Annotated in this window: 61 protein-coding genes and 1 pseudogene (2 of these 62 only partly in view); 13 read left to right on the forward strand and 49 right to left on the reverse strand. The window is 48.6% G+C overall.

The features are described from left to right. Both BC351_RS08605 and BC351_RS08610 read right to left on the reverse strand, forming a co-directional pair. Positions 1–248 carry the 5' portion of a cation diffusion facilitator family transporter gene (locus BC351_RS08605; protein WP_079411145.1) on the reverse strand. It extends 643 nt beyond the left edge of the window, so 248 of the gene's 891 nt are visible here — the first part of the coding sequence; the start codon lies at positions 246–248; the stop codon falls past the left edge of the window. A 62-nt stretch (positions 249–310) separates the two neighbouring features. Beyond that, on the reverse strand, positions 311–1,054 hold the full coding sequence (locus tag BC351_RS08610) for an IclR family transcriptional regulator (protein WP_079410770.1): 744 nt from the start codon (positions 1,052–1,054) through the stop codon (positions 311–313). 337 nt (positions 1,055–1,391) lie between these two features. On the opposite strand from BC351_RS08610, the gene BC351_RS08615 reads away from it, so the two are divergent. Further along, the gene (locus BC351_RS08615; protein WP_079410772.1) at positions 1,392–2,378 is read left to right on the forward strand and encodes an alpha/beta hydrolase; all 987 of its coding nucleotides are present in this window, start codon (positions 1,392–1,394) and stop codon (positions 2,376–2,378) included. Positions 2,379–2,511: 133 nt separating this feature from the next. Here BC351_RS08615 and BC351_RS08620 read toward each other — a convergent pair whose 3' ends face one another. The 7 genes from BC351_RS08620 to queG form a co-directional block, all read right to left on the reverse strand. Then, positions 2,512–3,831 (reverse strand): deoxyguanosinetriphosphate triphosphohydrolase family protein, encoded by a 1,320-nt coding sequence (locus tag BC351_RS08620; RefSeq protein ID WP_079410775.1) that lies wholly within the window; start codon positions 3,829–3,831, stop codon positions 2,512–2,514. Positions 3,832–3,991: 160 nt separating this feature from the next. Next, the gene (gene folE / locus BC351_RS08625; RefSeq protein WP_079410777.1) at positions 3,992–4,579 is read right to left on the reverse strand and encodes a GTP cyclohydrolase I FolE; all 588 of its coding nucleotides are present in this window, start codon (positions 4,577–4,579) and stop codon (positions 3,992–3,994) included. 20 nt (positions 4,580–4,599) lie between these two features. Next, on the reverse strand, positions 4,600–5,178 hold the full coding sequence (locus tag BC351_RS08630) for a TetR/AcrR family transcriptional regulator (RefSeq protein WP_079410780.1): 579 nt from the start codon (positions 5,176–5,178) through the stop codon (positions 4,600–4,602). Positions 5,179–5,314: 136 nt separating this feature from the next. Beyond that, positions 5,315–5,524, reverse strand: coding sequence for a YneF family protein (locus tag BC351_RS08635; protein ID WP_047687552.1), 210 nt, complete (start codon positions 5,522–5,524; stop codon positions 5,315–5,317). Between the two features lie 93 nt (positions 5,525–5,617). Further along, positions 5,618–6,649, reverse strand: a complete 1,032-nt coding sequence (locus BC351_RS08640; RefSeq protein WP_079410783.1) for an HD-GYP domain-containing protein — start codon at positions 6,647–6,649, stop codon at positions 5,618–5,620. A 19-nt stretch (positions 6,650–6,668) separates the two neighbouring features. After that, positions 6,669–7,214, reverse strand: coding sequence for a methylated-DNA--[protein]-cysteine S-methyltransferase (locus BC351_RS43260; protein WP_244208928.1), 546 nt, complete (start codon positions 7,212–7,214; stop codon positions 6,669–6,671). A 15-nt stretch (positions 7,215–7,229) separates the two neighbouring features. Then, positions 7,230–8,345 (reverse strand): tRNA epoxyqueuosine(34) reductase QueG, encoded by a 1,116-nt coding sequence (queG, locus tag BC351_RS43265; protein WP_244208937.1) that lies wholly within the window; start codon positions 8,343–8,345, stop codon positions 7,230–7,232. On the opposite strand from queG, the gene BC351_RS43270 reads away from it, so the two are divergent. Beyond that, positions 8,269–8,448 (forward strand): hypothetical protein, encoded by a 180-nt coding sequence (locus BC351_RS43270; RefSeq protein ID WP_244208939.1) that lies wholly within the window; start codon positions 8,269–8,271, stop codon positions 8,446–8,448. The genes queG and BC351_RS43270 overlap by 77 nt on opposite strands. Here the strand turns inward: BC351_RS43270 and lepB are convergent. From lepB to BC351_RS08690, 7 genes and pseudogenes are all read right to left on the reverse strand, one after another. Beyond that, positions 8,445–9,044, reverse strand: coding sequence for a signal peptidase I (lepB, locus tag BC351_RS08655; RefSeq protein WP_079410787.1), 600 nt, complete (start codon positions 9,042–9,044; stop codon positions 8,445–8,447). The genes BC351_RS43270 and lepB overlap by 4 nt on opposite strands. Further along, positions 9,045–9,599, reverse strand: a complete 555-nt coding sequence (locus BC351_RS08660; protein ID WP_079410790.1) for a DUF402 domain-containing protein — start codon at positions 9,597–9,599, stop codon at positions 9,045–9,047. A gap of 141 nt (positions 9,600–9,740) precedes the next feature. Further along, complete coding sequence (locus BC351_RS08665) at positions 9,741–10,172, reverse strand: GNAT family N-acetyltransferase (protein WP_079410792.1); 432 nt, start codon at positions 10,170–10,172, stop codon at positions 9,741–9,743. Between the two features lie 330 nt (positions 10,173–10,502). Continuing rightward, positions 10,503–10,664 carry a hypothetical protein gene (locus BC351_RS42115; RefSeq protein WP_158082018.1) on the reverse strand — a complete coding sequence of 54 codons (162 nt, stop codon included), beginning with the start codon at positions 10,662–10,664 and terminating at the stop codon, positions 10,503–10,505. A gap of 544 nt (positions 10,665–11,208) precedes the next feature. Then, entirely contained in the window at positions 11,209–12,411 is a 1,203-nt protein-coding gene (locus tag BC351_RS08680) for an MFS transporter (protein ID WP_079410798.1), read from the reverse strand. Positions 12,412–12,696: 285 nt separating this feature from the next. After that, positions 12,697–13,727 (reverse strand): annotated as a pseudogene (locus tag BC351_RS08685) (DJ-1/PfpI family protein). A 19-nt stretch (positions 13,728–13,746) separates the two neighbouring features. Beyond that, complete coding sequence (locus BC351_RS08690; RefSeq protein WP_244208929.1) at positions 13,747–14,409, reverse strand: DUF2306 domain-containing protein; 663 nt, start codon at positions 14,407–14,409, stop codon at positions 13,747–13,749. Positions 14,410–14,567: 158 nt separating this feature from the next. Between BC351_RS08690 and BC351_RS08695 the strand changes: the two genes are divergently transcribed. The 4 genes from BC351_RS08695 (at position 14,568) to BC351_RS08715 (ending at position 19,485) form a co-directional block, all read left to right on the forward strand. Further along, the gene (locus tag BC351_RS08695) at positions 14,568–15,158 is read left to right on the forward strand and encodes a TetR/AcrR family transcriptional regulator (protein ID WP_079410800.1); all 591 of its coding nucleotides are present in this window, start codon (positions 14,568–14,570) and stop codon (positions 15,156–15,158) included. Between the two features lie 190 nt (positions 15,159–15,348). Continuing rightward, positions 15,349–17,556 (forward strand): PAS domain-containing sensor histidine kinase, encoded by a 2,208-nt coding sequence (locus tag BC351_RS08700; RefSeq protein WP_079410802.1) that lies wholly within the window; start codon positions 15,349–15,351, stop codon positions 17,554–17,556. A gap of 375 nt (positions 17,557–17,931) precedes the next feature. Beyond that, on the forward strand, positions 17,932–18,543 hold the full coding sequence (locus BC351_RS08710; protein WP_079410808.1) for a superoxide dismutase: 612 nt from the start codon (positions 17,932–17,934) through the stop codon (positions 18,541–18,543). A gap of 258 nt (positions 18,544–18,801) precedes the next feature. Beyond that, entirely contained in the window at positions 18,802–19,485 is a 684-nt protein-coding gene (locus BC351_RS08715) for a Crp/Fnr family transcriptional regulator (protein WP_079410810.1), read from the forward strand. A 96-nt stretch (positions 19,486–19,581) separates the two neighbouring features. On the opposite strand, the gene mutY is transcribed toward BC351_RS08715, so the two are convergent. Next, the gene (gene mutY / locus BC351_RS08720) at positions 19,582–20,706 is read right to left on the reverse strand and encodes an A/G-specific adenine glycosylase (protein ID WP_079410813.1); all 1,125 of its coding nucleotides are present in this window, start codon (positions 20,704–20,706) and stop codon (positions 19,582–19,584) included. Positions 20,707–20,805: 99 nt separating this feature from the next. Here mutY and BC351_RS08725 point away from each other — a divergent pair, with 99 nt between their 5' ends. Together BC351_RS08725 and BC351_RS43845 are read left to right on the forward strand one after the other, a co-directional pair. Continuing rightward, complete coding sequence (locus tag BC351_RS08725) at positions 20,806–21,366, forward strand: hypothetical protein (protein WP_079410815.1); 561 nt, start codon at positions 20,806–20,808, stop codon at positions 21,364–21,366. A gap of 94 nt (positions 21,367–21,460) precedes the next feature. Then, on the forward strand, positions 21,461–21,928 hold the full coding sequence (locus BC351_RS43845) for a c-type cytochrome (protein WP_279628319.1): 468 nt from the start codon (positions 21,461–21,463) through the stop codon (positions 21,926–21,928). A 65-nt stretch (positions 21,929–21,993) separates the two neighbouring features. Here BC351_RS43845 and acpS read toward each other — a convergent pair whose 3' ends face one another. After that, on the reverse strand, positions 21,994–22,380 hold the full coding sequence (gene acpS, locus BC351_RS08735; protein WP_079410817.1) for a holo-ACP synthase: 387 nt from the start codon (positions 22,378–22,380) through the stop codon (positions 21,994–21,996). Between the two features lie 205 nt (positions 22,381–22,585). Between acpS and BC351_RS08740 the strand changes: the two genes are divergently transcribed. Beyond that, positions 22,586–23,563 (forward strand): aldo/keto reductase, encoded by a 978-nt coding sequence (locus tag BC351_RS08740; protein WP_079410819.1) that lies wholly within the window; start codon positions 22,586–22,588, stop codon positions 23,561–23,563. A gap of 43 nt (positions 23,564–23,606) precedes the next feature. Here the strand turns inward: BC351_RS08740 and nadE are convergent, their stop codons facing one another. Next, positions 23,607–24,416, reverse strand: a complete 810-nt coding sequence (gene nadE / locus BC351_RS08745; RefSeq protein ID WP_079410821.1) for an ammonia-dependent NAD(+) synthetase — start codon at positions 24,414–24,416, stop codon at positions 23,607–23,609. Positions 24,417–24,549: 133 nt separating this feature from the next. Here nadE and BC351_RS08750 point away from each other — a divergent pair, with 133 nt between their 5' ends. Further along, positions 24,550–25,578: a hypothetical protein gene (locus tag BC351_RS08750; protein ID WP_079410824.1), complete on the forward strand. Its 1,029-nt coding sequence runs from the start codon at positions 24,550–24,552 to the stop codon at positions 25,576–25,578. 85 nt (positions 25,579–25,663) lie between these two features. Here BC351_RS08750 and BC351_RS08755 read toward each other — a convergent pair whose 3' ends face one another. From BC351_RS08755 to BC351_RS08830, 16 genes are all read right to left on the reverse strand, one after another. Beyond that, positions 25,664–26,101, reverse strand: coding sequence for a BrxA/BrxB family bacilliredoxin (locus tag BC351_RS08755; protein ID WP_079410826.1), 438 nt, complete (start codon positions 26,099–26,101; stop codon positions 25,664–25,666). Between the two features lie 107 nt (positions 26,102–26,208). Continuing rightward, entirely contained in the window at positions 26,209–27,855 is a 1,647-nt protein-coding gene (locus tag BC351_RS08760; RefSeq protein WP_079410829.1) for a DUF4179 domain-containing protein, read from the reverse strand. Beyond that, the gene (locus BC351_RS08765) at positions 27,812–28,369 is read right to left on the reverse strand and encodes an RNA polymerase sigma factor (protein WP_158082019.1); all 558 of its coding nucleotides are present in this window, start codon (positions 28,367–28,369) and stop codon (positions 27,812–27,814) included. Before BC351_RS08765 ends, BC351_RS08760 begins: the two co-directional genes overlap by 44 nt. Positions 28,370–28,805: 436 nt before the next feature. Continuing rightward, on the reverse strand, positions 28,806–29,189 hold the full coding sequence (locus tag BC351_RS08770; protein WP_079410833.1) for a DUF3905 domain-containing protein: 384 nt from the start codon (positions 29,187–29,189) through the stop codon (positions 28,806–28,808). After that, positions 29,186–30,067: a prolipoprotein diacylglyceryl transferase gene (locus BC351_RS08775; RefSeq protein WP_079410835.1), complete on the reverse strand. Its 882-nt coding sequence runs from the start codon at positions 30,065–30,067 to the stop codon at positions 29,186–29,188. Before BC351_RS08775 ends, BC351_RS08770 begins: the two co-directional genes overlap by 4 nt. A gap of 29 nt (positions 30,068–30,096) precedes the next feature. Continuing rightward, complete coding sequence (locus BC351_RS08780) at positions 30,097–31,077, reverse strand: substrate-binding domain-containing protein (protein WP_244208930.1); 981 nt, start codon at positions 31,075–31,077, stop codon at positions 30,097–30,099. A 9-nt stretch (positions 31,078–31,086) separates the two neighbouring features. Next, positions 31,087–32,856, reverse strand: a complete 1,770-nt coding sequence (locus BC351_RS08785) for a cache domain-containing sensor histidine kinase (protein ID WP_244208931.1) — start codon at positions 32,854–32,856, stop codon at positions 31,087–31,089. A gap of 17 nt (positions 32,857–32,873) precedes the next feature. Further along, complete coding sequence (locus BC351_RS08790; RefSeq protein ID WP_079410839.1) at positions 32,874–34,490, reverse strand: response regulator transcription factor; 1,617 nt, start codon at positions 34,488–34,490, stop codon at positions 32,874–32,876. Positions 34,491–34,593: 103 nt separating this feature from the next. Then, the gene (locus tag BC351_RS08795; protein ID WP_144028328.1) at positions 34,594–35,562 is read right to left on the reverse strand and encodes an ABC transporter substrate-binding protein; all 969 of its coding nucleotides are present in this window, start codon (positions 35,560–35,562) and stop codon (positions 34,594–34,596) included. Between the two features lie 126 nt (positions 35,563–35,688). Next, positions 35,689–36,690 carry an ABC transporter permease gene (locus BC351_RS08800; protein WP_208629652.1) on the reverse strand — a complete coding sequence of 334 codons (1,002 nt, stop codon included), beginning with the start codon at positions 36,688–36,690 and terminating at the stop codon, positions 35,689–35,691. Positions 36,691–36,712: 22 nt separating this feature from the next. Next, positions 36,713–38,215 carry a sugar ABC transporter ATP-binding protein gene (locus BC351_RS08805; protein WP_079410843.1) on the reverse strand — a complete coding sequence of 501 codons (1,503 nt, stop codon included), beginning with the start codon at positions 38,213–38,215 and terminating at the stop codon, positions 36,713–36,715. Positions 38,216–38,382: 167 nt separating this feature from the next. Then, positions 38,383–39,309, reverse strand: a complete 927-nt coding sequence (locus tag BC351_RS08810) for a polysaccharide deacetylase family protein (protein WP_158082020.1) — start codon at positions 39,307–39,309, stop codon at positions 38,383–38,385. A gap of 298 nt (positions 39,310–39,607) precedes the next feature. Next, on the reverse strand, positions 39,608–40,294 hold the full coding sequence (locus tag BC351_RS08815; RefSeq protein ID WP_079410847.1) for a PspA/IM30 family protein: 687 nt from the start codon (positions 40,292–40,294) through the stop codon (positions 39,608–39,610). 3 nt (positions 40,295–40,297) lie between these two features. Further along, positions 40,298–40,765, reverse strand: a complete 468-nt coding sequence (locus tag BC351_RS08820; protein ID WP_079410849.1) for a PspC domain-containing protein — start codon at positions 40,763–40,765, stop codon at positions 40,298–40,300. Continuing rightward, positions 40,762–41,430: a PspA/IM30 family protein gene (locus BC351_RS08825; protein WP_079410851.1), complete on the reverse strand. Its 669-nt coding sequence runs from the start codon at positions 41,428–41,430 to the stop codon at positions 40,762–40,764. The genes BC351_RS08820 and BC351_RS08825 overlap by 4 nt, the downstream gene beginning before the upstream one ends. Before the next feature lie 41 nt (positions 41,431–41,471). After that, on the reverse strand, positions 41,472–41,768 hold the full coding sequence (locus BC351_RS08830; protein ID WP_079410853.1) for a LiaF transmembrane domain-containing protein: 297 nt from the start codon (positions 41,766–41,768) through the stop codon (positions 41,472–41,474). Positions 41,769–42,056: 288 nt separating this feature from the next. On the opposite strand from BC351_RS08830, the gene BC351_RS08835 reads away from it, so the two are divergent. Continuing rightward, positions 42,057–43,157 carry a metallophosphoesterase family protein gene (locus tag BC351_RS08835; RefSeq protein WP_158082021.1) on the forward strand — a complete coding sequence of 367 codons (1,101 nt, stop codon included), beginning with the start codon at positions 42,057–42,059 and terminating at the stop codon, positions 43,155–43,157. 105 nt (positions 43,158–43,262) lie between these two features. After that, on the forward strand, positions 43,263–43,400 hold the full coding sequence (locus tag BC351_RS43280) for a spore germination protein (protein WP_244208932.1): 138 nt from the start codon (positions 43,263–43,265) through the stop codon (positions 43,398–43,400). A gap of 132 nt (positions 43,401–43,532) precedes the next feature. On the opposite strand, the gene BC351_RS08845 is transcribed toward BC351_RS43280, so the two are convergent. The 3 genes from BC351_RS08845 to BC351_RS08855 are packed head-to-tail and all read right to left on the reverse strand — an operon-like array spanning position 43,533 to position 45,480. Further along, positions 43,533–44,219 (reverse strand): hypothetical protein, encoded by a 687-nt coding sequence (locus BC351_RS08845; RefSeq protein WP_079410857.1) that lies wholly within the window; start codon positions 44,217–44,219, stop codon positions 43,533–43,535. Further along, complete coding sequence (locus BC351_RS08850; protein ID WP_079410859.1) at positions 44,216–45,112, reverse strand: ABC transporter ATP-binding protein; 897 nt, start codon at positions 45,110–45,112, stop codon at positions 44,216–44,218. The genes BC351_RS08845 and BC351_RS08850 overlap by 4 nt, the downstream gene beginning before the upstream one ends. After that, positions 45,112–45,480 (reverse strand): GntR family transcriptional regulator, encoded by a 369-nt coding sequence (locus BC351_RS08855; RefSeq protein WP_079410860.1) that lies wholly within the window; start codon positions 45,478–45,480, stop codon positions 45,112–45,114. Before BC351_RS08855 ends, BC351_RS08850 begins: the two co-directional genes overlap by 1 nt. Positions 45,481–45,658: 178 nt before the next feature. Here BC351_RS08855 and BC351_RS08860 point away from each other — a divergent pair, with 178 nt between their 5' ends. After that, entirely contained in the window at positions 45,659–46,738 is a 1,080-nt protein-coding gene (locus BC351_RS08860; protein ID WP_079410862.1) for a metallophosphoesterase family protein, read from the forward strand. A gap of 234 nt (positions 46,739–46,972) precedes the next feature. Here the strand turns inward: BC351_RS08860 and BC351_RS08865 are convergent, their stop codons facing one another. The 11 genes from BC351_RS08865 to BC351_RS08915 form a co-directional block, all read right to left on the reverse strand. Further along, a complete protein-coding gene (locus BC351_RS08865) occupies positions 46,973–48,295 on the reverse strand; it encodes an LLM class flavin-dependent oxidoreductase (RefSeq protein ID WP_079410864.1) in 1,323 nt (440 codons plus the stop codon). 15 nt (positions 48,296–48,310) lie between these two features. After that, entirely contained in the window at positions 48,311–48,841 is a 531-nt protein-coding gene (locus tag BC351_RS08870) for a GNAT family N-acetyltransferase (protein WP_079410866.1), read from the reverse strand. Positions 48,842–48,854: 13 nt separating this feature from the next. Next, positions 48,855–49,331 carry a DinB family protein gene (locus BC351_RS08875; RefSeq protein WP_079410868.1) on the reverse strand — a complete coding sequence of 159 codons (477 nt, stop codon included), beginning with the start codon at positions 49,329–49,331 and terminating at the stop codon, positions 48,855–48,857. Beyond that, the gene (locus BC351_RS08880; protein WP_079410870.1) at positions 49,328–50,515 is read right to left on the reverse strand and encodes a M20 peptidase aminoacylase family protein; all 1,188 of its coding nucleotides are present in this window, start codon (positions 50,513–50,515) and stop codon (positions 49,328–49,330) included. Before BC351_RS08880 ends, BC351_RS08875 begins: the two co-directional genes overlap by 4 nt. Positions 50,516–50,534: 19 nt before the next feature. Beyond that, on the reverse strand, positions 50,535–51,545 hold the full coding sequence (locus BC351_RS08885; RefSeq protein ID WP_079410872.1) for an LLM class flavin-dependent oxidoreductase: 1,011 nt from the start codon (positions 51,543–51,545) through the stop codon (positions 50,535–50,537). Positions 51,546–51,572: 27 nt separating this feature from the next. Beyond that, positions 51,573–52,325 (reverse strand): amino acid ABC transporter ATP-binding protein, encoded by a 753-nt coding sequence (locus BC351_RS08890; protein ID WP_079410875.1) that lies wholly within the window; start codon positions 52,323–52,325, stop codon positions 51,573–51,575. Next, complete coding sequence (locus tag BC351_RS08895) at positions 52,322–53,032, reverse strand: amino acid ABC transporter permease (protein WP_079410878.1); 711 nt, start codon at positions 53,030–53,032, stop codon at positions 52,322–52,324. The genes BC351_RS08890 and BC351_RS08895 overlap by 4 nt, the downstream gene beginning before the upstream one ends. Continuing rightward, a complete protein-coding gene (locus BC351_RS08900; protein WP_079410880.1) occupies positions 53,029–53,805 on the reverse strand; it encodes an amino acid ABC transporter permease in 777 nt (258 codons plus the stop codon). The genes BC351_RS08895 and BC351_RS08900 overlap by 4 nt, the downstream gene beginning before the upstream one ends. A gap of 40 nt (positions 53,806–53,845) precedes the next feature. Next, on the reverse strand, positions 53,846–54,727 hold the full coding sequence (locus BC351_RS08905) for a transporter substrate-binding domain-containing protein (RefSeq protein WP_079410882.1): 882 nt from the start codon (positions 54,725–54,727) through the stop codon (positions 53,846–53,848). 141 nt (positions 54,728–54,868) lie between these two features. Continuing rightward, positions 54,869–55,765: a LysR family transcriptional regulator gene (locus tag BC351_RS08910; protein ID WP_079410884.1), complete on the reverse strand. Its 897-nt coding sequence runs from the start codon at positions 55,763–55,765 to the stop codon at positions 54,869–54,871. Between the two features lie 198 nt (positions 55,766–55,963). After that, positions 55,964–56,872, reverse strand: the 3' portion of a protein-coding gene (locus BC351_RS08915) for a hypothetical protein (RefSeq protein ID WP_079410886.1). Its footprint extends 186 nt past the window's final position; 909 of the gene's 1,095 nt are visible here — the last part of the coding sequence; its start codon lies beyond the right edge, outside the window — the gene reads right to left on this strand; its stop codon occupies positions 55,964–55,966.

A 56,872-nucleotide genomic window follows, 5' to 3' on the forward strand; every position in this document is an offset into this window, starting at 1 on the left:
ACAATGAAAGCCCCGAGCACCTCGGCCTTGCCGTGTCCGTAGGGATGATCCACATCGGCCGGCTTGGAGGATACTCGCATCGAGCTGTATGCGGTCGCGGAGGCGATCACATCTCCCGCGTTATGGATGCCGTCAGCGATCAGCACTTGGCTTTGGAAGAGGAGTCCGACGATGATTTTGATGGCGGTAAGCACGACATTGCTGGCAAGGCTGATCCAGATCGCCAGCATGGAAGCTGCCTTCTTCATACTTGCCACATCCTTTCCCTCCTTCTAGTATGGACCTCCTAGAAGATAAACATCCATCGCCGCTAGCGCAGCATGGTTCCCATCCGCCGCGCCGCCTCCATAATCAGCGGCGCCTGCTCTTGCATAACCTCCAGCGTCAATCGGTTCGCTGGGCCGGAAACCGCAAGGGCGGCGACCAAACGGCCGCCTCGATCCAGCACCGGCGCAGACACTGCCGCCGCACCGGGCTCGCGCTCTTCCACGCTCGTGGCGAAGCCAGCGAGCTTGGTGTCGCTGAGCTGCTGCAGGAACGCCTGCTGATCCAGCCCGGTCGGCCAGTCGGCCGAGGCTAGAAGCTTCTCATGCAGCGCAGGCTCAGCGAAGGCGACGAGCACCTTGCTCGAGGCGCCGACGTATAAGGGCATACGCGCCCCGACAGGGGCTACGCGGCGAATGGCCTGGTTGCTCTGCACCGCTTGGATGCGCACGCGAAGCAAGCCGTCCTGAACGTACAGCGAGATCGTTTCGCCGAGCTGATCGCGCAGCCGTTCCATCTCCGGTAGCAGAATGATGCCGGGGTCTCCCTCTTTGGAGAGGTTAGCGGAGAGCTCCCACAGCCGATAACCAAGTCTGTATTTATCTGTTGCGGCATCCCGCATGATGAACCCCTTGCCCTCGAGTGAGGCAAGCAGGCGGTGGACGGTGCTTTTGTGCAGATCGACACGACTTGCAATTTCAGTTAAGGTCAGCTCGGTAGCTCCAGTAAAACAGAGCATAATATCTAAAGCGCGCTCAACGGCACGCACGGTTAGCTTGCCATCTTCCATGACGAACACCACTTTCATTATACGGATATCTATGATATGCCAGTTGATCTGAAAAGTTGACTGGTTTCACTATATGAAACCCATTTACATCTAGTATAACCAAACTACCTCTATGCGTAAAGGTCAATCATCTGTTTCTTCTATTGTTACAGTACCGTTACAGAGGCCTTACAATTGGTGCATCAGCATTGACTTGAAAGCGCATTCAGAATAATATTAAGGTAGAAGATTACTTATCAGAATATTTTGTCAATTAATCTCGAGATTCATTCTCCCTATGACCTCTTAGAGCAACTGGGATTACTCACACTATTTTATATGGAGGGAGGGTGCTGCGATGTCAACAACATCTCTATCCCCTGGTTCATTACAACCCACACTGGAGCAGGTCGTTCCTCGACGGCTTTTACGCAAAAAAAAGCTGATTCTCACTATCCTGATCTCCTTCTTAACCTTATGCCTGTCTCTGCTGCTTGCCTTTCATGCTTACATTGCTTGGACGCTGGCTCGGCCGCACATCGACCCTCTCCATTCCGATCCAATGAGAGCGGTTGGTCTTCCTTTCAGCAGTGTAACCTTCCCAAGCTTGAATGGCGCTTCTCAATTAGATGGCTGGTTCATTCCTGCTCAATCGAGCAAAACCATTATTTTCTCTCATGGCTACGGCGGCAATCGCGAGGAATTATGGGTCCCGCTTTACAACTTGGCCCGTGAGCTTCATCTACAAAATTACAATGTGCTTATGTTTGATTATGGGTACGTTCATCCTGGCAGCAAGCGCCTGATGACGGGTGGTATTCAAGAGTCTCAGGAACTGCTCGGAGCCATCAATTATGTCAAACAGCTATCCAGCGGTCCAATCTATATCTGGGGCTTCTCGATGGGCGCAGGCACAGCGCTGCAAGCGGCTCTCCAGAACAACACGGATATCTCAGGGATGATTCTGGACAGCACCTTCTTGCTGAATCCAGATACCCTTTATCACAATATGAAGCAAGTCGTGAACGTTCCTAAATTCCCGTCTCTACCGCTCGTTCGCTTATTTTTCCCATTGCTCAATGGCGTAAGCTTGCATGAAGTGCCTTACAATAAGGTCACCTCTACCGCTTACCCGATGCCTATCTTCTTCATCCACGGAACCGAAGACTACAAAGCTCCCTATGGTATGGTAGAAGACATGTTCAAGCAGCAGAAGGCACCCGAATCCAAGCTATGGATCATTCCCAAAGCACAGCACGAGCTTCTTTATCGAGCGGAACCAAAAGCCTATATTCGCAAAACGATGAATTTCTTAAATGGTCTTTCAACTGCACCTGTTTACTAACGTTGGTATTCCCTCCTCCTTATAAAATCGGCCCCTTACTTGCGGGGCCGATATTTTTTTATGCGCTAAAAAAACAAAGAACGCTGACAGGGTCAACGTTCTCTTAACTTCTATGCTAGCGATAAACTGGCATCTAGTCCATTTCGTAAATCGATCCCGATTTGCTTGCGAACAGCTCGGCGTATACTTTCTCAGCGTAGGCGTCTGTCATGCCGGAAATATAGTCCGCAACGAATCGCGGCCAGCTCCAATTGCCCTTGCGGCGCTCGTAGCTGTCAATCCAGTCGGGCGGGATAATCCATTGCCCCTTGTCTTGATCGATGAAGCTGTACCATAAGCGCTCCACGATGATCTCACTGCGCTTCTGCAAGCGCAGCACCCGGAAATCCTTGATCAGGGTAACCCATGCGAGCTTTTTGAGGATTTCCATCGTCCGCAGCAGGTTCATATCCTCCGCTCCGTCTTTGACGAGCGCAACCTTCTTCCAGCCGCGATCCGGATCATCAATGATATCCAGACAGCTGGCGAAGGAGCTCACCCAGCGAGCTTTCATCTCTCTGCGCGTCCGCGATTCTTCCCGATTGCATTCTGCAAAGATCTGCTCCCATTGCTCCAGATAATCAGACAGTACCTGTCTGACCATCAGCTCAATATCGACTTGCTCCCACCCGAATTTATGCTTGTTGGGATCATTCAAGATCTCCATAACCAGATGCCGGATCAACCGCTGATCTTCAAAAAAGGTCGCATTCATTTGAATTTTCCCCGCGCGGATGCCGTCTTCAATATCATGGGTGGAGTAGGCGATATCATCGCACAAATCCATCAACTGAGCTTCCAGCGTGGAGCAGCCCTCCGGCATTTTCCACTCCGCTCTAAGCTCTCGAATGATATCCCACTCTGAGCCATACACGCCCTTGAGTCTGGACTCTTCTTCAATCAGGAAGGGATATTTATTGATACCCAGAAGTACTGCTGAGGTTAGATCCAGACCGCTTTCGCTGCCTGCCCGTTTCTCCAGAAACATCAGGATCCGGAAGTTTTGGGCATTGCCTTCATATTTCAAGCCATGATCCTTCAGCAGGATATGATTCAGCACTTCTTCCCCTTTGTGCCCAAAAGGTGGGTGTCCAAAATCATGGGCGATCGACGCACATTCCACCACCGTAGGGTCGATAATAAGCCCCGGGTGCTCTCTTTTTTGCAGGAACGGATTCGTCCGCTCTAAGCGCTTCGCCACTTCTCTGGCGATTTGGGCAACTTCCAGCGAATGCGTGAGTCGTGTCCGATAATAATCTCCTGATCCGGCACCGAACACCTGTGACTTCCCTTGCAGCCGCCGAAAGGTCGGTGATTGGATAAGCCGCGCATAATCCCGTTCAAATTCATCTCGTTCTTCGCTCACTTTAGAGGAAGCGGCCTCACCGGGCCGATATTTTCGTATGTCATTCATAAGCTTGCCTCCCAAGTGCTCTTTCCTATTCCCCAATAACGTTTATAAAAGAATACTATATCCGTCTACCTTGCAACAAGTCATAGCCGTCACTCTTAACAAAAAAAAGGAATGCTGCACAAGACTTTTGTCTCCATGCACATCCCCTTGCGCGAACTATTTATTTTAACAAGGACAAAAACTCTGAGCGAAGCGTCGAATCCGTCCGGAAAGAACCGCGAACCGCTGAGGTTATCGTCTGACTGCCATACTTCTTCACGCCTCTGGAGCACATACACATATGTTCCCCTTCCACCACAACCATGACGCCATGCGGCTTCAGCACTTCATCCAGAATGTCGGCAATCTCCGATGTAATTCGCTCCTGCACCTGAAGCTTGCGTGTAATCACATCCACTAGACGGGCGAATTTGCTTAATCCCGCTACTTTACCGCTAGGCAAGTACCCGACATGCACTTTCCCGAAAAAGGGCGCCATATGATGCTCACATTGACTGTAATAAATAATATCTTTAATGATCACCAGCTCTTCGTGCTGCTCATCAAAGGTTACACCCAGCACATCACGGGGATTCGCCTCATAACCAGAAAATATTTCTTCATACATCCGGGTTACGCGAGCAGGTGTGTCAAGCAAACCTTCCCGATCTACATCTTCGCCAATCAGCCTCAAAATCTCCCGAACATGCTGCTCAATGAGTTCCCGATTCTCGGAGACTCTTGTATTCTTATACTCGATTGATGCCATCTTTTCTCCACCTCTTTCTTCTATCCCATACAAATGGTCAGAACCTTGATACTGTCGCGCATCGCTCTGCTGTCTTTGTGCGCTTTGGTGAGCAGCATTCCGCCTTGCAGCAGCGAAACGATCGGTGTCGCCAACTCTACGGGGCTCAGCCCCTGCAGAGAGAGCTCACCGCGCTTGCGCCCATCCTGCAAGCAAGATTCGACCTCAGCCTCCATCTCGCTGAAAAAACGGCTCAGCGGCTTACGCAGCTCTTCTGAGCTGTCACTAAGCTCCAAAGCCAAGTTGCCGAAGAAGCAGCCCTTCCGACAGGCATGCTCTTCGCAGAAGCTCAGCATCCTTTCGAACAAGCCGAGCACCCGCTGCTTCGGCGACAAATCCGCATTGCCGAGGCTTGGCTCCAGAACGGCTTGCCGCATCTCCTGAACCTTGCGTTCAATCACCTTAAGGCCCAGCTCTTCTTTACTTTTGAAATGATAATAAAAATTACTTTTACAAACCCCGCTGCTCGACAAAATATCTTCCAGTCCCGTCCCTTGGAAGCCATGGTCATGAAACAGATCCATCGCTGCCTCCAGGATGCGGTCTTTGTTGCTTGCCATCGAATAGCCACCTCTGAATAGTACCGGTATGTCCTATAGCTTTCATACCTGACCATAATAGGAAGGGCTCGTGCTGTCAGCCGTTTGTACGGTGGACAGCACAGCCCTTGTGAAGGGTTCTTTTACACCCTACGTATTATTTCCACTTTTGGTTTTTCATCATTTGCTGCGCTTTATTCAATTGCTGCTTATTCATGTTGTAGCCCATTTGCTTCGCCATTTTGGCCAGCATTTCGGGATTGTTCTGCATCGATTCCAGCTGTCTTTTTAAATAGAATACACCGATGAAAAACCCGCCGACTAAGCCCACAATCAACGTGAGAATAGGTATAAGATAACTCCACATCGTGAATGCCCCCTGCTTGTACAAATTGGTATGGATTGCTTGCTTTATCATATCATTTCTGTTCATCTGTTTACAAATAGGTACCCGCCCAAATTATAGCACTTGTTCGATGAAAAGAGTCGTGTGTTTAGCCAAATCAATCTCTTTAATATCCAGCTCCCGATCCGTGGCATCCTGTTTGACAATGCGAACGATGGGCCGGCTTGGCAGTCCGCGATGCTGCCCCACGACGACACCAGTCTCCCGACTGGAGAGGCGAACGGAAGCCCCTGTTGGATAAATAGAAACGATTTTCAGAAATTGAATCACCACATCGCGGTCCAGCTTAGTTTCAGCTAGCGCCATCATATGCTCGCAAGCCTCGTATGGCAGCATACGCCGACCTAATGAGGTATCGAAGAGCAAATTATCATACATGTTAGCGACAGCTGTAATTTTGGCATAGATATGGATATCTTCGCTCAAAAGTCCCCTCGGATAGCCAGAGCCATCTACAGCTTCATGGTGCTGAAACGCCACATGGGCAATCAGCAAGCTGAATTCCCGTTTGTTTTTCAAAAGCTCAAAGCCTCTCCACGTATGATGTCTCTTGAGATCCAGCGATTCATCGTCGTACAGAAGTTCGACTTTGCCTACATCGTGAAGAAGCGCGCCAACGGCAAGCTCTTTTAACTGCGTCTCATTGAAGCCCATATTAATGCCGATCAACACAGCCATCATACAAACGTTCGTCGCATGGACATACATCTCATTATCCTTCGTGCGAATATCGGTCAATTGAATAAGGACATCACGGTTCTTCATCACTTCATCGAGCAAGGTATTGATCGAAATGCTCATGGAACGGGAGTTAAATTCCTTGCCCGATTGAATCGCTGCGAAGGTTTGACCCATCTGCTGCATCACAATCCGTTTCGTTTCCTCCGAAAGAATCTCCGGGATTTCCACATCCTCCAGGCTCTCGTCTTTAATATAAATCATCGTAACCCCGATGCGGTTGAGCGTATTAATCATGAATACCGTTAATTGCACGCCTTCAGATAGCAAAATAGATCCGTTGCTGGCAAATATCGTTCGACCCAAATATTGCCCCGACTCAACGGAATCCAAATGGACATATTTCATAGGATACACTCCATTTTATTCAGATTGTTGTTGCGGTAAGAGGCCGTTCCAGGTCTAACAACCGTATTTTGATATCCAGCCCGCCGCCATAGCCAACGAGCTCCCCGCTAGCGCCAATGATACGATGGCACGGGATGATGACCGGAATCGGGTTTTTATTATTCGCTCCGCCAACTGCTCTAACCGCTTTCGGGGAGCCAATGGCTTCTGCTATATGTTTATAAGAAGCTGTTTCGCCGTATGGAATAGCTAACAATGCCGTCCAAACGCGTTTCTGAAAATCAGTTCCCTGTAAATCGAGTTCACCGTCAAAAGAGGTTCGGTCTCCGCGAAAATATTGCTCCAACTGCTCGGCAATCAATGCCAGATGCGCTGTATCCTCTTGCCATTCATGCCTGCCAAACCAACGATCCGCCCATTCCTGCAATCGCTCTTGATTATGTTCCATGGTTCCAAACGCAATATTGCACAGTCCCTGTGATGTTGCAGCAAGGACGAGTGGGCCTATCGGTGAAGCGACTTCTGTATAGCGAAGAATGGTTCCTGCTTGTTGCATACGTGTCATGTGTATGGTTCCTCCTCACCTTGAAGCTGATTGGCTTACAGCAGTGATGGCTTTCTCAATATCTTCCCTGACAACAGGCTCCTGTTCCTTGGCTTGGGCATTATTCAGCGCCGACGACGCTTCTTCGCCGCCAATTCTGCCCAGCGCCCATGCGCAGGCCGCACGGATCTCCGGTCGTGGATCGGCTAGCAGAAGCTCGCTTAGAATCGGCACGGCTGACTGGTCCCGGAAATTGCCAAGGGCGATAATCGCATTGCGCTGAATCGGCTTCTTGCCTCTCCACGAAGCAGCAATACGTCCGTATTGTTCTTTGAACTCCTTGTTTGTCATGGTGAGCAAAGGGATCAGCAGCGGCTTGACCTTCTCAGGGTCAGGCTGCAGCTCGGGCTGATGCGTCCAGTTCATGCCCTTATTCTTCGGGCAAACGATTTGGCATGTATCACAGCCGTAGATGCGATTGCCGATCTTGCGCTTGTATTCATCGTCGATATAGCCCTTAGTCTGCGTAATGAAAGAAATGCAGCGGCTTGAATTGAGCTGCCCTGGACCGACTAGAGCCCCAGTCGGACAGGCATCTATGCAAATCGTGCAATCCCCGCACTGATCCATAATAGATGTATCGGGTGTAAACGGAATATTTGTAATCATATCGCCCAAATAAACCCACGAGCCCCACTCCGGTGTGATGACGGCGCAGTTTTTGCCACTCCAGCCGATCCCCGCACGCTCGGCCACGGCCCGGTCGACAAGGACACCGGTGTCGACCATGCTCATCAATCGCGCATCTGGCACGCGCTCCGCGATGAAAGCCTCCAGCTTCGCGAGCCGGTCGCGAAGCACGTCATGGTAATCGCTCCCCCACGAGGAGCGCGAAATAATGCCCCGATACGCCCCTGGCTCGGATCGGGGAGGGTTCGGCAGTTTCGACGGGTACGCCACAGCGATCGAAATGATCGACTTCGGCGCGTCGAAGCTCAGCCCGGGGTTGACTCGCTTCTCGATATCCGGCTCCTCGAAGCCGGATTCGAATCCCTTCTCCCGGTGACGGAGAAGGATGTCTTTCAGTTCCGTGAACGGCTCCGCCGAAGCGAAGCCGATTTTATCAATGCCAAGAGACGACGCGGCATCCACGATCTCTTGCTGCAGCTTGCTGAAATCCGCAGGCGTTCCTGTTGCGATGGGAGTGGAAACCGCCATTCGTCTCACCTCTTTTCATTCGTGTCAGTTGGTTTAAAGCCCAGCGGCCACCGCGAGTGGCCACACAATGCATTCCGCCCGGCCTTGGATCAAGCTGGTCGGAACAGCCCCGAACCTGCGGCTGTCTGCGCTTGCTGCCGCGTGGCGGTTGTCGCCCATGACGAAGACGTTCCCTTGCCCGATCTGCGTTGGGCCGAAGTCGCCGTCTTGAATGGGCGTGTCCGTGTACGGCTCTTCAATTTTAACGCCGTTGATGTACAGAAAGCCCGCTCGGCCCTGCACCTCGTCGCCGCTTACCGCGACCACCCTTTTCACGAGGAAAAGGTGCTGCGCCAACGTAAAATCCTCCGATTCCTTGATGATCACAATTTCGCCCCGCTTCGGCGCTTTGAAATAGGTAATCGCCTTATTCACGAACAACCACTCCCCCTCTTGCAGGGTGGGCTGCATCGAATTCCCCCGCACCGTCGAAAGGTTGAACCCGAACTGATGCACGAGAATAACGACAAGAAGAGCTACAAGAATGGATTTCGTCCAATCCCAGAGCTCGTGTGTGAAGCTTTTCGACTCTGCCTCCTGTTTATACTGGGCAGTCGCTTTATTCGTTTCATTGCGGCTTACAAAGAAGCTCATTCATGCTCCTCCGTTCTTATGCTTTTCCCACTGTTCATAATAATGCAGAACCATCTCATCCTGAAAAGGGGGTTTGTCCCCATTCACCAGTTCCAAAACAGCCGCCAGTCCTTCTTGCACTTTCCTTTCAACTAGCGGCGAATAGTGATAATTAAGCTTATGACGTTCATATTCATCTTGGTCCACAATATGCACAGAGCGGTCCGGCATACGTATGACATCAAGGTCATAGTCGATATAAGTCAGAACCTGCTGGGCGACATACATCGGTGAGGCCACATTACAATAATATCGAACCCCAGCTTCTTCTATAAGAGCTACAATGTTAAACCACATTTTGGGAATGAAGAAGGAAACGCCTGGAATGCGGCTAACCCATTCTTTCCCGTCTGCTTCCTGAATTTTCGTTTGGCTGTTGATAAAAACCATCATATTTTGCTGTTGATGGTCCGTATGCAGGATATGCTGCGGAACTCGCCAGTTCGTCAGCCACATCCGATGAAGATGTCCATCGTGTTTGAAGCTTTTTATCACATACGGCGCGAAATTCTCCATGTCTCAAAGCTCCTCTATTGATAGCTGCCGATAAGTTCCCTACTATATAGAAAAGCATATCTGACCCCCAAATGCAATGGCGGCACCGATATGCTTCCCTCTACCCAGTCTATTCAATTCCAAGAGCATCCGAACAATCCGTTACACGCTGACTTTCTTTACAATACTCAGACGATGTGCAGCCCGGGAAAAATCAGAAGTACTGTAGCCCGCTGATTCATATACAGGCAGCACCATTTCATTATGCACGTCGACCGTCACCATAATTTTGTTCACGTTCCGATAGAGGAACCTTTGCTTCATTGCTTCGATCAAAGCCTTGCCAATACCCTTACGTTGATACTCTGTGGCAACTGCAATGCGATAATAGTAGCCATTGTTGTTATCGATGGTCCCGATAATCATGCCAACAATTTGCGATTCTTCTTGCGCGATAAGAACAAGTTCTGTATCCCAAGAGAGCTGACGAGCAAATGCTTCCATCGTTTCTTCATAGCAGGTTTCCGATAAAACGTCCTGCAAGAGTGTTGTCACCGAAGAAGTATCACCAAGTTGAAATGAACGAACATGCATACGGTTCTCTCCCAATTCCCTATTAATTTGTTAGGATCAATTTTCTGGTAAAGTAGTAAATACGACAAAAATTTACGGAATCCTGCTGAAAATGTGTTAAAATTCACAAAAATCTTTGTTTTTTTCTATTTTTCTCTTGAAAGCGCTTAAATGCAAGGGATGGGCCTGGGGTGACGAGAGATGGGCGCAAGCTGGCGGAGTGCTGGATTGCTCCAAAGTTCGCCAGCTTCTCGGTCCATACCTCATCGATTTCGAAAAACCTGCGAAAATGCAGGCATTTTCGATCAAATCGGGAGAAAACGTCAGAAAGCCTGCGATTATGCAGGCTTTTTAAGCTTTTCCATCCTGGAATGGAGAAAAGGTCTCTAAAGGATGCATAATTGCAGGCTTTTCACCATTTCGCTTATTTTCTGGACGAAAAGGATGCATATTCGCAGGAATTTCGCAAAATATACCGACTTGAGGCAAACTGCCAGCTTGAACAACTTTCAAGCTGCTGCCCTCAGCGGCCAACCTATGCCCATTACCTCATCCCTCATTTGGAAAAGTGAAATTGGCCCTAATAATCTGACATATACCATAACTGCGGCGGGATGCAGCTATGACAAGGGAGAGAATAACACACTTATGGCAAAATGGCGTTAGATAACTCGATAACTGGCCCTATGATGTGAGTGAGGACTCATTGACTTGTGCGGCTAGTAGAAAACTGAGCTTTCGGGCTGGCCTCAAGTAGATTTAGCTACTTAAGGAACAGCCCTTCTCGATCAGTTAACTCGACAATTGGCGCTATGATGAGAGTGAGGACTCATTGACTTGTTTGGCTAGTAGAAAGATGACCTTGCGGGCTAGCCTCAAGTAGATTTAGCTACTTGAAGAACAGCCCTTCTTTGGCCTCTCAGTCGGCTTCCCCGCGGATTCCCGCTAGTTTCCTCCCGAGACTGCCTCTTCGAGTGGCTCGGGCGGCTTTCAGCGCCTTCTCTCCGCAGAGAAGGCTTTATTGGCTTTCGCGGCCGCGCTCCCCTTTCGCCGCGCCCTACTCCGGCGAAGCCGCAACGGTCGCAACTTTGGGGCCGCGGTATTTGAAAAAGAAGGCCACGCAGATTAACGCCAGGCCGTTGACGGCAAAAACAAGCGGGATGCCAATCCAGCCGCCCAAGAAGCCGCCGATAATCGGGCCGCTCATAGTCCCAAGCTGCGTAGCGGATTGATTTAAGCTAAACGCTCTGCCGCGAAAGCTGGAATCGGTGAATTTCACGATGAGTGCGTTTAGTGCTGGGTAGACCGCTGCAAAAAACAGCCCGTAGCTAAAGCGCAAAATACCAAAAGCCAGCAAATGATGGGTACCGAGCTGCAGCAGATTTCCTATTCCTCCGCCTAGAAGGCCGATGAACAGTGTTTTGGAGTAGGTGATTTTTTGCCCGAGCTTGCCCCATCTTGGAGCAGCGATAACGGTTGCGATGCCTACAGCCGAGAAGATAATGCCTGAGGTTAGCGAAGCTGAGCCCTGACTGCCGCCCATCTGCAGCACATAGATGGTCAGCAGCGGTTCGACAATCATAACGGAAGTCGCGACCAGCATCGTGACACCCAATATCATCATGAATGGGCGATTATGCGCAGCTGACTTCAGATCATCGATGACGCCCGACCGCACTGCGGAGCGGTTGAAGTTGGTTTCCTTGGCACCGAATAGTCCGATAAAGGCGGCAACTAATACGACGCATCCGGAGACTAAGAAGGATTCCCGATTGCCTACCCAGTGGCTGACGAAACCTCCGACCAGCGGACCGATTACACTGCCCGCGGCGCTTGCTGTTGACATCACACCCAGCGCGTAGCCTACTTCTTTTTCCGGCGTATTCGTGGCAACTAATGCAATCGAAGCTGGCACAAACCCGGCAAGCAAGCCCTGAAGAATCCGAACACCAAGAAACAAGTAAGGATCATGAACGAAAAATGTCGCAAAATACAGAACACTTAAGCTAAACCCCGAGCGGATCAACATCGGCTTACGCCCATACTTGTCCGCTAACGATCCCCAATAAGGAGCGATTAACGCACTGGCCAGAAAGGTGATGCCAAAGGTGATACCCGACCAGGCCTCCAGCCCTTTATCAATACCTAATTCCGTATGCAGAAAAATGGGTAAAAAAGGAATCGAAATGGTATAAGCCATCCCACAAAAAAATACACCGATCCATAATGTAATGAGATTTCGTTTCCAGGAAAATTCCATATTGTTTACCTCCTGATGATGCTTCATGACTGGACTACCCTATGCGAAGTTCTCCCGACGACCACACTTGATAAGTTTATTTTATCATTTTTGTTGGAAGATTAGAAATTTAACATCACTAGGCAGCTTCTGAGCCCCAAAACTCACCATGGAGAAGAAACGAAACCGTCCCCGTGTAAATACCGAAATTCAGCTAGTTCCAGACACACCCCTTATCCCTGGAAAACAAAAGAGAGGCTCGCTGCAAGTACACGACTCATGTACTTGCAGCGAACCCCCCATAGCTTATTGATTCCCGACGAGTCGTTCCCCCACTAACCGGGAGGCCGGCAGCACACTGGCCTTGGCGACACCTGTCATGCGACTGCCTTCGACCATCACCTCAAACTTTAAGTTCAAGCGCATCGGCTTCGTAACACGCTGCGACCAAGTCAGCTGATTCCCTCTTCGAACGGGATCTTTGAACACGGCAACCTCGCTGCCTTGCCGGGCTTCACCATATATGTGAGCATCGCGGGTCTGGATGTTGAGAGTAACAGACATTTTACCCACGGGCGTAGAAATAGCGGCCTCCCACTCCCCATCAAACAGGTTGTCAGTGGTTGTATCCTTGCTTCCTTGATGTTGGCTATAAAGCTCGGGTCCGGCTGCAGAATCAGCCACAGCTGGCGCTTGCTGCACCACCGGAAGTCCCTGATTGCGCCACACTGTTCCCCGTCGCTCGAACTCAAAAAGCAATTCCACCGCGTGCGCGATACGCGGGCCAAGTTCTCGCTCAACCAAGTAGATCGCTACATCAAGACCTGACGTCACTCCCCCGCCTGTTACCAGATTGCCGTCATCGACGACCCTTGCGGTGATCGGGATCGCCCCGGTCGCTCCCAGAACATCCATACCGAGATGATTCGTCACCGCATGTCGACCTTCCAATAATCCGCCCATCGCTAGCAGCAGTGAGCCTCCGCAGACCGTCGCAACTGTCAGATCCGATCGCTGCATAGCTTCTTTCATGCTTGGCGTCAGCTTGGTCTCCATCACCCGCCTCAGAATGCTGGGCACCGTATGCTCACCCTCGCCTGCTACCTCACCGGATGCGCCAGGCACCAGAATGAGTCCCCCCTTTTCTGGATCAAGCCTTCCGCTGGCCGGATTTGCAGCCCGCCAATGCCGCTCGAAACAAGCCTAGCCCCTTCCGCCGTCACGAGTTCGACATGCAAATCTTCGCCTGTGTACATTTGGGCTGCACAAAATACTTCATAAGGGGCAATCGCATCAAGCAAATCAAAGCCATCAAATAATACGATTTGTATATGCATAGAAACTCTCCTTTACTGCTTATTGAACTGCCACATTTGGAGCCTTGACGTACACAAACCGAATCACAATCTCTGCCAAAATGAAGTTAGTTAAAATCGCTCCATATACGCCCAGTGTATAGCTCAATTCATAGGGCAGGCCCCCGCCTTTATGCAGAATATAGCTGAATAAATGAATGAAAAAGTTCGTGAAACAGAAAACATAGCTGCGAACCATCCACTTCCGGTGCTTGCTGACTTGCTTGCGTTTAATTTGCACAATGGCTGCAATGGTCATCGCGAACCAAACGATACTGACAAGGTTGAAGGGCAAGCTGCTCGCTTTGCCTCCTGTGCTGTAAGGCGCCATATAACCCGAGGTTAGAACGACCACGAACACAAAAATGACATATAAATAACCATTCACTCTATGAAGCTTGCGATATTTTCTTAAGAGTGTATTGGAGAAGTTGAATATCCCCGTGAGCATTGCCATACAAGCCGCAACAACATGGACGTGCATCACATTCAACCAAATCGGGAGGTTAATTGGGCGTTTCAAATTCATTTTATGGCTCAGAAAATCAACAGCCTGTGGATCGAAGAATAAATTCGTTAAAGTGACGTAAGCGATGTAAATTAAAGATGCTGTCAGGAGCAAGGGGTACAAGTAGCTCCTTTTCGATCTAGCCATTTTCGCCATAGGAATCTCATCCTTTTCATTATAAATATTCTGTCATTCAAAATTAGAGACCGAACCGTACGGTCTTTTTTTATCGTACAACATTCTATGCTATGATTCACTTATAAAATGTTACAATATTATGAGAGTGTCAACGTCTCTGTGAAAGGAACCTGCAAATGCGTAAAGGTGAAATAACACGATTGCATATTATCATGAAATCCGCGGAGCTGTTCAATGAGAAAGGCTACGCAGGTTCAACCATACAAGACATTATGGCAGCAACCGGCCTGACGAAGGGCGGGATTTATCGGAGCTTCGCGAACAAGGATGAGATTGCACTGGAAGCTTTTGCTTACGCTGGTCAAGTGCTCTGGGAACACTTTGCGTCAGCGGTTGAAGGAGCATCGACAGCTACGGACAAGGTGATTGCAATGTGCGATGTCTACAGCGATACCGTTCATAATCCTCCGATCAAAGGTGGGTGCCCTTTTCTGAATACAGCGATTGAAAGCGATCATTCCTATCCGATACTTCGTGACCGTGCCGTAGGAGCTTACGAGCAAATGTTGGCTTTCATCCAAGGCATTTTGCAAAAAGGGGTTGCCGACGCGGAATATCGAGCGGACATCGACACAGAGTCCCTCGCTTCCTTCATCTTCTCGTCGATCGAAGGCGGCATCATGGCAAGCCGATTGACCCGAGACAACAAGCATGTCAAGTATGCTAGAACAAATATTGAACATCTGCTTAACTCTTTCAAGATGTAAATTTATACTGTATTACAAGAACCCCGCTCTTCCTTGTTTTGACAAGGGATTCGGGGTCTTTTTAGCATTAAGATGGCCTCGAGAAGCATACTCCAAAATTATAAGTAGGCAAATGCAGGAAATAAGATGCTTATGGTAGAAACCATCAATGAATCTAGAGTCCTATGCATTAATCCGGAGGTAGTTCATCATGTCCTTAGACCATAGATTAGTTAATGAATCTTTATTCACGCAAGCTTTCAAGTACGCACCCATTGGCATGACTCTGGTTGATTTGAATGGACGCGTACTTAAATCAAACCCTGCGATCTGCACGATATTAGGATACTCGGAAGCTGAATTAAACACGATGACCTTTCAGGAAATTACCCATCCGGAGGATCTGGAGCTAGATAATCACCATCTGTTCGAGCTGCTTGCCTTCCAAAGAGATTCCTATCAGCTGGAGAAACGCTATTTTCATAAAGATGGACATCTCATTTGGGCTTTGCTAGCCGTTTCGCTCGTTGTGGATGAAGACAATACGCCTCAATTCTTTATTTCCCAAATCATTAATTTGACCGATCAAAAGCACGTGGAGAATCGCCTGAAAGAGAATGAGCGGCTTTTGCATGGCAAGGATCTTACGTTTCGGTCTATCGTCAATCAAAGCTTTGATTTCATTACGATTCATAGCCCAGAGGGCATCTATTTGGAGGTATCTGCTTCCTGTCAGGCAGTCCTTGGATATACGCCCGAGGAGATGATCGGCCAATCCGGACTTGCTTTCATACACCCTGACGATTATGCTACCGCGCTTCAAGATTATCAAAAGGTTGTTCAAACCGGTAAATTTTCTAATCTTACCTATCGAATACGTAAAAAGGATGGCGAATACTTACATCTCGAAGCCGCAGGGATTACCGTTAAGGATGCGGACACGGGGGAATTAAACGAAATCATTATCGTAACCAGGGACATTACGGAACGTATGCAGATGATGGCGAAATTAGAGGCAGCTCAGGCCTTATCTCTCCTTATTTCGGACAATGCGCTGGACATTATCACATTTGCTACGCCAGACTCCATGACGCGTTATATCTCTCCCGCTGTTCGCCGTTTGCTTGGTTATGAACCCGAGGAAATGATCGGAAAGATGATGACCGATTTATGGCATCCTAACGATCTCGAGGACTTTCTTCAGAGAGGTCTTTTTAACGATGGCGACGTCGATATGTTTGAATGCCGTGTTCGTCATCAGCAAGGACATTATGTTTGGTTCGAAACGACGGTTAAAATGATTTGCGATGAACAAGGAAAACTCTCACAAGTAGTCGGTGTGGGTAGGGATATCACCCTGCGTAAAAAAGCTGAAAATGAGCTGCGGGCAACAAAAGAAAAACTCGAATCCTTCATCAATCATAATGTTGATCCAGTCATGATGATCAATACGGAATACGACGTGGTGAAAATTAATTTCGCTTTTGAAGCAACATTCGGATGGTCATCCCAGGAAATCGTCGGCATCAATGTATTTGACTTCCCCTTCATCCCTGATAAATCTAGGGCCGGTTGCCTCGAAGCGCTTGAACAACTGCAGCCCTATTGTCTCGAGACGGTTCGAAAGAAAAAAAATGGCGACGACCTCCCTGTTATGATCTCGTTATTTAGCATCCAAGATGAGACAGGGAAACCTATTGGCTGGGCTCTTACACTGAGAGATTTAACTACCTCTAAGCAAGCGGAAGAATTATTAATCAACTCCGAAAAGCTGTCAATTGCTGGTCAACTCGCTGCAGGCATCGCCCATGAAATCCGCAACCCTATTACAGCTATCAAAGGTTTTATGCAGCTTTTGAGATCCGGCAGGACCGAAAAGCCCATGTACTTTGATATCATTTCTTCGGAAATTGAACGCATCGAGATGATTCTAAGCGAGCTGTTAATCTTGGCTAAGCCTCAGCTCATTCATACCGAACGCAAGGATATTCAGATTCTTCTGCGTCAAGTCACAACACTGCTGGAATCGCAAGCGAATATGAACAACGTGCAAATCGTAACCGAATTTGAACCATGTGCCACTTACGTACTAGGTGATGAAAATCAATTGAAACAAGTGTGTATCAATTTCATCAAAAATGCCATTGAAGCGATGCCGCATGGGGGCAAAATCCAGATTCAATTAAACCGTACCAACGTAGATACGATACTTTTGCGCTTCATTGATCAAGGATGCGGAGTCCCTGAGCATATTCTGGCTAAGCTGGGACAGCCCTTCTTAACAACGAAGGAAACCGGAACTGGTCTCGGCTTCATGGTGAGCAAGAAGATCATTGAGAATCACAACGGCACAATCAAAGTTTCAAGTGTAGAAAATGAGGGTACTACCATAGAGGTCTGCCTCCCGGCGGCAAAATAATTAAATACATTCGACAAATTTCACATCACATGTATAAAAAGCGGTAAAACTTCGGATTGTATAGGATGAATGCGAGGTGAAACCATGTCTGACCAAGAGGAATCTTCTTCAACCTACCCACGGAATATACGTGACTTACAAGTATTAAGCTCTATGAAGCCCAGTGAATGGACGGAGATTGAACTTCAATTCAATCATAGGGCTATGAGTGATTTATCTCCTTGGCTCAACGAGCAAGGCACGCACATCCATAGTCAAATCATTCACGAGCTTGAACGTCGTGGCGTCTGACTTAGTAAACATACATGTTGCTTTATTATCGAAATTCCTTCATAATGAAGTTGAAACTACATAATATTAGGAGGTATTTATACAATGGCACATCAATTACCAGCTCTTCCGTACGCAAACGATGCACTCGAGCCGCATATCGATGCAAAAACAATGGAAATTCACCACGACCGTCACCATAATGCTTATGTAACAAACTTGAATGCAGCTCTGGACAAACACCCAGCTTTGCACGAGAAATCCCTTAACGACCTAATCGCTGACCTGAACAGCCTTCCGGAAGATATCCGCACTGCCGTTCGCAACAACGGTGGCGGACACGCGAACCACTCCCTTTTCTGGGAAACAATCGCACCTAACGCAGGCGGAGCACCTACAGGCGCTTTGGCGGCAGCTATCGAGAGCGAGCTTGGCGGTTTTGAGAAATTCAAAGCTGACTTCGCTGCTGCAGCTACTACACGCTTTGGTTCCGGCTGGGCTTTCCTAGCTGTTGACAAAGACGGCAAATTGAAAGTATACAGCTTGCCGAACCAAGACAGCCCGATCTTCGAAGGCGAAACGCCGATCCTTGGTCTGGATGTTTGGGAGCATGCTTACTACCTGAACTACCAAAACAAACGCCCTGACTACATCGCAGCGTTCTGGAACGTTGTGAACTGGTCCGAAGTTGGCAAACGTTACGACGCAGCGAAATAAGCATTAATTCCTATCTAAAAAGGGGCTGTCCCAAGTAGAATCTACTTGGCAGCTCCTTTTTTTGTTTTCGAAGCTTGGGAGTGCGTCAAATACACGGATCAGAAGTTCTTTACGCAATCGCTGGAAAGCTGTACGATATAATTAGGTTCAAGAGATTGAACCAACGGACTGAATGGATGGCGCCACCTTCAACATCAGGGCAGCCAAAATCGGCGAACAACTGGTCGTTTACTAGGACCGAAACGAGATGAATGAACAATGAAAACAATCATTTCTTTACTTCAAAATGTCCCCCTCTTCCAGCAGCTTACGGAAGATGATTTACAGGGATTAGCGCCTTTATTTACAGAGAAAAAGGTGAAAAAAGGCAGTATTTTATTTTTTGAAGGCGATGACGGCGGGGAATTCTTCCTTATTAAATCAGGTGTCATCAAGATCTACAGATTGGATGAAGCAAAAGAGATTATCCTTGCTTTGTTTCGAGATGGCGACTTCTTCGGAGAAATGTCCCTGATCGGCAGCGGGCATACCCGTTCAGCTACCGCAGAGACGCTGGAGCCTTGTACATTTTACATATTAAATCATGCCGTATTTGGCCAATACATGGAAAAGAGCCCGAAGCTCCTCTTAAAGCTTCTAGAAACAACGATGGGCAGGCTTCGCCAGGCGAATGAACAAATATATGATCTCACCTTCCTAGGCGTTCGTTCCCGCATCATGAAAACCATCATCCGACTATCTGAGCAGCATGGTGTCCCCACTGCCGACGGCCTGTTGATTAACGTTAAACTTACCCATCAGCAAATTGCCAATATGGTAGGCACCGTGCGGGAGTCTGTCACGAAAGTGCTGCAAGAGCTGCTCGATGATGGGCTTATTCAAACGGATAAAAAATTGATCACCTTGCGAAATGTGGATGCTATTAAAGCTGAAATTCGCTGAGGATAAAAAGAAGAGCTGCCTTTGCATGCGTGCAACTGGGCAGCTTTTGTGCGCAAAAAAGAGCCCAGGACTATGCCCCGAGCTCCCCAAACCAACCTAATCTACGCTTCGCTCCTGCCATTCTTTCATAATGCGCAAGAAAACATTCGGAAAAGCGTACTGATGCAGCTCCTCCGGTCCAACCCAGCGATAATGAAACGGAATCCATTCTCCCCCATGACCTGGACGATTGGCGTCGCCAAGCTTCGCGCGGTAAACCTTCATTTTCCAGACAATATGGCTGAAAATATGCTCCGTATCCATGAACCATTCGTCAGGCTGGATCAGAATTTGCTCTTGATCGGCGAGGTTTTGGCGAAGCAGGCTGCCATTATCCTCATCGGAAAGCCATCCCTCAGAGCCCCAAGCCACATGCGGAAGCTCCCACATCCTAGCCAGCAAGCCTTCTTGCGGCCGCTGTCTAATCAGCCACTTTCCTTCATGTTCGCCTGTTCCTTCAATAAGGGCTACAGCCCGCAATTCGGGGCGCGGCGGTTTGGCTTTCTTCTTGATAGGCAAAGCCTCTTCCATGCCAGCTTCACGCCCAGAGCAAAATGCCATAACCGGGCACGTCAGACAGTGCGGCGAACGCGGCGTACACACCATCGCCCCAAGCTCCATCAACGCTTGATTGAAATCACTTGCCGTTCCCTCCAAAATCAATTCACGCGCCAGCTTTTCCATAACGGTTCGAGTCGACGGCTTCATAATATCTTCTTCAATGAGAAAATAACGTGACAATACCCGCATTACATTCCCATCCACAGCGGGCTCTGGCTTATTGTAAGCGATACTTAGAACCGCCCCCGATGTATACGGACCAACACCCTTCAGCGAGGAAATCTCCTCTTTGGTCTGGGGAACAATACCGCCGTAACGCTCGTGAACTTCTCTCACAGCCGTTTGCAGATTTCTGGCCCGAGAGTAATATCCAAGACCTTCCCAGGCCTTCAAAACATTCTCCTCCGGCGCTGTTGCCAAAGCTTCCACCGTTGGGAATTGATCAATGAACCGATGGAAATACGGAATGACCGTATCCACCCTAGTTTGCTGCAACATGACTTCGGAAATCCATATATAATAAGGGTTTTTACTTCGGCGCCATGGCAAATCGCGTTTATGTGTATGGTACCAATCCAGTAGATTTCTGGAAAAATATTGCTTTTGTTCTTCGCTGTACATGAGCTCTCCTTCTCTATGGGGCGCGTTCCAGTTATAATGAATGAATGGACATGTCTCCATTATACGAGAAGTGTGGAACATAAAACTAGAGGTGAATGTATGCAAAACACGAAGCAAACCGATTTGGCAAATAAAAGGAAAGCATGGATTGGCGACGCTCGCGCATTAATCCCCTTGTTATTCATCTGGGGCGCCGAGTGGATGTTCAGCGCTATTATGGACTTCGCCATTTACTGGCGCGACTTGGATTGGTTGAAGCAAGCGGCTTTCATCACCGCCGTTGTGGCGAGCTTAATCCAACTTTGGAGCCTGCGCAAAGACTTCCGCAAGAATGACTCCGCTGAACGGAGTGGATGGGGACATCCAGCACTGCTTCTGCTGCCAGGCGTGATGCTCATCGCAGCCATTGCGCTGCTCGAGGCCATCGGCGCTGTCGGGCCGTTGTTCAGCCCTGTGCTGCGAGCGTTCATCCTCGCAATCGGGTTCGTGCAGGTTGGCCTCCTGCTCGGCAGGCCAATGATCTACCTTGGCTTGTGGATGTTCGCACTGACTGCCCTGATGGGCGTGTGGTATTTGGGCTATTCCGCTGTCATCCTCGAAGGCATGGGCGGCATTAGCCTGATTGCCGGCGGGTATATGCTGCGGGTTTGGGGGCGGTAGTTTTTCGGCCTCTCGGCGGGCTCGGGAGAGGATAAGCAAAATGGCAGCTCCACCACAGCTGCCAGCAAACACAATCAAGCATAGGGGGCAGCTCATGCTGAAACAAACCAAACAGGCTTGCGGCGACGCAAGCCTGAACGACAACAAGCTGCCGGACGATTCATCCGGCAGCAGCACAGCGCCGCAGCGCGCAGCACGGCGGCTAACTATCGGCGCGCTCATCCTTGCGCCGATGATGCTCGCGCTAGCCGCGTGCGGCGGCACTTCGGGCGGCAGCGCCACCCCGAAGGCACCGGCCGCAACCGCCGCGAGCGAGAGCAACCCTGCGTACGTGAAGGCGCAGGAGCTCTTCACCGCGAACAAGTGCATCAGCTGCCACGGTGTGGATCTGGAGGGCAAAGTCGGCGTCAAGACGAATTTGCAGAAGGTCGGCAGCAAGCTGAGCAGCGAGCAAATCGCGAACCAAATCAAGAACGGCGGGGGCGGCATGCCCGTCTACAAAACGAAGCTGTCCGAAGAAGAAATCGGACTGCTCACCGACTGGCTAAGCTCCAAAAAATAGCAGCCATAGCGATATAGCTAGGGCCCAGCAAGCACGCATATCATTCGTGCTTGCTGGGCCCTTCTTTATAGCTCCTCCACAATCGCATAAGCGGCAGCCATTGTTTCTGTATGCGTAATGCTAATATGGAGTCGATGGCTGCCTTTTAGGCCTGCCCGCAGCAGTGCTTCTTCCCTCACTGAGCAGATCGGTTTGCCCAGAGCATCCGGCAGCACTTCAATGTCCTGAAAGCCGATTTGCTTGCCTATTCCGCAGCCAATCGCTTTGACAATCGCTTCTTTCGCTGCAAAACGGCCGGAAGCAAACTCCGCAAGCCGACCACGCCGCTGCTGTGCCAGCTCCCGCTCCTGAGGCGTCAGAATACGCTCCAGAAATCTTTCGCCTGATGAGCCCTCCAGCATTTTGCGCAGTCGCGCGATTTCAACCAAATCTGTTCCAACTCCAATAATCATCGTGGCTATGCCCCACTTTTCTTCCTGCATTTTGGGTTCAATTTACATGATTCTGCGCCAGCGGTCAAGGTTCACACCTTTTTTTCTTCCGTCTCTCCCCCCCTGCTTACTTCAAGGTAAGTAAGTCACTCTATTTTCAGTTCTTCTACGATCCCTGAACAAGGGGTATACTGGACATAGACTAAATTGCTAGGAGGCCAACTGAATGAGAATTATGCCGCTAGAAAAACGCGGAATCTCCAATAGCCGGATCGTTTTCGGTTGTATGGGAATTGGCGGAGAATGGAACAACGCCCCTTATACCAAAGAAGATTACATCATTGCTGAGAAAGCAGTGGAAGCTGCCTTATCCATAGGCATTACCATGTTTGATCATGCCGATATTTATAGAAGAGGCAAATCCGAATCTATTTTTGGCGAAATCCTCAAAAAAAGACCTGATCTGCGCGACCAAATTATTCTGCAATCCAAAGTTGGTATTCGCTTTCAAGACGAAGTGAATCCACAGCGCTTTGATTTCAGCAAAGGTCATATCCTAAGCTCAGTTGATGGTATTCTGCAGCGACTAGGCGTGGAACATTTGGATGTGCTGCTGCTGCACCGTCCTGACCCGCTCATGGAGCCGGAAGAGATCGCAGAAGCCTTCAACACGCTGCGTTCCGCCGGAAAAGTGCGGCATTTCGGGGTATCCAATATGAGCTCTGCCCAAATTCGCTTCATTCAAAATTCACTGCCTGAGCCGCTCGTAGTGAATCAACTGGAGATGAGCTTGGCTCGCATCGACTGGGTTGAACAAGGCATCTTGGTCAATCAAAAGGACGGCCTCGGCGTGAACTTTGCTGATGGCATCATGGAGCATTGCCAAATGGCCGATATCCAAATTCAAGCTTGGGGCCCGCTGGCCCAAGGCAAATTCTCCGGCAGCGTACCGGAAGATGCGCCTGAGACGATCAAGAACACAGCCACGCTCGTACAAAAAATGGCTAAGGAAAAAGAAACAACACCAGAATCAATCGTTCTGGGTTGGTTAATGAAACACCCTGCGCGCATTCAGCCAGTCATCGGTACTTCCTCAGATAAGCGCGTCCTTGCTTGCCAGGATGCTGTGCGCATTTCCGAAACCATGACACGCGAAGAATGGTACACCTTGCTCGAGAGCTCCCGCGGCGCTCGCATGCCATAGATGAACAACAACCCCTGACCATTATGGTCGGGGGTTGGTTATATTAGATACCTGGAATCGGAATCCGTTTATGCTCCGTCTTCAAATATTGCTTCTCCAGCTTCTCTTGCGCCTCAGCCGATATTTGCTTGCCTTCCAAGTAGTCGCTGTTATCGCCGTATGTAATCCCCAGCTCATTCTCGTCCGTTTGACCGTCCCATAGGCCGGCTGTCGGCGCTTTATCCAGCACGCTCTGCGGAACGCCCAGCTTCGCTGCCAAGGAGCGCACTTGGCGCTTGTTCAGCGTGCTCAGTGGTGTAATGTCGACCGCTCCGTCGCCATATTTGGTGAAGAAACCTGTGATCGCTTCAGAGGCATGGTCTGTGCCAACAACGATCAAGCCCAGTTCAAAAGCCAGCGCATACTGCATCACCATGCGAGTGCGCGCTTTGATGTTGCCTTTGCCGCCACGGCTGACATGCTGATGCACGCCGATATGCTTGAGTCCATACTCAACTTCAATGGCGATTTCATCGACAGCCTCTTCAATGTTATTCTCGATTTGATGTTTCAAATCAAAAGCCTTCGCCACCGCATAGCTGTCTTCGATATCGACTTGCTGCCCGTAAGGCTGGAATACGCCAACGGTTTTGTACTCCTTGCCCTTCTCCGCTGTCAGCTCGTCCGTCGCTTGCTTGCATAAGCCAGCCGCTACCGCGCTGTCAATGCCGCCGCTGATTGCAATCAGCAGACCGTTCGCGTTTGCACCCAGCACATAATTCTTCAGGAAATCCACGCGTTTGCGAATTTCTTCATCAATATCAATTTCCGGTTTCACGCCAAGCTTCGCAATAATATCGGTTTGCAAACTCATCGTTCTCTCCACCTTTTTCTTTCGTTTAGGAAGCCCATTGTGCTTTACAGATTAGTATAGACTTTCGCACTTCAAATTTCAAAGGCCAGCCTGTATAATAAATGGAGATACATATTGAAAGGAGACTTACAGTATGTTCAAACTTTATAAAAGCAACATAGGTTATTTCCTAGGCATAAGCTTGTTTATAATCCTAATTGATTTCGTAATTGTTAAGTCCCAGATGTACCAAGCGAATAATCAACTTCTGACCGTAGGTATTGCATTAGATTTCATCGCTGTTATCCCCTTATTGCTTTACTTCCTCATTTATCGAAAAATCAATAAAAAAATCATATCCATACTTCCCTTCGCCTTCTTTGGGTATATAGCTTTACAGTTTTTGATACCTCATACGGGGCAAGAAACACTTGAATTTGTCAAATACACACTCATCCCGCTGGAGCTGCTGTTCCTTTGTTATGAAGGTTATAAAATCTTTCAAATTATTAATTATTTTAGAGCCAACAGAGCTACGAATCGCCCGCCGCTAGAAATCGTTAGAAAAGCTATTGAAGGAGCATTCAACAACTCGAAAATAGCCTCTTTACTTGTTCATGATGTATCTATCTTTTACTACGCTATTATGGCGTGGAGAAAAAAACCTTATGTACGAACGGGTGCTGCTTCATTTAGTTATCACAAAAATTCAAGCTGGCTAATCACCATATTGATTTTATCCAAAATATTATTAATCGAAGGTGTTTGTATTCATCTTCTTCTGTCGCAGTGGTCACCTACCGTTGCATGGCTGCTTTCATTGGGAAATATATATATCATTTTCTTATTAATTGCCGATTATCGAGCTATGTGTTTAAATCCGATTTTGCTTTCAAACCAAAGTATCCGTATTCAATATGGCATTCAACTGTCATCACCAATTGATATTGATATCGCTAATATTGCGTCCGTCTCAATCATTCATTATAAAAAACTAACGAAACATGATTTAAAAACATCCGTTACTCCCCTCGTGATTGAGCCCAACGTGCTTATTCAATTAAAAAATGAAATCACGATGATCCGTCTGTTTGGAAAACGGCAAATTGTTGATCGACTTTATCTATTTATGGATGAACCTGATGAATTCTATATTGAATGCTATAAATATTTGGATAAATAAGCTGCTCTTTAAGCGCAAAACCAGAACCACAAGAAAAAAGGCCCCTCGCAGCCGCAACTGCAAAGAGCCTTTTTTGGTCTTACATTTATTTGCAATATTCGTTAAAAGCACCAATCAAATCGCCAGCAATCATGTCCGCGGAACGGTCTTCGATTTGGTGACGTTGAATGAAGTGAGCCAGCTCACCATTCTTGAACAATGCGATGGATGGGGATGAAGGCGGGTACGGCGCCAAGAATTCACGCGCTTTCGCAGTTGCATCCTTCTCTTGTCCAGCAAACACGGTGTACGTGTAAGTAGGCAGTGTGTCGTTTTGCAGCGCTTTTGCCACGCCTGGACGACATTGACCTGCTGCGCAACCACAAACGGAGTTAACGACAAGCAGCATTGTGCCATCTTTCGATTTTTCGATCGCTTCTTCCACTTGCTCTGGCGTTAGAAGTTCTGTAATACCTAGACGAGTCAAATCTTCTCTCATCGGTTTAACCATATCTTTCATGTACGAATCAAAAGACATTGCCATATGTGCCACCCCTTAGGATTTAATAGTTAATAATAAAACGTAAATGGTATTCATTCTATTATACATCCGTTGGCGATGAAAGCAAAGTGCCCGGCACGTGTATTCCATTAATTCGCAGGAATTAGTTCTACCTTCAAAGATTGCTCAGGTTTCTCGGTATAGTACCAGAAGATGTTCAGCTCGGCTTCATTTTTCTCATAATTAGCGTACATGTCGATCGCCTGATTATTGCCATCACCGCTGAAATTTGCCGTGATCGGTTTTCCAATCAAGCGCTGCTCTCCTTTGCCCATATAGGTCTGGTTCACGCCGCCAAAGCTAGGATCGGCACTTTCGCTCTGCACGAACAGATTATGATCCTGCCTATAGTAAGTCCATACGACTGGATATCCGCCAACCTGGGTCGTTATGGTCTGCTTCTTCTCACTAATATTCCTAAGTCGAATCGGATCTTTGGCATCCTTGTGTTCCTCCACCTGATACTTGGCCACAAGCTTTATGGACGTGTCTTCCTTGATTTGCAGGCCTATCGGCCGCTCAAAACGAAAGGTTGTTTCATCCGGTTCGCCTTGACCAGCCGAGAACCCGCCATGCAAGATTGTGCCTGCTATATCAAGCTCATAATTCAAATAAGGAAACCGAATATATTTCTCATGGCTAGCCTTCACGCGAATTTGTGTTGGTGTAATAATCATTTCCTTTAGCACCATAGCGATACCTAAGTCCTCCATGCGGATGTTCAGGTTCTGCTTGACCGTGCCGCTGAGCATTTGCTTTTTGTCCAAATGAAGCTGATACGTCCACGCCTCGTCCACACGTCGAGTTTCTTTGGTATAGCTCAGTTTATAACTAATTCCAGATGACTTGAGTTCCTCCGTCTTAAAGGCTTGCTGGCCTGTATATTCACCGTGCTCCCCAGGTGTCCCAAATACATCATGGCCGTCACTTTTGAGAAGAACGCCATCTTTGTAGACGGCAATATTCGGGTATGCCAACATTTTGGCCTCGGGGTCGTTAAAGGTGATGGCCGATTTCAACAACGTCTTCTCCCCCTGTTCAAAAGGCCGAAGCGTCAGATTATCAATGCCGTCTTGGTGAATGGCAAATGATCCTGTTTGACCGCTCATCGGATTGAAATCAAGCTCTCTCTCTACGGTCGTGAAAGAATGCAGCTTCTGCGCTGTGAACTGGACATCATCTTCCGACTGTTTGGGGGTCCACTCCGTTTCGAAGTAGCCGTTCATCGATTGGGTCGCTTCATCCCAGCGCTGAAACCGATTGCCTTCAATAGCCTTGCCCTGGCTGTCCTTCATCGTCACTTCGGTAAAATACATATCTTTCACGGACCCTTTTTGAGCGCTGAGGCTATATAAAATAACAGTGCGATTATCATCTACAATGGCTTTATTGACTGTCAGCTTAATGCCTTCATGTGTAACAGATTGATCGATAATTTGACCCAGCCCTTGCTGCAAAACAGCCTGAATCCCGCTGCGATGCGGAAATAAGCTTTCCCAGTTATATGTAAAGGCTGCAAAGACTGGTGTTGCGACCAGAATGGCCGCGAATGCTGCAAGAATTACGACTTTACGGTATCTTTTTTTCCTGGGCAAAGATAAATCAACAGCCTTCAGAGCCGTTCTTTCACTGGGGAGGCTCGGTTCAATTCTTTCCCACATTTTATCGAAATCGGGGTAAGCCATCTCCTGATTATCGTCTAAAAACCGAGAAAAGGTTTGTTCTGCCTTGTCCATAAGTGCTGCCTCCTTGTCGGGAATCTACGCTATGCTTTTCTACCATGCGCCTCATCATATGCAGGCTTTTGTTCAAACGCGATTTGACAGTTCCTAGCGGGATGCCAACGATATCGGAAATTTCACTTAAGCTGTATTCATTTAAATAACGCAGGGAGACGACAACTCTCATCTTATCGGGCAGTCGCTCTAATAGCTGCGCGCATTCCATGGCTGATTCCTTATCTGCAAGAATAGCTTCCACCGTCTTCTCCGAAGCCTGCGTGTGGCCTTGCTGCCATCTGAGACGCTTCGCACGATCGCGAGAATGCTTCTTCAGATGGTTCAGACATTGATTTACCGCGACTCGCAGAATCCACGTTTTCAAATATTCGACCTGTCGCCAATCGTGTCTGAACACGCTTATGAATACTTCTTGGCAGACATCTTCCGCATCTGCTCCATGCTGAAGCATGAAGTAACAGGTTCGATAAACTTCCTTCTTATGCAGGTCGAATACGTCCTTTTCCGTCAATGCATTCACCTCTCTTTTTACACTATAAACAATCTGAGTTGATAAAAGGTTCATTATTTATGTGCGAATACATTAAGCAAAACGGCTTCGCCGGTCTGAGAGATCAGCCTCTTCTTATCGACAGACGGAGTAAGGGAACTGTAGTACGCTATTTAGGCAAATCGCAGGAAGGCGAGGCTCTTAGGGGAACTACAGGGTCTTATTTCCACGAAAAGCGCTGAATTTCTCACGAAACAGCAAAATAGCGTACTGTAGTTCCCACAACCTCGGGATAAGGACTCTTTTTGCTAGAATAGCGTACTATAGTTCCCTTCACCTCCATGGAGGCAGCTGGAATAACTCCACGTTCACTCCAAAACATTTAAACTCTTATATCTAAGCAAAAGGCCCACCGAATTGCTCGGCAGGCCTCTTTGTTGTAAATCCGGTTGATTAATCACGCCTCATCTTCCTTTTGCTTCGTGGTGCTCTCGCCAGGATCGAAAGAAACATCCTTATCCGGATGCGTGAATATACCGCCTTGCGGCGCGATCCCTTTCTCAAAGTAGTCGCGGTTCTCGGCGCTTTGGAAGCCAATATCCTTATAGGGATGAACCCACTCGTCCCCCGCCATGACTTCGGGATCGGTCTCGGCCGTCCACTGCTCCAGCGGAGAATTGTCGGATTCATACTCGTGATCACCGATGACAACGCCGTGCTCGTTCACGAAAGCTTCATGAGGACCACGGCCTTGCTCAAATTGCGGGAGAAAGTTAATTTCGAACGGGTCAAGCTCACTCTGGTCCTGAGCGGAGGCAGCCTGCTTCTGGTCCTTGCTCATGTTGATGGCCGGTTGGGACCGTCCAGTTTTTTATCAACAAAGCCCTCTTTACCTGCCGGTGCGGCCTTCTCACGCTCTTTGTTTTGCTGCTCTTGCTGAATTTGGGTTTTGGAATCATTTTGACTCATGGTACTCAGCTCCCTTCTGCCAGTATTATGTGCCAAAGTTGGGAGAAGCATTCCAAGAATGAGCATGAACAGGTACGCAAGCTGCGGTACGCTCAGGTATACGACGGTTGCTTCAGCAGCCGCGAACAAGCTGGCCAACATCCCTGCCGCACCGCCAAAAAGCAGCGAATATTTAAGCAGGATGCCTTGTCCTAACGAACGGTTGCGCCCTTCCCGAACATGCTGCCAAATCAGCAGAGGAACAAGCAAAAGGGCTGTATAGGCATGAAAAGGATGAAAGCGAGATACGGTGCCTTCGACACCAATGCCCCATGGCAGAGTGGTTGGCAAGCCGTAGGCCGGAATCAGCGCACAGACGAGGAACAAGACAGCCGTCAGCCCCATCGTCAACATATCGAAGAACACATAGAGCGGAATGCGATGTTTGCGTAGTTGCATATACGTATAGCCGCCAGCAAGCAGCAATCCTAGCAGCAGCTCTGTGCTGGAGCCGGGCACCATCAGGATTTTCAAGGGACTTTTCCATATGGAAGGCTGAGTCAATAGAATACCCAATTTCCAAGTCAAAATGACGATCAAAGCCGCGTTAAAGGCGATGTCATCTACTGATTTTGCAAACGGCGTCTCAGCATTTCGACTGAATCTTTTTGAAACAATCCGCATAACCCATAAGCCTACTAGGACAGCTAGCAGCATTGCGGCTAATTTTCCTTGCAGTTGAAGCGGTCCAATCTGTAACACATCAGGCATCGCAGCCAGCCCCTCTCATAGCCCTTATTTTACTTCTCTACGAAGGGAAATAACAGCTTTTGATTTTCGCTGGTATACATATTATCTTTGGTAATCACCTCTGAGCCTGTATCCACTGTTGTGCTGACTTTATGACCATCCGATGCCTGAATGGCTGTTTTTACCGCTAAATAACCCATGTTGAAAGGTTTCTGCACGACGGTCGCCTGCAAAATCCCCGCTTCCAGAAAAGCGATCTCATTCATTGAGCTATCGAAACCGATCAGCTTAATTTTCCTCTCTGGATCAAGCTCCTTAAGCGCCCTAGCGGCGCCAATCGTAGATACCTCGTTCAGGCCGAAAATCCCGCGAATATCCGAGTGCTTGGCAAGGAGCTCTTTGGTCTGCTCATAGGCTTTTTCTTCCGAGCCGTTGCTATACAGCGTGTCTAAAATCTGTACGGACGGATCTTGCTGCAAATGATCGCGAACCCCGTTTTCCCTGTCCATCTGCGTCTTAGACGTTTTGACAAAGCTGACAATCGCATAGTTGGCAGGACCCTGCACATAGTTTTTCATGGTTTCCACCGCTTTGCGCCCTGCGGCATAATTGTCAGTTGCAATGAAGCTGGCAGACATCCCGCCTTCCAGACCGGAATCCACGGTAATGAGCGTAATGCCCGCATTGATGATTTTTTGCGCAGAGGGAACTAACCGATTATAATCTGTAGCAGCTAAAATGATGGCTTTGGGCTTCTCCGCGATGAGCGTTTCCACCAGCTTGATCTGCTCATCAATGTCAGACTCGGATGGGGTACCGATGACTTTCACTTCCGTATTGTATTCTTTGGCTGCGGTACTAGCCCCTTGATTCAAAACACGCCAAAATTCCACATGCGGATTTGTGGTCTTAGGGATGAGGATCAGCGATCTATTCTTGCTTTCTATGCCTTTGGACAGAAGGAAATACGCAGTTGTCACGAGGATAATCAGCAGGATGGCTATCGCAATAGCGCTTACTCTAACTTTCAAACTGGCACCTCACTTCTCGCTTTGACTTTCATTAGGCGGGATATCCGGTATGCGAACGGTTACGGTTGTGCCTTCTTCCAGCTCGCTCTCGAATTGCAAGCCGTACAGCTCGCCGAAATATAATTGTATGCGATGATTGACATTGTGCAAGCCAAAGCCCTTGCCCGACTCTGTCTGCCGGGTTTTCAGCGTTAAGCCTTTGAGCTGCTCTTCACTCATCCCTACGCCGTTATCTATTACTTTAAGCTCAATCATCCCACCGATTCTGCGTCCTGTGATGCGAATATGACCCCGTTCCGGCAGATGCTTCATGCCATGGTAGATCGCATTTTCGACTAGCGGCTGTAAAATAATTTTCAAAATGCTGCTGCTCAGCAAATCCGAATCAACCTCAATCGCATACGTAAATTTATTCCGATACCGGATATTCTGAATGGTCAAGTAGTTCTGGATATGCTGCAATTCCACTGCGATCGGAATCAATTCTTCCCCTTTGCTGATGCTCGAACGAAGCAGCTTGGACAAGGCTGAGGTCATGGTGACCACCTCATCCACCTTTTCCATTTCCGCCATCCAAATGATAGAATCCAGCGTATTGTATAGAAAATGGGGCTGAATCTGCGCCTGCAGCGCCTTCAACTCACTAATCCGTTTGACTTCTTGATCTTCCAGAGTCTGATTCATCAGCTCTTTGATTTTGGCGATCATCAGGTTAAACGTGCGTGACAGCTTACTGATTTCATTCGCGCCTTCCACATCGACGCGAATGTCGAAATCCCCTTTTTCCACCTGCTTCATATGAACTTCCAGCTGTTTGATCGGTCTTGTGAGCGTGATGGACAACAGGATGGATATCGTCAGAGCAATAATGAGGGCGATGCCCCCCCACATCAGAGAAGTCAGCTGCATTTCCTTCTTATTTCCTATCAAATCCCCCGCATAGGTAACTCCAACGATCTTCCAGCCAAAGCTCGTGGTGCTGACGGTATAGATTTTATTAGACTCCGTCTCCTGGGTATAGAAGGTCCCCTCTTTGGCTTGCATAAGCGTAGGAATATCCTCGAATTTCAACCCCGAATAAATAAGCTGCTGCTGTGGGTGGAAAATGAGATCGCCGGTTTGATCTAGAATGAACACATAACCTCGTTGGCCCAGCTGAATTTGATTGCATAGATCATTAATCACGTTATAATTCAGATCTACGAGCAGAACACCACTTGCTGCCCCCGGCAGAGGGTTCGGCATTTGCTTGCTGATCGAGACGACCCACTTGTATTCATCCGGATACAGGTGCTGCACATGGGAAGAGGAAATCGTCACTTCCCCGCTGCCTTTGCTCGCTTTGGCATACCATTCTTGGGCAACTAATTCGGAAAAAGGTTTAAACTCGCTTCCCGTCCGGTCAGAAACTAAGGCTCCGTTAGAGCCTGCAAATAAAATGGAAGCGATATCATTCCGTGAGGCAACGATCGTATGAAAATAACTGCTAATCTGATTCGCCAGCTGCTTGCCGTCGGACTCATTAGGATTGTTCAACGCCAAGTACCGCTTGAGGTCGGTATTACTCAAAGATAAGGTAGCAATACTTTCCATGTTGCCGATGTAGGTCTGTATGTTTTTATCCACCTGATCAATCAACTGCTTGGTATATTCAAGCGAAGTATCCGTCACAGCAGCGGTCGAAAGACGATAGGCACTGTAACTCAGAATCACCGTTGTGCACAGGATGAGACAGGAGAAGGCCAGCGCGATCTTCGTATGGATGCTTTTGAACTGCATAGGGCGACTCCACATTCTCATAAGCTCAACTTGCCTTTGTGCGCCGCCCTAAATTCTTTGGGGGTCATGCCTGTGTTCCTTTTGAAAATAACACTGAAATACTGCGGATCATTATAGCCAACTTTTGCCGCCAATTCGTAGGTCTTCAGCTGGGAAGCCGCCAGCATATCTTTGGCTTTCTCCAGACGGTACCGCGTCACATACTCCACGAAAGTCATGCCGGTATGAGGTTTGAACAATGCGCTGAAGTAGCTCATGCTCATATAAATTTGACTGCACACTTGCTGAAGCGAGAGCTGTTCGTCCGCATAATGCTCATGAATGTAGGCGACTGCGGCTTCCATCTGGGCTTGCGAAACCTTGGTTCGTTTATCCGAGAGCAGTTCCACGAGCGCCAAGCAAATAGTCTCTAACCAAAGCTGCATATCATCCAACGTTCTCTTGCCATACAGCTCCATGAACGAATGATCCCCCAGCACGGCTGCTTCTTCAAATCCCGTTTCGGCCAAGACATTCATTAAAGCAACGAGCAATTTATTCATTTTGCCATAGCATTTATCCATCAAACAGCCGGCCCTCTTCATCTCGTCGATCCATTCCTGCAAGGTTTGGGCTACAGCCGCTTTGTCACCCGTCTTAATTGATGAGACCAACCTCTTCTCCATATGCGTGTAGCTAAGATTGTCTAGGCTGCTCCCGTGCTCCATATCTCCAATCGAAATAATACGGTTCTTCCCCAGCAAAAATCGGTAATCCAGTGCAGATAAAGCTTCCTGAAACGATTTGGGCAGCTCTCGCAGGCTTTCGTACGATCGTCCGATCCCCACGGTTACGGTCATGTTCAAATATTTCTCGATACTGTGCCTCGCATGCTCGGCAAGCGTTTGACAGGTTAGCTGGGTCAGCTGCGGATCTCCGGAAATCAGTGCAATAAGCTTATCGTCACGTGTTCGGAATACAATACCGCCGTGCTCTTTTTCCACAATTTCATGCAAAATGTTATAGGCAGCGAAACGCAAAAGCTCTTCTTCCGCCAATTGGTCTATGTAAGCCTCGCGATGAAACTCATCAATATCAAGGGCAAGCGCCGTATAACCCGGACCTTGCAAGGAGAGTCCATATAGCTGGAACTTGCGTTCAATCTCATCCGCTCTGATACAGGAGGTGACTAATCTTTCGAGGAAACGTTCCCGAAGCAGCGGCATGCTTTCGCGAAACTGATGGCGGAGGAAGGTAACATCCTCTCTCTGTGCTCGTTCTTCATCCAGCTCAAGTCTCAGCTTATGCAGAAACTCGGTAAACTCCGCTGAGTTAATAGGCTTCAACAAATAATCTTTCACCTTGAGCTTGATGGCTTGCTTCGCATAATCGAAGTCCTCGTATCCGGTTACAATAATCACCTTCGTGTCCCTGTAATTCGCAGAAATCAACGTGGCAAGCTGCAATCCATCCATGAACGGCATGCAAATATCGGTAATGACGGCATCCGGCTGAAGCCTTTCTACCGCCTCATAGGCATCTCTGCCATTATCGAAATCACCGACCAACTGAAAGCCGCAGGCTTCCCAATTCGTCTTTCGCTTGATGCCTTGCCTGACTTCATCTTCATCGTCAATTAGGATGATTCTGTACATATGGGCTTCACCTCTGATCGGAATCAAGCGCTACATTCATTGTACACAGCAATTCCATAAAATAACAATAGAGGCTGCCCCATTGGGCGCAGCCTCTTCCAGCTTATTCGTAGAGCAGCGGCTTAATATCCGCCGCATCAATATTCGTTTTGTCGTACCAGTGGAAGCCCGTATCAATCGATTTCGGAACGGTTTCTCCTTTAATGGCTTGAACAGCTGCCTTCACCGACCAATACCCGATGCCGATTGGATCTTGCGTGATGGCACCGGCCATTTTGCCGCTGCGAATCGCGGCCATTTGCTGTTTGCCGGAATCGTAGCCGATGACGACGATTTTGCCTTCTTTCTTCAGCTCGGTCACTGCATTAAGAACACCAATAGCCGAGCCCTCATTCGCACCGAAGAAACCTTTGACATTGGGATGCGCTTGCACAATAGCCTTCGCCAGATCGGTGGATTTCAACTGATCGCCGCCGCCATATTGCGTATCGACAATTTTGATATTCGGATATTTCTCTTTAATCCGATTCGTAAAGCCGTCTCTACGATCAATCCCCGTGCGGCTTGTTTGGTCATGCACAACCAGTGCGATCTCGCCTTCGTTGCCGATAAGCGCAGCCATTTTATCCGCTGCCAAAGCTGCGGCTGCTTTGTTATCGGTGGCAGCAGTCGTTACCGGAATATCGCTGTCGACACCGGAGTCGAAGCCGATAACCGGGATTTTGCCGGCCTTAGCCTTCTCCAGCAGCGGGGTAGCTGCTTTGCTGTCCAGTGCTGCGAAAGCAATCGCAGCTGGTTTTTTGCCAAGTGCGGCCTGCAGCATTTCAATTTGCTTATCCACTTGTGTTTCTGTTTCCGGGCCTTCAAAAGTTATCTCCACATTAAATTCTTTGGCCGCTTTCTCCGCCCCTTGCTTAACAGCTTGCCAGAATTGATGTTGGAAGCCTTTTGAAATGACAGGAATATAGAGCTTATCGGCCTTTGCCGCCACAGGCGCTGCGGTTGCTGCTGGCGCAGCCGATGCCCCCGTTGTTTTGGTATCCGTCGTTTTGGAGCCGCAAGCCCCTAACATCAACGCTGTCACCACTAATAAGGATGAAACTACCGCAAATTTCTTGTTCCGTGTATGCAAAGCCGATCTCCCCTTACGTTTCATATTTTGTTGTATCAAACTCCGACATGGAGTGAATACCGATGGTTATTTCTTGCGGCGCCGCATCATATCTGCATAGACCGCCAATACAACGACAATACCTACAATAACCGTTTGCCATTCTTGCTTGACAGACAAGATGCGCAGGCCGTTGGTTAGCACGCTCATGATGAGAGCCCCGATAACGGTTCCAAGGATGGAACCTTTGCCGCCGCTTAAGGAGGTTCCACCGATAACGACAGCGGCGATTGCCTCCAGCTCGTAGCCGGAGCCGAGCGCAGGCTGCGCAGAATTAAGCCGGGAGGCCATCATGATGCCGGCGAGACCGCTGAACAAGCCAGTCAGCGAGTAGATAACAATTTTCCAATAATCCACATTAACACCGGAAAGCCTCGTGGATTCTTCGTTGCTCCCTAAGGCGAAGTTGTAACGGCCAATAATCGTTTTGGATAGAACAATGCTGGCAATAATAGCAGCGCCAAAGAAAATGAGAATAGCATTCGGGATTTCCAAGCCGGGAATGATGGAACTGATGATTGATCCCATGGATATCTTCGAGAATAATGGTGTATCGTTGAAATAAATCGGTTTGGTTCCTGATATAACGAGCGATAAGCCCTTGGTCACCATCATCATGGCTAATGTTGCGATGAAAGGTGGGATCTTCATCTTGGCGACGAGAAGCCCGCTTACGAGGCCGCATACCGCTCCGGTGAGTATGCCTCCGATAATTCCCAGCGGCATGGGCAAATGCCAAGTTGTGATGATGACGCCAGCCATCACCGAGGAGAAGGTCATGACGGTTCCGACGGCCAGATCAATGCCGGAAGTGATGATGACGAACGTTGAACCAAGCGCAAGTACGCCAATAACGGCGGTGGAGAGCATGATCGCAACGATGTTGTCGAACTGAAAAAAGTTGCCGGAAGCCACAGAGAATATGATCACCAGCATAATTAAGCTTGCGAAAGCCAGCAGCTTTTGGGCCGCACCTGTTTGGCTGAGCATGGTGGGAACTATCTTTTTACGTTCAAGCCAAATTGACATAAGACTCCTCCTAAGACTTCCACTAACTGATCCGCATCGTAGCGTATTTCATAATTGCTTCTTGGGTTGCATCCTCCCGGCGCAGCTCGCCGGTGATTCGGCCTTCGCACATGACCATGATGCGGTGGCTCATGCGCAATATTTCGGGCAGCTCGGAAGAAATCATGATGATCGATTTCCCTTGCGACGCCAGCTCATCCAACAGCTTGTAAATCTCTGTCTTCGCGCCGACATCGATGCCTCGCGTCGGTTCATCGAAGATCAGAATGTCACAATCGCGCAGCAGCCATTTGCCGATAACAACTTTCTGCTGGTTGCCGCCGGAGAGATATTTAACCTGCTGATGAATGCTTGGCGTTTTGATTTGAAGCGCTTCCACGAATTGTGAAGCAGACTGGTCCATCTTACTGTCATTCATCCATCCGAGCAGACGCCTCACCTGACGATAAGAAGCTATCGCAATATTCGTCTTCACATCCATATCAACCATAAGCCCATAGCGTTTGCGATCCTCGGATAAATAGCCAATTCCGTGTTTCACCGCTTCGTGCGGAGCTTTGATCTGCACTTTGTTCCCGTGGATGAATATCTCACCCGTGTCCAGCGCGTCTGCTCCGAAAATGGCTCGCGCCACTTCGGTTCTCCCGGCTCCCATCAGACCGGCGAAGCCAAGAATTTCACCTTTGGCCAGATGGAAGTTCACTCCCTTCACTGCTGAGCCGCGGTTCAAGTTCTTCACCTCAAGCACCCGAGACCCCGATGTGCCAGCTTCTTGCTGCTGCGAAGCGACGAACAGCTCGCGGCCAACCATCATCGTAATGATTTGTTCGATGGTGGTGTCCTTGGTCTGCACCGTATCAATGTAACGACCGTCTCGCATCACGGTGATGCGATCTGTAATTCGCTTCAGTTCCTCCATCCGATGAGAAATATAGACAATGCCAACCCCACGCCTTCGTAGTTGTTCGATGATTCGAAACAAATCTTCAATCTCCGCATTCGTTAGCGCTGCTGTGGGTTCATCCATGATCAGCACTTCCGATTGGAACGATAAGGCTTTCGCAATTTCAACCATTTGCTGCTTGGCGACAGTGAGCTCAGCGACTTTGGTGCGCGGATCGAGCTGAAGATTCATCTCCTCCAGCAGCCGCTGCGCCTGCTCGTTCAGCTTGCGATCATCGACGAACAGTTTCATGCCCCATCTCGGTTCACGCCCAATAAAAATATTTTGGGCAATCGTCAAATCCGGCATCAGATTCAACTCTTGATGAATCATCGAAATGCCCATAAGTTGAGCCGCTCGTGTATTGGAGAAATTCACTTCCTCGCCCTTGACCAAGATTCGTCCCTCATCTTTTTGATAAACACCCGTTGCAATTTTCATTAACGTCGATTTTCCCGCGCCATTCTCGCCGACAAGCGCATGCACTTCACCAGCTGCTAACTCCAGACGGCACTGATGCAAGGCGTGCACACCAGGAAAATGCTTCTCAATTCCCTCCATGCGGACAAGAATTTCACTCATGACCTCACCTCGTACTGTACTGTGGTTATATCGCTTATTTTATCTGTTATTTAATGGAAAAAGAGTGGATAAATCTCTTCAAAAAGGTTGAAATTCTTATGATTATCTCTTGGCTGAAATCACGGAAAAACAAAAGAACCCGCCAGATTAATCGCTGTTGGGTTCTTTTATGGCGTCAAAAATTGAAATGTAAACGAAGATTTATTCAATTTATCGAAGCGAAAGCCGGCTGCTTGCAGCTTCCCAATCACGATTGGCAGCGCCTCTAGGGTTGTCGTTTTGTAAGTGCTATCGTGCATGAGCACGATAATGCTCTTCTTGCCGCGGCTCGCGCTTGTCACGGCATCAATAATCATGTCCCTATCCTGCACAGGCGCAGCGGCATCCGTCGAGCTGACGTTCCAGTCAAAATACTGGTAACCCTCGACTTTTACCGCGCGAGCAACTTTACTCATAATGCCCTTGCCCCCAGGCTTCCAGCTCAAATGATTATTCGACCCTCCGGGAAATCGCAAAATATCAGGGCGGTAGCCGACCGTTTCTTCCAGCAGCTGATCCAGCTTATGTACGTCTTTCATGAAAGCCTCTGGAGACTTATAAATACGGTTGTATTCATGCGAGTACGAATGATTGCCAAGGGCGTGGCCTGCGGCATCAATCTCCTTATACAGCGATCTGCCCTCAGCGGTGTCAGACCCGACAACGAAAAAAGTCGCACGAACTCCAAAACTTTTCAAAACACGAAGGATCTTCCGTGTGTTCTCGGAAGGACCATCATCGAAAGTGAGATAGGCAACTTTGCCCGATGACACTTCTGTTGCCCGATGCGGGGGGCCCGTGTAGAAATGTCGAGTTTCCACCGTCATTTTTTCTTCCGTATAGGGATTGGAGGGTGGAACTATGGGCAGACCAGGAGGTGGAGCTATCGGCAGAGCTGAAGGTGCGACGCCCGCTGTTGCAAGTGGAGCTTCATTGCGGGACAACTGTTTGGGTGCCGATTCCGTATGTAAGTTTGTGGCAGAACATCCGACTAAGGTACAGCCGAGACTAATCCATGGAAGATGCCTTCGTAGTTTTGAGACTATTTTGCCCATTCTAAGTCCCCCCTTGCTGCTGTTAATGAGCAAATCTGCCTCTATATCCAGCTTCCCTTTAGTATGGCTTTCTTGGCTTTCGACATTAAAACCAATATTTCCCGGGAAATTTGGAGAAACAACGCTTGTTGGGTCATATCGGGGAGCTGAATGGCTTTTTTCATGCTGCATGTCGATTTTTGATCACATGTGTCACCACAAAATCGATGCCGTAATTCACCCCCTGAGGCTGCTTTTTCGGATGGCTCAGACACACAAAAAAGCCCCTCACCAAGAGGGGCCCGACTTCAATCATAATTTACTCTGCTTCTTTAACGCTTAGTTTTTCTTTCAGCAAATTCAGCTGCTCATCGACTTTGGCTTGTTTGGCTACATCAACAGGTGTGTAGCTGCCTACTGAACCTGCAGGAACATAAGGCTTGCGGGCGATTTCCGCTTCTACTTCCAATTGGATGATTTTCTCTTCCATGCGTTGGAAGCCGCGGGATGCGCTGCCGCTTTCGATGACACCATTGTAGGAGACTTGCGCCATTTGCTTTTTAGCTTTCGCTAATTGAGCGCGGGATACGAGCTCGTTGCGTTTGTTGCGCATTTTGTAGAATTCGTCTTTCATTTCGTGAAGTTGTTGTGTCAGCTCATCCGCATGCGCTTTGGCGGATGCATATAGATCTGTATACTCAGCGATTTTATCTTCGTGATACAATTTCTCTTCAACAGCTTGGCGGGCAATAGCTTCTTGACCATTTTTGATGGCAGCGGACGCTTTGCCTTCACGGTCAGCTACCAAGCGAACGGATTCTTCCAAACGTTGTTTCAGCTTGCGCTCACTTGCAATTTGTCTAGCAACGGTTACTTCAGCTTGTGCGATTTCTTGCTCCATATCGCGCAGATATTGATTCAACATAACGATCGGATCCTCGATTTTATCCAATACCTCGTGAATTGATGCTTTTGTCATATCTTTCATTCTTGTAAATACTCCCATGGTTTACACGTCTCCTTTTTTAATGTCAATTGGTTGTTGTTCAAAACGAGCGACTTTGGCTCTAAGTTCTTCAACTTCTCGTTGCAGTGCTTTTTTCTCAATGTCTTTCATCATCTCATCGATGTTGTTCGTCGGTACACCTGCATTGTACGGTGGGGTATTGAAGTTCGCAGGCTGCTGCGGCGCTTGATGAGGCGGATACGGCTTGTGCGTATTCCAGCTTCCACTAGGGTTGTAGTTTTGGCGGCTGTACGAGTTGGCGTAAGGATCAAACGGCTGATCATAGCCTGGTTCTTTCGGAATTACAATTGCAGCTATGAAGTAGATGAAAATGACTGTTCCTCCGGTGAAAAAGGTTGTAATAACCACTAACAATCGCAAGAGTGTTGCATCTACATTCATGGCCTCGGCAAGTCCGCCGCAAAGACCGGTAACTTTTTTGTCTCTTCGTGAGCGGTAAAGTTTGCTCATGATTTTTGTGCTCCCTCCTGTTGCAGTTTGTTTCTCAGAGCTTCCAGCTCAGCATCTACAGCAGGGTTGCCCCCGCTATAATAGCTTTCACGTCCCATGCGTCTTACATCACGGAGTGTTCTAGCGTGTAGCTCCATATCGGAAACGCGCTCTTCCAAGCGTCCGAACATCCGCGGTGCGCCATCCTGCGTCACACTGCTGCGGGCATGCAGCCTTTGCTGCAAACGCGCGGATTCCATTCGGGCCAAGTAATAACTACGTTTATCTGCCACTTCTTTGTAATCGGCTTTGAGCTGCTGCAGTTCCTCATCGAGATCGAGAATCGATTGCTTGGCCTGCTCATAGAGTTCATGATATTGCTCGCTTTTCTCTTCGGCTTGCAATTTCTCTTGCAGCACGATGCGTGCCATATGTTCTTCGCCGGCTTTCAGAGCCAGAAGCGCTTGATGCTCGCGTTTCTCTTTGGTCTCCAGCGCCGTCAAATATTGCTGCCTGAGTGAAGCTGCGTGGCTGACGCATTGTTGGTACAGCCTCTCAGACTGTTGAAGCTGCTCACGTTGTGCAGCTAAGTACTGGTCAATCAAGCGAACCGGATCTTCGGACCGTTCCAAATGTTCATTCAGTGATGCCACGGTAATGTCTCTCATACGCCTTAATAGGCTCATCTCTCATACCACCTTTTTCAATCTCTGTTTGTTCGTGCAACTTAAACGGTTCTTCTTGTCAGCATCGAAACTCCGTAACCAATCAACCCGATGGCCAGGAGAATAATAATCCAACCTGCCAACTTGCCCAGCAGGATAATCCCGCCGATCCCTGCAATCAACCAACCAATTTTGCTGCCATTCTGAATCCCGACATAACCTAGGCCAACCATTGCAATTGGAATCACGTATCCCATCACTGAGCCGATAAAGGGTCCCATGTGAAAGCCTAGTTTATTTAACAGAATCAGGGCACCGAATGCGATTAGCAGAGCGGCCAAGCCTGTATTTCTTTTCATCGTTTCGTCACCGCCTCTCGTTTGTTTGTTGTGCTCTTGTTCATGTCTTTATTCTAGGTAAAAATGAAGCTTTCCAAAACGGACCGCAGGCGGTATTTGTTCCTAGACCTTAGTCGGGGCGCTTCTACGACCTCCGAAAAGTTCATGTTTATACGACACAGATACGGGTTAAGTACATTACAAACTAGATATCGACAAATTTCGGATGTGAAAGGCAGGAACTACTTGATGAAGCCGATTATGAAATCTACTTTGAACTCAATGAAGAAACCGAATAGGGGGCCCTTTGTGGTCCGTATCTTGTTATTTGCGCTTTTGGTTCTTCTATTACCTACACATGCCTGGGAGGCTGCAGCAACAGCATCGGCCAAAATGGCGACTGCCGCGGCACCTGCATCAATCATGCCTCCACTTCCCTTGACTAACAATGCCTCACAACGGGTCGCAAGCTTAGTCCTCCATAACTTAACTGCACAATTCCAGCAAGCAAAACAGGCGACATCAACTGCAGCGCCGCTTTTCTCCTTCTCCGTGTTGAGTGATATCCATGTTGGAGCCAAAGATACGGATTCCCAGGAACGCTTTCGTACGGCGCTAGCCGATCACATGAACATCCGACCAGACAGTAAATTGATGGTTCTAAATGGCGATCTTACGAACGGCATCAATAACGATTACAAAAGCCTTTTCAATATTATGTACGAATTCAAACTTCCTCCCGTCCATGCGACTATGGGAAATCATGAATACTACGGCTTATGGGAAACAAAGCAAGAGGATTTGGATACGAGCAAGCTGAGTAAGGATTGGTCCAGTGGACAAGCCATCAACTCTTTTGAGCAAATGTTCAATTACAAAAAGCCCTACCACGAACTGGTCATGGAGGATTATCATTTTCTGTTCCTAAGCGGAGAGGCGTATCGAGATGTGGATGCCACTGTCAAAGAAGATGCTTACCTATCACCTGAACAGCTCGCCTGGTTCAAAGATAAACTAGCACTTGCCTCAACAGCGGATGCGGACAAGCCTATCTTCGTATTTCTGCATCAACCGTTGGTTCATACGCTGGGAGGCTCCGATCAAGAGCTGGGCGTTGTTCAGCATGAGGAACTCCGAGCTATACTTAACCAATATCCGAATGTAGTTTTCTTCACGGGTCATACGCATTGGAACCTTGAAACAACGGAGCAGATCAAACAGCTGACGTTTCTTGCCGTAGGCAGTTCCTCTGTCAGAGAAGTATGGAACGCAAATAATGAACCCGAGGGCAGCGCGGCTAGCCAAAGCCTGGTCGTGGACATCTTCGCAGATCGGATTGCCATCCAAGGCCGTGAACATTCCGATAAGAAATGGCTGGGAGCACCTTTTGTAAAGACATATAGAGAATAGGAATCGCCTGTACATTTGAACGGGGAAACATTGATCAGGAGGATGGTGGCAGTTAGGCTGATCAATACATACAATGGCTAAAGAGCGGGAAGGGGTGTCGAAGAAATGCCTGGAGTTGTTTATGGAGGTATCAAAATCAATAGTGTGAACTCCAGTTCGAATGTCCAAATTGGTGATACCGCTATTATCAGGCTATCCAGTAATGCCAAATACTATGGGGGGGGCAAATTCATTTTCCCCTAGTGATAATTTTGGATTTAATCCCCAGATCGGCAATACAAATACCATTGACCCAGATTTAATTGATAACAATAGCAACAATATTGTGTAGTTAAAAAAGCCCAAGGCACTTGGCCTTAGGCTTTAGCATTTAAACTAAACAGACGCTCTTCGCAGCAAACCATAAGCCGCTGCCAAGTAGACTGCCGTCACTGGCACCATCCACCAGAACAATTCCAAATAGTGATGCGCTATTCCTCCCAGGATAAGATCTCCCCATAAGCTAAAGTGAGTCAAATATAAAGACACCAGTGTACCAATGAGCAGCAGGGTCGTAAAAAAGATATATAATCCCGTTCTGCCAAACCTGCGGTGTATGCTTGAAATCGCAAACCCCAGAAAGTACATATTGAGCAGAAGAATCAAATAAATACCCAGTGTGCTGATCACAGAAACGTCGCTAAGAAACGCAACTTTAAACAGATTCAGACGCACTCCCCATCCATTCGTTGCTCCTTCAATAACCGACAATACGGTAAGGATTAAAGCGGACAAGCCATTAATAATGAGGGCGGTCCAGACAGTTCCGAAGAAATAATCCTTTCTGCGAATGCTGAGTCCCACAGCAAACGGGAAGGTCTCCTTCAGCGTGATCGTACCTATTACGAATGTGTAAACGAAAATGGAGGAAATCGCTCCTGTATGCATGGTCTCCCCTAGGTTGAGCGAAGAAGCAATAATCATATTGATCAGGAAATTGGCTGCCAAAATGATCCAAGGAACATAGAACCACGTCAATTTATTTCTCAAATGAAGCTTAATGACTTGCTCGGCTCGATTCATGCGCCTTCAGTCCCCTTTCCAGCACTTGGTATACGTGTCAAATGAATGATTAACTGCTGCATCGATACTGGTGTAAATGTTAGCCCCAAAGCCTCAGCTTCCTTCCGCTCACGTTCATTCGGCGCACCTAGCAAGGTAGCTGATGCAGCTGCGCCAATCGCTGTGCGTTCCAGCACCTCTCTGCCTCTAGTGAACGAATCTACAGCTGTTGCTAAGCCGGAAACCGTGCAAGCACGGCCGCGAAGGGCATCTGCATCTTCATTGAGAATCAACTTGCCTTGATCAATTACCATGACATGCTCCAGCAACCGGCTCACTTCATCAATCAGGTGCGTAGAGAGGATGACGGTTCTCGGGTACTCTGCGTAGTCCTCAAGCAAGCGATCATAGAAGAGTACTCTAGCTACGGCATCAAGCCCTAGGTAAGGCTCATCAAAAATGGTCAGCGGCGCACGGCTAGCCAGACCCACGACGATCCCCACCGAGGAGAGCATCCCTCTGGACAGCTTTTTAATTTTTCTTTTCAAAGGCAGACGGAAATCTTCAACTAAAGCATGAGCATAGTCATCATCCCAGTTGGGATAAAGGGATTTGGCTACTTCTATGACATCAATGACACGGAACGTATCCGGATATTTCTGACTTTCCTTAATGAAACAAATCTGATTCAGCACACGGCTGTTCTCAAACGGCTCTTCGCCAAATACCTTTAGCTCTCCGCTCGTCGCAAACTGCTGGACTGAGATCATATGCATGATGGTCGTTTTTCCTGCACCATTTCGACCTAATAAACCGTAAATTTTATTCGGTTCCATGGTGAAGCTGACATGATCAACCGCTGTTATTTTCCCATAGGACTTGGTCAGTCCTGTCACTTCCACAATGTTGGTCATTACGCTTTCTCCCCTCTGCGCACCATTTCCGTTAATTGCTCCACCGTAATTCCAAGCTTCGCTGCCTCTTTCACCATCGTTACGATGTATTGCTCATAAAATAGCTCTTTTCGCTTTTCCATTAGTTTCGCTCGCGCTCCTTCCGCTACAAACATGCCAATTCCGCGTTTTTTGTACAAAATTCCTTGATCCACCAACAGGTTTACGCCTTTGGCGGCTGTCGCCGGATTAATTTGATAAAATGATGCGAACTGATTCGTAGAAGGTACCTGCGTCTCTTCCAGCATTCTTGCTTCAATAATGTCATCTTCAATTCGTTCCGCGATTTGCACGAAAATCGGGCGGCTGTCGTCCATCATGACTCCCATTTCTTCTCACCACCACATCGGTTAGTTACTCATGTAATTAACCATACAACCAACTCACTTAGATGTCAATACGCTTCGTGCAATTTGGGCCGCCTGTTCAACATAAATCTCCTTGCAACTGGGAATACCACTAGTACAATCGCCCAAAACATTCATTTGCAGGAAAGGTATATCCAAAATGATCTCTTCTAAAATGCGTATCGCTTTCGTAAGCCTGATGCTTCTGCTCGCTCCAAGTCAGGCTGTGAATAGTACGGAAAATGTGAAAACGTCTCAAGACACTCAGGACATGCTTCATGCGGGAATTCATGCGAAGTTCATGAAGAACACCAAGAGGAGCCAGCTTACGCTCCAGAATAATGTGCAGCCGGTGGCAGCTCCCCTGTTTTCATTCTCCGTGCTGAGCGATGCACACATCATCGCTTCAGATACCGAGGCTCAAATGCTGCTCAGCCGTGCGCTCGCGGATCATCACGCGCTGCGCCCGAACAGCAAGCTGCTCGTGATGAACGGGGACCTCACGAATGGGAGTGAGGCCGACTATCGCAGCTTGCAGGCGCTGCTCAGCAGCCAGCCCCATGCCCCTGTGCATGCGACCATGGGCAACCACGATTACTACGGCGTGTGGCGCACGCCGGCTGGTGGCATGGATACATCGAAGATGAATCCAGCCTGGTCCAGCAAGCAGGCGGTCGCGTTATTCGACCGCATGTGGGGCTACGATAAGCCGTATCACGAGCTTATCGTGGAGGGCTACCGCTTCCTCTTCCTGAGCGGGGAAGCGTACCGGGACGTGAACGCCTCCTATGCGGAGGACGCGTTCCTCTCTCCCGAGCAGCTCGCTTGGCTGCGCGGGCGGCTGACGAACGCGGGCGCGGCGGATGCCGGCAAGCCCGTGTTCGTGTTCTTGCACCAGCCGCTGCCGCAGACGCTGGATGGCACGGATCGGGAGCTGGGCGTCATCCAGCACCAGGAGCTGCGGGCGCTGCTCGATGCGCACCCGAATGTCATCTTCTTCAGTGGTCACACCCACTGGAACCTGGAAACGACCCAGCAAGTGAAGCAGCTGAAATTCCTTGCCGCTTCGAGCGCCTCCATCCGCGAGGTATGGAGCAGCCAGAACGAGCCCGAGACGATGGCGATCAGCCAAAGTCTCGTGGTGGACGTCTACAAAGACCGCGTCGTCATCATGCGCCGCGAGCACTCCCGGAAGCGATGGATCGAGCCCTCCATCGCCAAAGGATACGACGTCAACTAGACGTCTTCCGTCTCCACATGCGCAGGCCCCAGAGCGGTTTCGGCTTCACGTACAAAGTGAATTTATCGCATTGCGTTAAATAAGATTGAGGGATAGGAAGTATCCTTCAGCCTTATTGTCGTTTTTTGGATCTTACCATCTCCAGCGTTCCCCACACCTTAGCGCTAAACCAAAAAAACTGCTCGACAAGGCTAAAAATCAGCCTGTCTAGCAGTTTTTTAAATAAAAGTACTCCTATACGTTAACCTTCGTGTACCGGTTCGCTGGAATCGGGACACCCAAGTTCCCGCGAAGCGTGTCGGATTCGTAGTCGGTCCGGTAGATGCCGCGTTCCTGCAGGATTGGTACGACGAGGTCTACGAAGTCGTCCAAGCCTTTGGGCAGGGCTGCTGCGATAATGAAGCCATCGGCGGCATTTTCTTCGAACCAAGCTTGAACGCGATCGGCCACTTGTTCAGCTGTTCCTGTGAACTCGGTTCTTGGCGTTGCGACATTCAGAGCGACTTGGCGCAGCGTTAGGTTTTTCTCTTTGGCGTTTTGCTTGATTTTGTCGGTGCCGCTGCGGAAGCTGTTGCTGCCGAAATCACCTAGTTCCGGGAACGGCTCATCGAGCGGATACTGGGAGAAGTCGTGATGTTCGAAGAAGCGGCCCAAGAAATCAAGCGCCTTGTCGATCGTAACTAGGTTAGCGACTTCTTGATATTTGCGCTCCGCTTCCTCTTCCGTACGGCCGATAATTGGAGAGATTCCCGGCAGGATCACGACTTCGTCCGGATTGCGGCCTTCGGCGGCGGCTCTCTTTTTGATATCCGCATAATAGGCTTTGGCCTCTTCGATACTTTCATGTCCGGCAAAAATCGCATCAGCTACTTTGGCGGCAAATGCCCGGCCATCCTCGGAGGCTCCCGCTTGGAAAATAACCGGCTGTCCTTGTCGGGAACGAGCAATATTCAGCGGGCCCTGCACGGAGAAAAACTCCCCCTTGTGATTCAAGGTGTGCAGCTTGCTAGGATCAAAAAACACGCCGCTCTCTTTATCGCGAACGAACGCATCATCCTCCCATGAATCCCAAAGTCCGCGCGTCACTTCCAGATATTCATTCGCGATGCGATAGCGTTCAGGGTGTGAAGGATGCTGCTCTTTGCTGTAATTTTTCGCTGAGCCTTCCAGTGGAGATGTAACAATATTCCAGCCGGAACGGCCATCGCTAATCATATCAATAGACGCGAATTGCCGAGCAACGGTGAACGGTTCACTGTAAGATGTCGATAGCGTACCTACAAGTCCAATATGCGTTGTGACCGAAGCCAAGGCAGACAAGATGGTAATCGGTTCGAAACGATTGAGGAAGTGAGGAATCGATTTTTCCGTAATATACAAGCCATCCGCGATAAATACGAGATCAAATTTACCCGATTCTGCTTTCTGAGCCTGCTGTTTATAAAAGCCAAAATTCACACTTGCATCCGTAATCGCCTCTGGGTGTCTCCAGCCCGATACATTACCGCCTACGCCATGAATGATGGCACCCAATTTCAATTGTTTTTGCTTAGCCATGGTCATCTCCGCCTTTCACAGATTAGCTGTGGTCTGCAAATGCAGCCGGTAGCTTTTTACGAGTGTCTCGCCTTTTCGTATATCTTTCTCATAAGCGCGTTCAAAGCCTAGTCGTTCGTAGAGCTTCACCGCAGAATCCATCATATCCGAGGTATGCAAATGCAGTGTCGATGCTCCTAGCTCAATAGCACGTCTGACGTTTTCTTTAATTAGTGCCGTAGCGATGCCTCGCCCTCTGGCCTTTGGTGAAACCGCCAATAAACGGATGATCGGCGATTGGATATCGAGCTCCGGCAGCCCATAGGCCGCTTCTGAAGAAAGAAATAAAAGCGAGCTTCCTACGATTTCGCCATCCAATAAGGCAATAATGCGAGCGGTAGGCTTATCGCTATCGACCGAAGCGACAATATTTTCCCTATATTGCTCCCAGCCATCCGGAGGCAGCACGGACTGATATTGCCCGTATGCTTCTTCCAGAACCCTCCGAATGGCCTCCCGATCAGCCTCAGCAGCATCCCGAATTTGAACCTCTAGTGCATCCGCCATACCTAAACCCTCCTTATACCCGTGCTTCCAATTCGTTCTTAATCCGTGCAATTTGAGCCAAATGAACTTGAACATGGGCTACAAAAGATTGAACAACATCCGTTAACGCCAGTGTTTGTCCTTTGAAATTAACACCCGTTTTCTGCCAATCTTCGGCGGATAGTCGCTTAAACAACAGATGGTTATAAACTAACAAAGCCTGAAAAACGGCTAAAATATCAGAAGCCGAGCCTTCATTCGCTTTGGCGCTACTCACCCATGGATCTTGGTCAAAAGCCGGCAATTGAGCCGATGCGCCAGAAATAATTGCACGAATACGGAAGGAGACCACAATGTTATGGTCGGCCAAATGAGAGAGAACCTCTGTCACACTCCATTTCTCCGGTGCAGCTTTCCAAGTCAACTGACTTTCATTTAACCCTTGAATAGCTTCCTGCAGTTGGTCGTGTGTATACAAATAGGCTCCTAAATCAGGGATAGGTTGACTCATTTCGATACCTCCAGTGGAATGTCCGTTGATAGCTCCTTTAATGCTTTTTCAGCTAAAACGGCAAAATAGTTAGCACTAATCGGCAAAGCTCGTTCGTCCAGATCAAAAGCCGGATGGTGCCATTCTTGTGAACCCGATGTGCCCATGAATACGAACACGCCAGGGATTTGTTTTTGATAAAATGCGAAATCCTCGCCTGCCGGGGAAGGCACGGGTGTTATGACATTCAAGCCAGCCTCCACGGCAGCCTCGGAAGCCAGTTGCGCCAATTCGCTGTCATTGAACACGGAGGGCGGTCCTTTGACCCAGCGTACAGTCGCTTTCGTCCCATAAGCAGCAGCTACACCATGCACAACCTGCTCAAAACGCGTGATAATGAGCGATCTTACACTCTCTTCAAAAGTTCGCAGCGTACCATCGAGAATGGCTTTGTCCGGAATCACATTCCAAGCGGTACCGCTGTGGATACGCGTTACACTGATTACTGCGCTCTGAAGGGAGCTGATGTTGCGGCTGATAATGGACTGGAGTGCCGTTACGATATGCGCCCCCGTTACAATGGGATCAATCCCTGCTTCAGGAACAGCGGCATGTGTGCCAAGTCCCTCGACTTCAATCACAAAACCGTCCGCAGCCGCCATTAATGGCCCTGATTTAATCCCTATCGTTCCCACGGGAAGATCGGGTTTGTTATGCATCCCATAAATCGCCCGCACCCCTTCGAGCGCTCCGCTTTTGATAACCTGCTCTGCACCTTGTGCCTTCTCCTCCGCAGGTTGAAATACAAAACGAACCGTGCCCTGCAGCTCGCTTTCCCGTGATTTCAGCAGAATCGCTGCGCCGAGGACAGCCGCTGTGTGGAAATCATGTCCGCAGGCGTGCATTTTTCCTGCAACCTGCGAAGCATAAGGAAGTCCTGTTTCTTCTTGAATAGGCAATGCATCTATATCCGCGCGGATCGCAATGATCGGTCCAGCCTGCTTTCCGCCAACTTCGGCAATAACGCCAGTTCGGAGAGGAAACTCCGCAATGCGAATGCCGGCTTCCGCCAGCCAAGCGCGGATTGACGCGGTTGTTTGGACCTCCTCATGCGACAATTCAGGGTTCTGATGCAAATGACGCCGAACCTCGATTAATTTCTGTTCAAAATCAGGCAACGTCTGTTCCGAAGCTGATATGCTCATTAAAATGCCTCCTTCGAGCCTAGACCAGTGATTCCGAGAATGCCTCGTTAAGCAGCTCGAATGAACGCAGGCGTTTGGCAAAATCCTTCACGGATGTAGTGACGATAAATTCTTCAACACCATATTTGAGCTGGATCTCCAGCAGTTTCTTACGAACGGTTTCTTTCGTACCTTTGGTAATCTCCGCTTGTTTCACTTCTACGGTAAACTTCGCTTGTGTCTGGCGGCCGTATTCCTCTGCTTGCTCCAGCGTGCCTACGGTTAAGGTTTTGCCATTTTCCAAATGGATTTTGACATTCTTGTACTCGCCCGCAAGCTCGATCGCCTCCTCTTCCGTATCTGCTACGATAAGGGACAGCGCCAGCAGCAGCCTCGGCTGTGTACCTTTTGTCGTATTAAAATGCTCTCGATAAGCCTCGAATGCCGCTTCAGCTATGGCATGATCGCCATTAATGAATTGCGCGAATACATAGGGAAGACCGGCTTCCGCTGCCGATTGCGCACTTGCCACACTGGCCCCGAGGATATAGATATCCACAGGTACTGTTGGAATCGGCGAAACGCGCAAGCCTTTGAGCGGATGGTCGTCATGCAGCTGATTATGCACGAATTGCTGCAGCTCGCTTACTTTGTCCGCCAGCGAAGCTGCTTCCGTTATCCCCTGCTGCAGCGCTTTGGTTGAGCGGGGCAGTCCGCCCGGTGCGCGGCCTACGCCAAGATCTACCCGCCCCGGTGCGAGAGAAGCCAAAACATTGAAATTCTCAGCTACCTTGTAGGGGCTGTAATGCTGCAGCATGATGCCGCCGGAGCCGATGCGAATGCGCTCTGTTTTGGCCAAAAGATGTGAGATCAATACTTCGGGCGATGAGCCCGCAACCTGCTCTGAATCATGATGCTCGGATACCCAAAAACGGTGATAATCCAATTGTTCTGCCAACTGTACAAGCTCAATCGTATGTTTAAAAGCATCCGTCGCGTTTTCTCCCGGAAAAACAACACTTTGGTCCAAAATACTAAGCTTAATCCCCATACTCGTTCGCTCCATTCTACTATGGTTTTATATGTTATAGCTCCACTCGGGCGTAATTCGTTTCAAAAATTGTCTCGTGCGTTCTTCTTTGGCAGCGCCAAAAATCTCCTGCGGCTTGCCTTCCTCAACGATCACGCCTTCATCCATAAACACCACGTGATTGGATACTTCGCGGGCGAAGCCCATCTCATGCGTGACGACGATCATCGTAATGCCTTCCTTGGCAATCTTCTGAATGACATCAAGCACCTCGCCAACCAGCTCAGGATCGAGCGCCGACGTCGGTTCATCGAATAAAATGACCTCAGGATTCAAAGCCAACGCACGCGCAATGCCCACCCGCTGCTGCTGTCCGCCGGACAGCTGACTTGGATATGCATCCAGCTTATTGCCTAGTCCAACCTTCTCCAGCACCTTCACGCTGGTTTCCCGCGCTTTGTCTTTGGGCTGCTTCTGTACGATAACAAGCCCTTCCATGACATTTTCAAGCACTGTTTTATGCTTAAAGAGATTATAATGCTGAAAGACCATCGCTGTTTTTTGCCGAAGTGTATGAATCTCCTGCTTGCTGGGGCGCTTGCAATTCACCGTGAAATCCCCGATTGTCACTTCGCCGTTATTCGGCTTCTCCAAGTAATTCATGCAGCGCAGAAGGGTCGTTTTGCCCGAACCACTGGGGCCAAGAATACAGACGACCTCGCCCTTTTTCACAGTCAGGTTAATGCCTTTCAGTACCTCGTTTTTTCCGAATGATTTGGTGATATTGGCCATTTGAATCATGATACGCCCCCCCGGTTATACAGATTGATTCGTTTCTCCAGCAAACCTGTCGCCCTTTCGATGAGGAACGTAACTCCCCAGAATAGGACGGCAGCCGCGATATAAGCTTCGAAGAATTTCCAGTTTGTCGTTGCGACAATTTGCGCCTTGGCATTAATTTCGACCACGGATACGGTAAAAGCCAGCGTAGAGCCATGCAGCATCCCGATCAACGTATTGGACAGGTTCGGCAAGCTGACAGCCAGCGCTTGTGGCAGAATAACGCGCCGCAGCGCCTGCGGCGTAGTCATGCCGATGGAGTAGGCGGCTTCCATTTGCCCCCGATTAATAGCCACGATCCCTGATCTCACAACCTCCGAGAGGTAAGCCCCTGCTGTGATGGAGAAGGATAGGAAGGCGAAGCCAATCATCGGAATAGAAACCGAGCGGAAGCTCCAGCCCATCGCGATGGATATCGAATCCAGAATCATCGGCAATCCGAAGTAAATCAGCAGCAGATGCATAAGCATCGGTGTGCCGCGAACAAAGGTCACATAAGCTGTCGCAATGTAATGAATAAAAGGCACTCGATATAGTCGGATTAAAGCTACGGCGGTTCCAATCAAGAAGCCAAAGAAGACGGAAACCACCGTAATAATCAATGTTGTAGGCAAGGCTGAAAGCAATTGAACAAAGGCGGTCCATATGAATCCGGGATCGATTTTCATGCTTGAAAGCCTCCTTTATCCGGCTGAGAGGACCAGACGCCCTTGAACCAGCGGCGAGAAAGCGGCTGACGCTCCTCTTTGACCAGCGGTTGCTCGTGCTGGAGCAGTCGTTTCTCCATGTAGATAAACAGCTTCTCAAGTCCAAAGCAGATAATAAAATAAATGATGGATAAGGACACGTAAGTTTCCAAAAAGTGCTGCGTAGCAGCCCCTAATGTCTGTGCTTTGCCCATTAGCTCCATAGCCCCAAGCGAGAAAGCCAATGAAGTATCCTTCAAGTTAGCGATCAGCAGATTCGTAAAGTTAGGAAGCGAAATAGCGAGCGCCTGCGGCATCACAATCCGGGTAAAAGCTTGGTAGCCTGTCATGCCGACGGAGTAAGCGCCCTCGACCTGGCCCTTGTCGACAGCCTTGACTGCTGCCCTGATCACTTCGGAGATATAGGCTCCTGAGTGAAGGGCGAACGTCAGGATGACGAATGTCAGCACCGGTGCTTTGGAGACATCCACGTGGATCGCTTTTAACATTTCGGGGAGCCCGTAATAGATTAGAAACAGCTGAATCAGAATGGGCGTCCCGCGGAAGAAGGATACGTAGATCTGGGATAAACGCTGAACCCCAGGTATTTTGTACAGCCGGGGCAATGCAATGAGAAATCCAAAGATAGTCCCGAGCAGCATCGAGCAAACAACAATGAATAAAGTTATGTTGATATAGGAGAGTAATTTGGGAAGAAACTCGAATACATAGGTGATCTCGAATTGGTTGGCCATGACGGCGATCTCACCCTTCCTTTAAACGTTGGATAATCGCTTATTTGGTATCTTCTTTTTTCGTAAAATCTCCGCCCAGCCATTGAACACTCAGCTTCGAAAGCGTGCCATCAGCCTTGATAGCCTTCAGTGCAGCGTCGATTTTATCAGCCAGCTCTTGCCCGTCTTTATCATTTTTGCGGAATAAGAAACGAACCTCGGCTTCTTCAATAATTGGACCGATTGCCTTAAGTTTACTTTGAGGATCAACTAACGGAAGCAGGAAATCCGCGCCAAGCGAGCCATCCGCACGTCCCGACGTCAGCTGATTCACTAAGTCGTTGGCTGCGCCGCTTTGATAAACAATTTTGATCGCATTATCATGCGCTTTATTGTAGTTCTCCAGCAGTGTTGCTTCAGCACTGGTTGCCGTAGTTAAAGCCTTCTTCCCTTTCAAATCATCAATCGATTTAACCGTTGTGTTATCTTTGGCTACGATGACTTTGGTTTTCCAATAGGCATAAGGTTCGTTATTGAAGAGATATTTCTGCTCTCTCTCCTTGTTTTTCTCAATTTCATGTGCGACGAAGTCGACTTTATTCGTTTCCAAGCTGAGCAGCAGGTTAGCGAAATCCATCGTTTTAAACTCAAATTCGTATTCCGGCAGACGTTTATCCAATTCTTTGACTAATTCAATATCGTAACCAGTGAGTTTACCGTCTTTATCCAAAAAGGCTACGTTCGGAAACTGTGTTCCTGTGCCTACGATGATTTTCTTCACCTTCACAGGCGCAGCCGTCGCTGCCGTGCTTGCCGCAGGTGCTTTCGTACCTTCAGCAGCAGCTTTCGGGGAAGCGTCCGCCGCCGTGCTTTTGGAGCCGCAGCCCGCAACCACCAGTGCTAAAGTTAATGTAGATACTGCAAGTGTAGTAAATCGTTTCATGATGAACCCCTCCATATCATATCTCTTTTATTTTAATGTTAATAATTCCTACCTGTTAAGTATGAATTGAAGCTATGCTTTTAATTTATCATCAAGTTCACGAACTGGATAATAGAGTTTTTCTATATGCATATTCAAAAGTCAAATATGATCTCGAATCGTCTGGGCAATCCCCTTGCAGAGATCCAATGCACTGTTGAAAAATATCGCGTTCTCCCCATTCAGAGCGATCATATTCGTCTGCAGGGAAATGCCTGCTGTCTGCGGAAATTCGATAGGAAACAGCTTATTTTCCTTTACTTCCTGAGCTACGCATAAGCTGGGCAGAAACGCGATTCCTACACCTTGAAGCACTAATTTCTTCGCCGTCTCCAAATTATCCGTCTGGAATTCAATGTTCGGAGGCCGGCTCATACTGGCAAATAATCGGTGAATTCGCATCCAGTCCAGTGAACCGCACTCGAAAAAAACGAGCGGATATTCACCTATATCATCGATGGAAACCGTCTTATTCCCAATAAACGGATGATCTTTATAGACATATAGACGTATCGGGTCTTCATAGGCTTTGGCCGAAAGCAGATTTGGGTGACTTATGTTGCGCACAAAGCCTAGATCCAGCTCGCGATTCAGCACTTTATTCACGATATCTTCGGAAACAGCCGTACTGAGCTTGTAGTTGACGTCAGGATATTTGTACTTCATTTTCGGAATAATCGTTGGAATGACATAGTTGGAAACAGAGACCGTACAGCCGACGCGCAGCTCATTGGGCAAAGTTCTTTTCTGTTTTAGTTGAATTTTGCTCTTCTGAAAGGTTTGCAAAAGCTCCTGGGCATAGGGCAGAAACTTTTTCCCGTCATCCGTCAAAGAAATCTGCTTTCCTATACGATCGAACATTCGGCAATCCAACTCGCGTTCAAGTGATTGTATGCGCGCAGTAACGGATGGCTGCGATAAGAACAACACTTCGGCCGCCTTGTTAAAGCTCCCATAGTGGATCACATAGATGAATGCTTCAATATTCTCGATGTTCAACGTTAGGCCCCCCTTTGGTGAAGATTCATTTAATTTTAATAATTCCGATAAACAAACTTGGTTTTAGGTTGTTATTACTATAGTTCATCTCCTAATAGCTGTCAATGATAAAAAAAGCCGACCGACTTCCCCTCAGGTAGAGGATCCGCCAGCCGACTTTCGCTTTATTTAATAACGATCGTGAGTTGCACGTTTCAATTAGTTCGTTGTTGTGGATGCTGCAGAGGATGTCGCAGACGGAGCATCTGCATTTTTGCCGAATTTACCCTCTGGACGTTTATGATCGGTGCCTTTTTGCTCCACTTGCTTCTTGATGCTGTCTGTCATGCCATCTTTGATTTTGCTGATCAAATCATCTTCACTGATCCCTTTGGCTGTCGCGATATCCACAATGGATTTGCCCGCTTCCAGCTCTGTTCTCAGCTCATCCTGTGTAACACCGAGAATTGTCGTCAACAGTTCAGGGTTTCCGAATTGCCCGCCTGGGCCTCCGTGACCGCCGCCTCTTCCTTCAGGACCGCCCTCAGGACGAGTGCTTTCCACTTGTTTGGTGATGCGTTCGGATAGGCCTGACAACATTTTGTCAGCCTGATCTTGCGTCAGTTTGCCAGCCGTCACCTCAGCGTTGATGGAAGTCGTCTCTGCTGCTGCCAGCTTAGCTACATAGTCCGCTTCAGTAATCCCTTTCTCCACTGCAAAAGCTGCCAGAGTTTTACCGGATTTCACCGCATCCTGCACCACGCTTTGTTCCACGCCAAGGATCGTTGCCGTTTGCTCGATCAAATTGCTGCCGTGACCTTTGCCGCCGCGATCTCCGCCTGGGAAGCCGCCTCCGAAGCCCTTGCCTTCGATTTGCTTGGTCAATTGATCAGAAAGACCACTGATGATTTTATCCGCTTGCTCTTGTGTCAATTTACCTGCGGTTACCTCAGCTGTAATCGAAGCCGTTTCTGCTGCGACTAGCTTGGCTAGATAATCAGCTTGCGCCAGTCCTTTTTCCTCTGAAAAGGCAGCTAAGGTTTTGTCTGCTTTCAACGCTTCTTGAACTGCACTTTCCTCAACACCAAGGATCGTCGCCGTTTCTTTCACAACATTGTTTCCATGGAA

The sequence above is a fragment of the Paenibacillus ferrarius genome, assembly GCF_002027705.1.
GTDB classification, from domain to species: domain Bacteria; phylum Bacillota; class Bacilli; order Paenibacillales; family NBRC-103111; genus Paenibacillus_E; species Paenibacillus_E ferrarius.

Excerpts from the sequence above, each read along its gene's own strand:
- BC351_RS08610 (WP_079410770.1), bottom strand. The coding sequence starts at position 1,054 with ATGGAAGATGGCAAGCTAACCGTGCGTGCCGTTGAGCGCGCTTTAGAT.
- BC351_RS08615 (WP_079410772.1), top strand. The coding sequence starts at position 1,392 with ATGTCAACAACATCTCTATCCCCTGGTTCATTACAACCCACACTGGAG.
- BC351_RS08620 (WP_079410775.1), bottom strand. The coding sequence starts at position 3,831 with ATGAATGACATACGAAAATATCGGCCCGGTGAGGCCGCTTCCTCTAAA.
- folE (WP_079410777.1), bottom strand. The coding sequence starts at position 4,579 with ATGGCATCAATCGAGTATAAGAATACAAGAGTCTCCGAGAATCGGGAA.
- BC351_RS08630 (WP_079410780.1), bottom strand. The coding sequence starts at position 5,178 with ATGGCAAGCAACAAAGACCGCATCCTGGAGGCAGCGATGGATCTGTTT.
- BC351_RS08635 (WP_047687552.1), bottom strand. The coding sequence starts at position 5,524 with ATGTGGAGTTATCTTATACCTATTCTCACGTTGATTGTGGGCTTAGTC.
- BC351_RS08640 (WP_079410783.1), bottom strand. The coding sequence starts at position 6,649 with ATGAAATATGTCCATTTGGATTCCGTTGAGTCGGGGCAATATTTGGGT.
- BC351_RS43260 (WP_244208928.1), bottom strand. The coding sequence starts at position 7,214 with ATGACACGTATGCAACAAGCAGGAACCATTCTTCGCTATACAGAAGTC.
- BC351_RS43270 (WP_244208939.1), top strand. The coding sequence starts at position 8,269 with ATGTCTTTCAGTTCCGTGAACGGCTCCGCCGAAGCGAAGCCGATTTTA.
- lepB (WP_079410787.1), bottom strand. The coding sequence starts at position 9,044 with ATGAGCTTCTTTGTAAGCCGCAATGAAACGAATAAAGCGACTGCCCAG.
- BC351_RS08660 (WP_079410790.1), bottom strand. The coding sequence starts at position 9,599 with ATGGAGAATTTCGCGCCGTATGTGATAAAAAGCTTCAAACACGATGGA.
- BC351_RS08665 (WP_079410792.1), bottom strand. The coding sequence starts at position 10,172 with ATGCATGTTCGTTCATTTCAACTTGGTGATACTTCTTCGGTGACAACA.
- BC351_RS08680 (WP_079410798.1), bottom strand. The coding sequence starts at position 12,411 with ATGGAATTTTCCTGGAAACGAAATCTCATTACATTATGGATCGGTGTA.
- BC351_RS08690 (WP_244208929.1), bottom strand. The coding sequence starts at position 14,409 with ATGGCGAAAATGGCTAGATCGAAAAGGAGCTACTTGTACCCCTTGCTC.
- BC351_RS08695 (WP_079410800.1), top strand. The coding sequence starts at position 14,568 with ATGCGTAAAGGTGAAATAACACGATTGCATATTATCATGAAATCCGCG.
- BC351_RS08700 (WP_079410802.1), top strand. The coding sequence starts at position 15,349 with ATGTCCTTAGACCATAGATTAGTTAATGAATCTTTATTCACGCAAGCT.
- BC351_RS08710 (WP_079410808.1), top strand. The coding sequence starts at position 17,932 with ATGGCACATCAATTACCAGCTCTTCCGTACGCAAACGATGCACTCGAG.
- BC351_RS08715 (WP_079410810.1), top strand. The coding sequence starts at position 18,802 with ATGAAAACAATCATTTCTTTACTTCAAAATGTCCCCCTCTTCCAGCAG.
- mutY (WP_079410813.1), bottom strand. The coding sequence starts at position 20,706 with ATGTACAGCGAAGAACAAAAGCAATATTTTTCCAGAAATCTACTGGAT.
- BC351_RS08725 (WP_079410815.1), top strand. The coding sequence starts at position 20,806 with ATGCAAAACACGAAGCAAACCGATTTGGCAAATAAAAGGAAAGCATGG.
- BC351_RS43845 (WP_279628319.1), top strand. The coding sequence starts at position 21,461 with ATGCTGAAACAAACCAAACAGGCTTGCGGCGACGCAAGCCTGAACGAC.
- acpS (WP_079410817.1), bottom strand. The coding sequence starts at position 22,380 with ATGATTATTGGAGTTGGAACAGATTTGGTTGAAATCGCGCGACTGCGC.
- BC351_RS08740 (WP_079410819.1), top strand. The coding sequence starts at position 22,586 with ATGAGAATTATGCCGCTAGAAAAACGCGGAATCTCCAATAGCCGGATC.
- nadE (WP_079410821.1), bottom strand. The coding sequence starts at position 24,416 with ATGAGTTTGCAAACCGATATTATTGCGAAGCTTGGCGTGAAACCGGAA.
- BC351_RS08750 (WP_079410824.1), top strand. The coding sequence starts at position 24,550 with ATGTTCAAACTTTATAAAAGCAACATAGGTTATTTCCTAGGCATAAGC.
- BC351_RS08755 (WP_079410826.1), bottom strand. The coding sequence starts at position 26,101 with ATGGCAATGTCTTTTGATTCGTACATGAAAGATATGGTTAAACCGATG.
- BC351_RS08760 (WP_079410829.1), bottom strand. The coding sequence starts at position 27,855 with ATGGACAAGGCAGAACAAACCTTTTCTCGGTTTTTAGACGATAATCAG.
- BC351_RS08770 (WP_079410833.1), bottom strand. The coding sequence starts at position 29,189 with ATGAGCAAGGACCAGAAGCAGGCTGCCTCCGCTCAGGACCAGAGTGAG.
- BC351_RS08775 (WP_079410835.1), bottom strand. The coding sequence starts at position 30,067 with ATGCCTGATGTGTTACAGATTGGACCGCTTCAACTGCAAGGAAAATTA.
- BC351_RS08785 (WP_244208931.1), bottom strand. The coding sequence starts at position 32,856 with ATGCAGTTCAAAAGCATCCATACGAAGATCGCGCTGGCCTTCTCCTGT.
- BC351_RS08790 (WP_079410839.1), bottom strand. The coding sequence starts at position 34,490 with ATGTACAGAATCATCCTAATTGACGATGAAGATGAAGTCAGGCAAGGC.
- BC351_RS08795 (WP_144028328.1), bottom strand. The coding sequence starts at position 35,562 with ATGTTAGGGGCTTGCGGCTCCAAAACGACGGATACCAAAACAACGGGG.
- BC351_RS08800 (WP_208629652.1), bottom strand. The coding sequence starts at position 36,690 with ATGTCAATTTGGCTTGAACGTAAAAAGATAGTTCCCACCATGCTCAGC.
- BC351_RS08805 (WP_079410843.1), bottom strand. The coding sequence starts at position 38,215 with ATGAGTGAAATTCTTGTCCGCATGGAGGGAATTGAGAAGCATTTTCCT.
- BC351_RS08810 (WP_158082020.1), bottom strand. The coding sequence starts at position 39,309 with ATGGGCAAAATAGTCTCAAAACTACGAAGGCATCTTCCATGGATTAGT.
- BC351_RS08815 (WP_079410847.1), bottom strand. The coding sequence starts at position 40,294 with ATGGGAGTATTTACAAGAATGAAAGATATGACAAAAGCATCAATTCAC.
- BC351_RS08820 (WP_079410849.1), bottom strand. The coding sequence starts at position 40,765 with ATGAGCAAACTTTACCGCTCACGAAGAGACAAAAAAGTTACCGGTCTT.
- BC351_RS08825 (WP_079410851.1), bottom strand. The coding sequence starts at position 41,430 with ATGAGCCTATTAAGGCGTATGAGAGACATTACCGTGGCATCACTGAAT.
- BC351_RS08830 (WP_079410853.1), bottom strand. The coding sequence starts at position 41,768 with ATGAAAAGAAATACAGGCTTGGCCGCTCTGCTAATCGCATTCGGTGCC.
- BC351_RS43280 (WP_244208932.1), top strand. The coding sequence starts at position 43,263 with ATGCCTGGAGTTGTTTATGGAGGTATCAAAATCAATAGTGTGAACTCC.
- BC351_RS08845 (WP_079410857.1), bottom strand. The coding sequence starts at position 44,219 with ATGAATCGAGCCGAGCAAGTCATTAAGCTTCATTTGAGAAATAAATTG.
- BC351_RS08850 (WP_079410859.1), bottom strand. The coding sequence starts at position 45,112 with ATGACCAACATTGTGGAAGTGACAGGACTGACCAAGTCCTATGGGAAA.
- BC351_RS08855 (WP_079410860.1), bottom strand. The coding sequence starts at position 45,480 with ATGGGAGTCATGATGGACGACAGCCGCCCGATTTTCGTGCAAATCGCG.
- BC351_RS08860 (WP_079410862.1), top strand. The coding sequence starts at position 45,659 with ATGATCTCTTCTAAAATGCGTATCGCTTTCGTAAGCCTGATGCTTCTG.
- BC351_RS08865 (WP_079410864.1), bottom strand. The coding sequence starts at position 48,295 with ATGGCTAAGCAAAAACAATTGAAATTGGGTGCCATCATTCATGGCGTA.
- BC351_RS08870 (WP_079410866.1), bottom strand. The coding sequence starts at position 48,841 with ATGGCGGATGCACTAGAGGTTCAAATTCGGGATGCTGCTGAGGCTGAT.
- BC351_RS08875 (WP_079410868.1), bottom strand. The coding sequence starts at position 49,331 with ATGAGTCAACCTATCCCTGATTTAGGAGCCTATTTGTATACACACGAC.
- BC351_RS08880 (WP_079410870.1), bottom strand. The coding sequence starts at position 50,515 with ATGAGCATATCAGCTTCGGAACAGACGTTGCCTGATTTTGAACAGAAA.
- BC351_RS08885 (WP_079410872.1), bottom strand. The coding sequence starts at position 51,545 with ATGGGGATTAAGCTTAGTATTTTGGACCAAAGTGTTGTTTTTCCGGGA.
- BC351_RS08890 (WP_079410875.1), bottom strand. The coding sequence starts at position 52,325 with ATGATTCAAATGGCCAATATCACCAAATCATTCGGAAAAAACGAGGTA.
- BC351_RS08895 (WP_079410878.1), bottom strand. The coding sequence starts at position 53,032 with ATGAAAATCGATCCCGGATTCATATGGACCGCCTTTGTTCAATTGCTT.
- BC351_RS08900 (WP_079410880.1), bottom strand. The coding sequence starts at position 53,805 with ATGGCCAACCAATTCGAGATCACCTATGTATTCGAGTTTCTTCCCAAA.
- BC351_RS08905 (WP_079410882.1), bottom strand. The coding sequence starts at position 54,727 with ATGAAACGATTTACTACACTTGCAGTATCTACATTAACTTTAGCACTG.